The organism is Haloarcula litorea (assembly GCF_029338195.1).
GTDB lineage: Archaea > Halobacteriota > Halobacteria > Halobacteriales > Haloarculaceae > Haloarcula > Haloarcula litorea.
Map to the genome: position 1 here is coordinate 385,712 of NZ_CP119779.1, position 55,286 is coordinate 440,997.

General features: G+C 71.5%; 56 protein-coding genes, 1 tRNA gene and 1 pseudogene (2 of these 58 running past the window's edge). 36 read left to right on the forward strand and 22 right to left on the reverse strand.

The features are described 5' to 3' along the window. On the reverse strand, nt 1-1,893 hold the 5' portion of the coding sequence (locus tag P0592_RS02110) for a CDC48 family AAA ATPase (RefSeq protein ID WP_276272614.1). 333 nt of this gene lie to the left of the window's left edge; the window shows 1,893 of its 2,226 coding nt (coding positions 1-1,893); its start codon is at nt 1,891-1,893; its stop codon lies beyond the left edge, outside the window. A gap of 230 nt (nt 1,894-2,123) precedes the next feature. Between P0592_RS02110 and P0592_RS02115 the strand changes: the two genes are divergently transcribed. After that, nucleotides 2,124-2,537, forward strand: a complete 414-nt coding sequence (locus P0592_RS02115) for a universal stress protein (protein WP_276272615.1) — start codon at nt 2,124-2,126, stop codon at nt 2,535-2,537. A gap of 34 nt (nt 2,538-2,571) precedes the next feature. Further along, nucleotides 2,572-3,834, forward strand: a complete 1,263-nt coding sequence (gene larC / locus P0592_RS02120) for a nickel pincer cofactor biosynthesis protein LarC (RefSeq protein WP_276272616.1) — start codon at nt 2,572-2,574, stop codon at nt 3,832-3,834. On the opposite strand, the gene P0592_RS02125 is transcribed toward larC, so the two are convergent. Together P0592_RS02125 and P0592_RS02130 are read right to left on the reverse strand one after the other, a co-directional pair. Continuing rightward, nucleotides 3,831-4,601: a hypothetical protein gene (locus tag P0592_RS02125; protein ID WP_276272617.1), complete on the reverse strand. Its 771-nt coding sequence runs from the start codon at nt 4,599-4,601 to the stop codon at nt 3,831-3,833. The genes larC and P0592_RS02125 overlap by 4 nt on opposite strands. Nucleotides 4,602-4,627: 26 nt before the next feature. Then, the gene (locus P0592_RS02130) at nt 4,628-4,954 is read right to left on the reverse strand and encodes a hypothetical protein (RefSeq protein ID WP_276272618.1); all 327 of its coding nucleotides are present in this window, start codon (nt 4,952-4,954) and stop codon (nt 4,628-4,630) included. An 84-nt stretch (nt 4,955-5,038) separates the two neighbouring features. Here P0592_RS02130 and P0592_RS02135 point away from each other — a divergent pair, with 84 nt between their 5' ends. Both P0592_RS02135 and radB read left to right on the forward strand, forming a co-directional pair. Then, entirely contained in the window at nt 5,039-5,863 is an 825-nt protein-coding gene (locus P0592_RS02135) for a hypothetical protein (protein WP_276272619.1), read from the forward strand. Nucleotides 5,864-5,911: 48 nt separating this feature from the next. Continuing rightward, nucleotides 5,912-6,622 (forward strand): DNA repair and recombination protein RadB, encoded by a 711-nt coding sequence (gene radB, locus P0592_RS02140; protein ID WP_336406665.1) that lies wholly within the window; start codon nt 5,912-5,914, stop codon nt 6,620-6,622. 54 nt (nt 6,623-6,676) lie between these two features. Here radB and P0592_RS02145 read toward each other — a convergent pair whose 3' ends face one another. After that, nucleotides 6,677-7,990 (reverse strand): NAD(P)/FAD-dependent oxidoreductase, encoded by a 1,314-nt coding sequence (locus P0592_RS02145; RefSeq protein WP_276272620.1) that lies wholly within the window; start codon nt 7,988-7,990, stop codon nt 6,677-6,679. A 10-nt stretch (nt 7,991-8,000) separates the two neighbouring features. Next, entirely contained in the window at nt 8,001-10,277 is a 2,277-nt protein-coding gene (locus P0592_RS02150) for a sensor histidine kinase (protein ID WP_276272621.1), read from the reverse strand. A 127-nt stretch (nt 10,278-10,404) separates the two neighbouring features. Here P0592_RS02150 and P0592_RS02155 point away from each other — a divergent pair, with 127 nt between their 5' ends. Next, nucleotides 10,405-11,295 (forward strand): homoserine kinase, encoded by an 891-nt coding sequence (locus tag P0592_RS02155; protein ID WP_276272622.1) that lies wholly within the window; start codon nt 10,405-10,407, stop codon nt 11,293-11,295. Here the strand turns inward: P0592_RS02155 and P0592_RS02160 are convergent. After that, on the reverse strand, nt 11,287-11,496 hold the full coding sequence (locus P0592_RS02160; RefSeq protein WP_276272623.1) for a hypothetical protein: 210 nt from the start codon (nt 11,494-11,496) through the stop codon (nt 11,287-11,289). The two genes, P0592_RS02155 and P0592_RS02160, sit on opposite strands and share 9 nt — an antisense overlap. A 153-nt stretch (nt 11,497-11,649) precedes the next feature. Here P0592_RS02160 and P0592_RS02165 point away from each other — a divergent pair, with 153 nt between their 5' ends. Continuing rightward, nucleotides 11,650-12,480 carry an NAD-dependent epimerase/dehydratase family protein gene (locus P0592_RS02165; protein WP_276272624.1) on the forward strand — a complete coding sequence of 277 codons (831 nt, stop codon included), beginning with the start codon at nt 11,650-11,652 and terminating at the stop codon, nt 12,478-12,480. 69 nt (nt 12,481-12,549) lie between these two features. After that, complete coding sequence (locus tag P0592_RS02170; RefSeq protein ID WP_276272625.1) at nt 12,550-13,524, forward strand: C-terminal binding protein; 975 nt, start codon at nt 12,550-12,552, stop codon at nt 13,522-13,524. A gap of 37 nt (nt 13,525-13,561) precedes the next feature. Here P0592_RS02170 and P0592_RS02175 read toward each other — a convergent pair whose 3' ends face one another. Then, complete coding sequence (locus tag P0592_RS02175) at nt 13,562-14,014, reverse strand: peroxiredoxin (protein ID WP_276272626.1); 453 nt, start codon at nt 14,012-14,014, stop codon at nt 13,562-13,564. Nucleotides 14,015-14,128: 114 nt separating this feature from the next. Between P0592_RS02175 and P0592_RS02180 the strand changes: the two genes are divergently transcribed. From P0592_RS02180 to P0592_RS02210, 7 genes and pseudogenes are all read left to right on the forward strand, one after another. Further along, nucleotides 14,129-14,779 carry an adenylate kinase gene (locus P0592_RS02180; RefSeq protein WP_276272627.1) on the forward strand — a complete coding sequence of 217 codons (651 nt, stop codon included), beginning with the start codon at nt 14,129-14,131 and terminating at the stop codon, nt 14,777-14,779. Between the two features lie 33 nt (nt 14,780-14,812). Then, nucleotides 14,813-15,703 carry a DUF106 domain-containing protein gene (locus P0592_RS02185; protein ID WP_276272628.1) on the forward strand — a complete coding sequence of 297 codons (891 nt, stop codon included), beginning with the start codon at nt 14,813-14,815 and terminating at the stop codon, nt 15,701-15,703. Nucleotides 15,704-15,734: 31 nt separating this feature from the next. Beyond that, nucleotides 15,735-16,340: pseudogene (cmk, locus tag P0592_RS02190) on the forward strand ((d)CMP kinase); the annotation flags it as partial. A 1-nt stretch (nt 16,341) separates the two neighbouring features. Next, complete coding sequence (locus tag P0592_RS02195; protein ID WP_276272630.1) at nt 16,342-17,232, forward strand: RNA-guided pseudouridylation complex pseudouridine synthase subunit Cbf5; 891 nt, start codon at nt 16,342-16,344, stop codon at nt 17,230-17,232. A 31-nt stretch (nt 17,233-17,263) separates the two neighbouring features. Continuing rightward, complete coding sequence (locus tag P0592_RS02200; RefSeq protein ID WP_276272631.1) at nt 17,264-18,361, forward strand: succinylglutamate desuccinylase/aspartoacylase family protein; 1,098 nt, start codon at nt 17,264-17,266, stop codon at nt 18,359-18,361. Nucleotides 18,362-18,416: 55 nt separating this feature from the next. Next, nucleotides 18,417-18,487: transfer RNA gene (locus P0592_RS02205), tRNA-Pro, on the forward strand. Between the two features lie 333 nt (nt 18,488-18,820). After that, a complete protein-coding gene (locus P0592_RS02210; RefSeq protein WP_276272632.1) occupies nt 18,821-20,506 on the forward strand; it encodes an ATP-binding protein in 1,686 nt (561 codons plus the stop codon). A 213-nt stretch (nt 20,507-20,719) separates the two neighbouring features. Here P0592_RS02210 and P0592_RS02215 read toward each other — a convergent pair whose 3' ends face one another. Together P0592_RS02215 and ilvD are read right to left on the reverse strand one after the other, a co-directional pair. Next, nucleotides 20,720-20,962, reverse strand: a complete 243-nt coding sequence (locus P0592_RS02215) for a hypothetical protein (protein ID WP_276272633.1) — start codon at nt 20,960-20,962, stop codon at nt 20,720-20,722. Between the two features lie 261 nt (nt 20,963-21,223). After that, nucleotides 21,224-22,951: a dihydroxy-acid dehydratase gene (gene ilvD, locus P0592_RS02220; protein WP_276272634.1), complete on the reverse strand. Its 1,728-nt coding sequence runs from the start codon at nt 22,949-22,951 to the stop codon at nt 21,224-21,226. Nucleotides 22,952-23,073: 122 nt separating this feature from the next. Between ilvD and P0592_RS02225 the strand changes: the two genes are divergently transcribed. From P0592_RS02225 to P0592_RS02250, 6 genes are all read left to right on the forward strand, one after another. Further along, nucleotides 23,074-24,039 (forward strand): beta-ribofuranosylaminobenzene 5'-phosphate synthase family protein, encoded by a 966-nt coding sequence (locus tag P0592_RS02225; protein WP_276272635.1) that lies wholly within the window; start codon nt 23,074-23,076, stop codon nt 24,037-24,039. An 84-nt stretch (nt 24,040-24,123) separates the two neighbouring features. After that, nucleotides 24,124-24,960, forward strand: coding sequence for an RAD55 family ATPase (locus tag P0592_RS02230; protein WP_276272636.1), 837 nt, complete (start codon nt 24,124-24,126; stop codon nt 24,958-24,960). A gap of 99 nt (nt 24,961-25,059) precedes the next feature. Then, complete coding sequence (locus tag P0592_RS02235; protein ID WP_276272637.1) at nt 25,060-25,971, forward strand: TFIIB-type zinc ribbon-containing protein; 912 nt, start codon at nt 25,060-25,062, stop codon at nt 25,969-25,971. Next, complete coding sequence (locus P0592_RS02240; protein WP_276272638.1) at nt 25,964-26,569, forward strand: DUF8135 domain-containing protein; 606 nt, start codon at nt 25,964-25,966, stop codon at nt 26,567-26,569. Before P0592_RS02235 ends, P0592_RS02240 begins: the two co-directional genes overlap by 8 nt. Nucleotides 26,570-26,648: 79 nt before the next feature. After that, nucleotides 26,649-26,972, forward strand: a complete 324-nt coding sequence (locus P0592_RS02245; RefSeq protein ID WP_276272639.1) for a transcription factor S — start codon at nt 26,649-26,651, stop codon at nt 26,970-26,972. Nucleotides 26,973-27,034: 62 nt separating this feature from the next. After that, on the forward strand, nt 27,035-27,895 hold the full coding sequence (locus tag P0592_RS02250) for a hypothetical protein (protein ID WP_276272640.1): 861 nt from the start codon (nt 27,035-27,037) through the stop codon (nt 27,893-27,895). A 3-nt stretch (nt 27,896-27,898) separates the two neighbouring features. Here the strand turns inward: P0592_RS02250 and P0592_RS02255 are convergent, their stop codons facing one another. Together P0592_RS02255 and P0592_RS02260 are read right to left on the reverse strand one after the other, a co-directional pair. Then, a complete protein-coding gene (locus P0592_RS02255; protein WP_276272641.1) occupies nt 27,899-28,768 on the reverse strand; it encodes a ZIP family metal transporter in 870 nt (289 codons plus the stop codon). A gap of 45 nt (nt 28,769-28,813) precedes the next feature. Further along, a complete protein-coding gene (locus tag P0592_RS02260; RefSeq protein ID WP_276272642.1) occupies nt 28,814-29,506 on the reverse strand; it encodes an SDR family NAD(P)-dependent oxidoreductase in 693 nt (230 codons plus the stop codon). Here P0592_RS02260 and crtD point away from each other — a divergent pair. From crtD to cruF, 3 genes are read left to right on the forward strand one after another with little or no spacing between them, the layout of a single operon-like run. Next, complete coding sequence (gene crtD / locus P0592_RS02265) at nt 29,420-31,153, forward strand: carotenoid 3,4-desaturase (protein ID WP_336406666.1); 1,734 nt, start codon at nt 29,420-29,422, stop codon at nt 31,151-31,153. The genes P0592_RS02260 and crtD overlap by 87 nt on opposite strands. After that, nucleotides 31,150-32,028 carry a prenyltransferase gene (locus tag P0592_RS02270; RefSeq protein ID WP_276272644.1) on the forward strand — a complete coding sequence of 293 codons (879 nt, stop codon included), beginning with the start codon at nt 31,150-31,152 and terminating at the stop codon, nt 32,026-32,028. Before crtD ends, P0592_RS02270 begins: the two co-directional genes overlap by 4 nt. After that, nucleotides 32,021-32,887 (forward strand): bisanhydrobacterioruberin hydratase, encoded by an 867-nt coding sequence (gene cruF / locus P0592_RS02275; RefSeq protein WP_276272645.1) that lies wholly within the window; start codon nt 32,021-32,023, stop codon nt 32,885-32,887. The genes P0592_RS02270 and cruF overlap by 8 nt, the downstream gene beginning before the upstream one ends. A 5-nt stretch (nt 32,888-32,892) precedes the next feature. Here the strand turns inward: cruF and P0592_RS02280 are convergent, their stop codons facing one another. Continuing rightward, nucleotides 32,893-33,654, reverse strand: coding sequence for a response regulator (locus P0592_RS02280; RefSeq protein ID WP_276272646.1), 762 nt, complete (start codon nt 33,652-33,654; stop codon nt 32,893-32,895). 122 nt (nt 33,655-33,776) lie between these two features. On the opposite strand from P0592_RS02280, the gene P0592_RS02285 reads away from it, so the two are divergent. After that, nucleotides 33,777-34,880: an NADH:flavin oxidoreductase/NADH oxidase gene (locus P0592_RS02285; protein ID WP_276272647.1), complete on the forward strand. Its 1,104-nt coding sequence runs from the start codon at nt 33,777-33,779 to the stop codon at nt 34,878-34,880. A gap of 27 nt (nt 34,881-34,907) precedes the next feature. Here P0592_RS02285 and P0592_RS02290 read toward each other — a convergent pair whose 3' ends face one another. After that, on the reverse strand, nt 34,908-35,912 hold the full coding sequence (locus P0592_RS02290; RefSeq protein ID WP_276272648.1) for a DUF368 domain-containing protein: 1,005 nt from the start codon (nt 35,910-35,912) through the stop codon (nt 34,908-34,910). A gap of 88 nt (nt 35,913-36,000) precedes the next feature. On the opposite strand from P0592_RS02290, the gene P0592_RS02295 reads away from it, so the two are divergent. After that, a complete protein-coding gene (locus P0592_RS02295) occupies nt 36,001-36,375 on the forward strand; it encodes a hypothetical protein (protein WP_276272649.1) in 375 nt (124 codons plus the stop codon). On the opposite strand, the gene P0592_RS02300 is transcribed toward P0592_RS02295, so the two are convergent. Together P0592_RS02300 and P0592_RS02305 are read right to left on the reverse strand one after the other, a co-directional pair. Then, on the reverse strand, nt 36,366-36,620 hold the full coding sequence (locus P0592_RS02300) for a DUF7127 family protein (protein WP_276272650.1): 255 nt from the start codon (nt 36,618-36,620) through the stop codon (nt 36,366-36,368). The two genes, P0592_RS02295 and P0592_RS02300, sit on opposite strands and share 10 nt — an antisense overlap. Nucleotides 36,621-36,734: 114 nt before the next feature. Then, nucleotides 36,735-38,045, reverse strand: a complete 1,311-nt coding sequence (locus P0592_RS02305) for a phosphoribosylamine--glycine ligase (protein WP_276272651.1) — start codon at nt 38,043-38,045, stop codon at nt 36,735-36,737. Between the two features lie 94 nt (nt 38,046-38,139). Between P0592_RS02305 and P0592_RS02310 the strand changes: the two genes are divergently transcribed. The 4 genes from P0592_RS02310 to thrC are packed head-to-tail and all read left to right on the forward strand — an operon-like array spanning nt 38,140 to nt 41,423. Then, nucleotides 38,140-38,817, forward strand: coding sequence for a hypothetical protein (locus P0592_RS02310; protein ID WP_276272652.1), 678 nt, complete (start codon nt 38,140-38,142; stop codon nt 38,815-38,817). 32 nt (nt 38,818-38,849) lie between these two features. Then, complete coding sequence (locus P0592_RS02315; protein WP_276272653.1) at nt 38,850-39,617, forward strand: Nif3-like dinuclear metal center hexameric protein; 768 nt, start codon at nt 38,850-38,852, stop codon at nt 39,615-39,617. After that, nucleotides 39,617-40,192 (forward strand): SprT-like domain-containing protein, encoded by a 576-nt coding sequence (locus P0592_RS02320; protein ID WP_276272654.1) that lies wholly within the window; start codon nt 39,617-39,619, stop codon nt 40,190-40,192. The genes P0592_RS02315 and P0592_RS02320 overlap by 1 nt, the downstream gene beginning before the upstream one ends. Before the next feature lie 40 nt (nt 40,193-40,232). Further along, nucleotides 40,233-41,423, forward strand: coding sequence for a threonine synthase (thrC, locus tag P0592_RS02325; protein ID WP_276272655.1), 1,191 nt, complete (start codon nt 40,233-40,235; stop codon nt 41,421-41,423). A gap of 1 nt (nt 41,424) precedes the next feature. Here thrC and P0592_RS02330 read toward each other — a convergent pair whose 3' ends face one another. From P0592_RS02330 to P0592_RS02345, 4 genes are read right to left on the reverse strand one after another with little or no spacing between them, the layout of a single operon-like run. Next, complete coding sequence (locus P0592_RS02330) at nt 41,425-42,498, reverse strand: SDR family oxidoreductase (RefSeq protein WP_276272656.1); 1,074 nt, start codon at nt 42,496-42,498, stop codon at nt 41,425-41,427. Next, nucleotides 42,498-44,072, reverse strand: coding sequence for a succinic semialdehyde dehydrogenase (locus tag P0592_RS02335; protein ID WP_276272657.1), 1,575 nt, complete (start codon nt 44,070-44,072; stop codon nt 42,498-42,500). The genes P0592_RS02330 and P0592_RS02335 overlap by 1 nt, the downstream gene beginning before the upstream one ends. A 48-nt stretch (nt 44,073-44,120) precedes the next feature. Then, entirely contained in the window at nt 44,121-44,756 is a 636-nt protein-coding gene (locus tag P0592_RS02340) for a class I SAM-dependent methyltransferase (protein ID WP_276272658.1), read from the reverse strand. Between the two features lie 56 nt (nt 44,757-44,812). Then, nucleotides 44,813-45,955 (reverse strand): sensor histidine kinase, encoded by a 1,143-nt coding sequence (locus tag P0592_RS02345; RefSeq protein ID WP_276272659.1) that lies wholly within the window; start codon nt 45,953-45,955, stop codon nt 44,813-44,815. 116 nt (nt 45,956-46,071) lie between these two features. Between P0592_RS02345 and P0592_RS02350 the strand changes: the two genes are divergently transcribed. The 4 genes from P0592_RS02350 (at nt 46,072) to P0592_RS02365 (ending at nt 50,686) form a co-directional block, all read left to right on the forward strand. After that, nucleotides 46,072-47,076 carry a deoxyhypusine synthase gene (locus tag P0592_RS02350; RefSeq protein WP_276272660.1) on the forward strand — a complete coding sequence of 335 codons (1,005 nt, stop codon included), beginning with the start codon at nt 46,072-46,074 and terminating at the stop codon, nt 47,074-47,076. 68 nt (nt 47,077-47,144) lie between these two features. Further along, nucleotides 47,145-47,648: a GNAT family N-acetyltransferase gene (locus P0592_RS02355; protein WP_276272661.1), complete on the forward strand. Its 504-nt coding sequence runs from the start codon at nt 47,145-47,147 to the stop codon at nt 47,646-47,648. An 82-nt stretch (nt 47,649-47,730) separates the two neighbouring features. Beyond that, the gene (locus P0592_RS02360) at nt 47,731-48,918 is read left to right on the forward strand and encodes a redox-regulated ATPase YchF (protein WP_276272662.1); all 1,188 of its coding nucleotides are present in this window, start codon (nt 47,731-47,733) and stop codon (nt 48,916-48,918) included. Between the two features lie 124 nt (nt 48,919-49,042). Next, nucleotides 49,043-50,686, forward strand: a complete 1,644-nt coding sequence (locus P0592_RS02365; RefSeq protein ID WP_276272663.1) for a methyl-accepting chemotaxis protein — start codon at nt 49,043-49,045, stop codon at nt 50,684-50,686. Here the strand turns inward: P0592_RS02365 and P0592_RS02370 are convergent, their stop codons facing one another. Further along, nucleotides 50,687-51,232 carry a hypothetical protein gene (locus tag P0592_RS02370; protein ID WP_276273904.1) on the reverse strand — a complete coding sequence of 182 codons (546 nt, stop codon included), beginning with the start codon at nt 51,230-51,232 and terminating at the stop codon, nt 50,687-50,689. A gap of 92 nt (nt 51,233-51,324) precedes the next feature. After that, on the reverse strand, nt 51,325-51,978 hold the full coding sequence (locus tag P0592_RS02375) for a DsbA family protein (protein ID WP_276272664.1): 654 nt from the start codon (nt 51,976-51,978) through the stop codon (nt 51,325-51,327). A 359-nt stretch (nt 51,979-52,337) separates the two neighbouring features. Between P0592_RS02375 and P0592_RS02380 the strand changes: the two genes are divergently transcribed. After that, nucleotides 52,338-53,294: a nucleoside hydrolase gene (locus P0592_RS02380; protein WP_276272665.1), complete on the forward strand. Its 957-nt coding sequence runs from the start codon at nt 52,338-52,340 to the stop codon at nt 53,292-53,294. Nucleotides 53,295-53,400: 106 nt separating this feature from the next. Continuing rightward, nucleotides 53,401-54,519, forward strand: a complete 1,119-nt coding sequence (locus P0592_RS02385; RefSeq protein WP_276272666.1) for an AI-2E family transporter — start codon at nt 53,401-53,403, stop codon at nt 54,517-54,519. A gap of 5 nt (nt 54,520-54,524) precedes the next feature. Here P0592_RS02385 and P0592_RS02390 read toward each other — a convergent pair whose 3' ends face one another. Continuing rightward, a complete protein-coding gene (locus tag P0592_RS02390) occupies nt 54,525-54,719 on the reverse strand; it encodes a hypothetical protein (protein ID WP_276272667.1) in 195 nt (64 codons plus the stop codon). Between the two features lie 98 nt (nt 54,720-54,817). Between P0592_RS02390 and P0592_RS02395 the strand changes: the two genes are divergently transcribed. Continuing rightward, nucleotides 54,818-55,286, forward strand: partial view of a hypothetical protein gene (locus P0592_RS02395; protein WP_276272668.1) — the 5' end (the start) only. The gene runs 689 nt beyond the window's last position; 469 of the gene's 1,158 nt are visible here — the first part of the coding sequence; it begins with the start codon at nt 54,818-54,820; its stop codon lies beyond the right edge, outside the window.

Genomic DNA, 55,286 nt, shown 5'->3' on the forward strand with positions numbered 1-55,286 from the left:
GGGCTCGCCGACCATCACGAGGCGGTCGAACCGGCCCGAGCGGATGAGCGCGGGGTCGATCATGTCCGGGCGGTTGGTCGCGCCGATGACCATCACGTCCTCCATCTCCTCTAGCCCGTCCAGTTCCGTCAGGAGCTGATTGACGACCCGCTCGGAGACGTTCGACCCCATCTCGCCGCCCCGGCCCGGGGCCAGCGAGTCGAGCTCGTCGAAGAAGACGACCGTCGGCGCGACCTGCCGGGCCTTCCGGAAGGTCTGCCGGATCGCCTTCTCGGACTCGCCGACCCACTTGCTGAGCAGCTGCGGGCCGCGCACGCTGATGAAGTTGGCGTCGGTCTCCTGAGCGACGGCCTTGGCCATCAGCGTCTTGCCCGTGCCGGGCGGGCCGTACAGCAGGACGCCGCTCGGCGGCGTCACCCCCATCCGCTCGAACTTCTCGGGGGAGTTCATCGGCCACTCGACGGCCTCCTGGACCTCCTGTTTTGCCTGTTCGAGGCCGCCGACGCTGTCCCAGGAGACCTTCGGCAGCTCGACGAGGACCTCCCGCATCGCCGAGGGGCTGACCTCGTTCAACGCCCCCTTGAAGTCCTCGCGCTTGATGATCATCCGGTCGATGAGGCTTGGCGGGATGTCCTCCTCGTCCAAGTCGATCTCGGGGAGGTACCGCCGCAGGGCCTTCATCGCGGCCTCCTTCGTGAGGCTCTCGATGTCGGCACCGACGAACCCGTGGGTCTCGGTCGCCATCTTCGAGAGGTTCACGTCGTCCGAGAGGGGCATCCCGCGGGTGTGGATCTGGAGGATCTCCTCGCGGCCGACCTCGTCCGGGACGCCGATCTCGATCTCGCGGTCGAACCGGCCCGGCCGGCGCAGCGCGGGATCGACGCTGTCGACCCGGTTGGTGGCCGCGATGACGATGACCTGGCCCCGCGACTCCAGGCCGTCCATCATCGTCAGCAGCTGGGCGACGACACGGCGCTCGACCTCGCCGGTGACGTCCTCGCGCTTGGGCGCGATGGAGTCCAGTTCGTCGATGAAGATGATCGAGGGGGCCTCCTCGCTGGCGTCCTCGAAGATCTCCCGGAGTTGCTGTTCGGACTCCCCGTAGTACTTCGAGATGATCTCCGGGCCGGCGATAGAGAAGAAGCTAGCAGAGGTCTCGTTGGCGACGGCCTTCGCGAGCAGCGTCTTGCCGGTCCCGGGCGGGCCGTGCAGCAGCACCCCCTGGGGCGGCTCGATGCCGAGCTTCTTGAAGATCTGCGGGTGTTTCATCGGCAACTCGACCATCTCCCGGACCCGCTGGATCTCGTTTTGCAGGCCGCCGATGTCCTCGTAGGTGATGCCCCCACCGGTCTTCTCGAAGCCGCTGATGGGCTCCTCGCGGAGTTCCACCTCGGTGTCCTCGGTGATGAGACAGACCCCTTCCGGCTCTGTCTCGACGGCGATCAGCGGGATGGCCTGCCCGGGCGACCGCATGAACGGGTGGTTCGTCGAGGACATCACCGGGACGATGTCGCGCTCGACGACCGGCCGCTTGAGGATCTGCCGTTTGACCATCCCGGCGGCGTCGGAGCCGAACTGCACCGACGCCTCCTCCGGCGGTGCCAGCACCAGCTTGTCGGCCTTCTCGGCCTCGGCCTTGCGGATCTCGACGCGCTCGCCGATGCCCACGTCGGCGTTCTGCCGCGTGAAGCCGTCGATCCGGACCGTGTCGGTGTTCCAGTCCTGCCGGTCGGCCCGCCACACCTTCGCCGCCGTCGTGTCGCTGCCCTCGATCTCGATGATGTCGCCGGGCGAGAGCTTGAGATGGAGCAACGTGTCGGGGTCGAGACGGGCGATCCCGCGCCCCGAGTCGTTGGGGTACGCCTTCGCCACTTCCAGTTGCACTTCGTTCATAGTAGAGGTGAGCTACCAGGAACTGGGGTAGCCCGAGAGATATGCTTTATGCTACCGGCGGCTCGACGGTGCAGCGACGGGTTTTTACGTGAACTGATACCACACGGCAGTCGGCGCACGACGGCGGCCCGATCAGTCCGGTCACGCCCCGAGGCGGCCGCCGGTTTCGGAGCCCCCACGCGTCTGCCGCCACCGCCGCGTTTGATAAGGTTGGACACGGTAGCGCCGGTATGGTGTTTCTCGTTCCGTTCGATGGTTCGCCGCTCGCGGAGACCGCACTCGACCGCGCGGTCACCTACGCCGAGGCGCTGGACGCCGACGTCGTCGCCGTCGCCCTGGTTCCGACCGGCGACGACTACGCCCAGCGACGCCGCCGGGTCGACCCCCACGAGGACTTCGCCGCCGAGACGGCCGCCAGCGACCTCCGGCGGAAGATCGAGGAGGCGACCGACGACGCCGAGCGCCACTACGAGGACTCGAGCGCCCACGCCGCCGAGCTCACCGCGGCCGTCCGTCGCGTCGCCCGCGACGTGGACGCCACCTGCGTCTTCCTGGGTAGCACGGAGATCGAAGAGGTGACGATCAGCGTCTCGGACCTCGACGACGCCGACGCCTACGACGTCCACGTCGTCCGGCGGAGCTGACAGCCTTTTAGTGGGCGGGCGCGACGGTCCGGGTATGCGAACGCTCGCCTTCGACGGCCGGATGGGGGCGGCCGGTGACATGGTGCTCGGTGCCCTCCTGGCCGCGGGTGCCGACCGCGACGCCCTCGCTCCGGTCGAGGACGCGCTCGACGTCGAGTACGCCGTCGCCTCGGTCGACCGGAGCGGGATCGACGCGACGCGGGTCGAGGTCCTGCTGACCGACGACCACGGGGCCGGTAGCGACGGTGACGACGGCCACAGCCACGACCACGGTCACGACAACGGGGCCCACACACGCGCCGAGGGCCACGGTCCCCACCGCTCGTACGCCGAGGTCGTCGACATCGTCGAGGGGATGGGTCTCCCCGAGCCAGTCGAGGACGACGCCCTCGCGATCTTCGAGCTGCTGGGCGAGGCGGAGGCAGCCGTCCACGGCACCGACCTGGACGACACCCACTTCCACGAGGTCGGTGCCGACGACGCCATCGCCGACGTGGTCGGGGCGGCGCTGCTGCTTGCCGACCTCGGCGTCGAACGGGTCGTGACGACGCCGCTGTCGGCCGGCGGCGGCACCGTCGAGATGAGCCACGGGACCTACCCCGTCCCGACCCCCGCCGTCGTGGAACTCGCCGAGCGGGCCGACTGGGCGCTGGCGGGCGGTCCGGTCGACGCCGAACTGCTGACGCCGACCGGGGCCGCCGTCCTCGCCCACGTCGCCGAGGGCGTCGCCGACCTCCCGTCGATGACCGTCGACGCCGCCGGCTACGGGGCCGGCGGCCGGGAGTTCGACGAGCGCCCGAACGTCCTCCGGGCCACCGTCGGCGAGACGGAGGGCCGCCTCCGGCGGGACGACATCACCGTGCTGGAGACGAACCTCGACGACGCGAGCCCCGAACTGCTCGGGGACCTCCAGCGGTCCCTGAGCGCCGTCGGCGCACTCGACGTGTCGGTCCTCCCGACCACGATGAAGAAGTCCCGTCCCGGCCACCTCGTGAAGGTGATCTGCAAGCCCGAGGACGCCCAGCGGGTGGCCCGCCGGCTCGCCGAGGAGACCGGGACGCTGGGCGTCCGGGAGCACGGGGCCGGCCACCGCTGGGTCGCCGACCGGGAGTTCGAGACGGTCGCGCTGTCGATCGACGGCGAGCAGTACGAGGTGGGCGTCAAGATCGCCAGCGACGCCGACGGGGACGTCTACGACGTGAGCGCGGAGTTCGACGACGCCGCCGCCGTCGCCGACGCGACGGGGCTGCCGGTCCGGGCAGTCATCCGGCGGGCCGAGCGGACGGTCCGGGACTAGGGCGTCCCGCCGTCGTCGCTCGTCTCCCCGTCCGGGTCCTCGCCGCGGTGGAGCGCGAGCGCCTCCTCGACTGTGAGTTCGCCGGTCGCGACCCGGCGGGCGAGCGCCTCGTCGATGGCCCGGTTCGCGTCGCTGGCCGCCCGGGAGCGGTCCTTGATCCGCTGGAGTTCGCCGGCGGTGGGCTCGACGTCCCGGCTGGCGATCGCCTCGCCCTCGATGCGGGCGATGTTGACCGCCGCCAGCACGTCGCCCATCCCGCGAGCGCCCGGCCCCAGCGAGGGGGTCGTCCCGGCCTCGTCGACCAGTTCGACGCGGGCGTCGTCGAGCTCCTCGATGATCCGCGCGCCGATCAACCGAGCGCCGTCGCCGACCCGGACGACGGGGTCGGGGGCGTCCGCGACCTCCCGCCGGACCACGTCGGCGGCCTCGCCGGCCCCGACCTGGAACGCGGCGACGACCGTCTCGCCGTCCAGCACCGCGATCCCGGGTCGTTCGCCGGGGTCGACGCCGACGACGGTCCGGCCGGACTCGCCCCGCAGGGTCGCGGCGGCCGCCTCGACGGCCCGGCGCGGGCGCTCGGGGTCGGCCTGCACTACGTCGACGCCGTCGGGGACCTCGACGCGCTCGCCCGCCGCGACGACCGCCACGGCGGCGTCGTCGGGCCACGGGTCGTCGGGTTCGATGGTGGTGAAGGGCACGCCGCGGTCCCGGAGCTCCTGGACGACGCCGTGGTACACCTCGAAGTCCGCCGTGGCGACGACGATCACTGCCCGGCCTTTCGTCGGGTGAGCACTTACGCCTGCTGGGTGTCCGTGCCCGTCGCCCCGTCCCCGGCCGACGGCGCGGTGGCGTCGTGGACGACCTTCCGGACGATGGCCACGAGCCCGCCAAGCACCAGGAGCGCCCCGGCCAGCGCGAGGGCCGCGTCGACGACGGTGAGGACCGCGTCCAGCAGCATCGCCACCAGCGGCGCGATCGCCCTCGCCACGAGGTGGCGCAGCGGGACGGTCGCGAGGTCGACGTCGAGCAGGAGGGCACCGAGGACGACGACGGCGTACAGTCGGAGGAACGTCGGGTCGAGCGCGTACGACAGCAGTTCGCGCGGGTCGTCGGAGGGCATACCGATCCGGTCCGGTCGCTGTGGAAAAAGCGTGTCGGCCGCGCTCGCGATACGGTTTTGTGACCGCTGGGCGAACGCGCCCGTATGGTCAAGCCCGCCACCGCCGCGGACGGCCGCTGGGACGCGGATCCGCTGCTCGGTCTCGTGGCCGGCTGCTACGTCGCCGCCGCCGTCGCGCCGCCGGTGGTCTTCGCCGGCGACGCGGGCCTCTCGCTCGCGGCCGGTGGCCTGTACGGCCTCCTGCTCGGGACGGTCCTGGCGGTCACCGCGGTCGTCTGGGTCGCCGTCGCGCGCGCCCGCTCGCTCGTCGTCCGCCTTGGCCGGTCGCGGGCGCGCTGGCTGCTGGCCGTCGCGCCCGTCGGCTACGCGCTGGGCGGGTTCGCCCTCCTCGGACAGACGGGGATAGCCGGCGTCCTCGCGTTCTTCGCGGGGCTCGGTGCGGCCCTCCTGGGGATCGCGCTCGCGGCGATGGCCCACACCCGGTACGTCGCCGCGACCGTCGACGAGGCGTCCGTCGAGTGGGACGGCCGCACCGGCTGGCCCGAGCGGGCGCGGCGGCGGTGGCGGCGGGGCGCGTGGGTCGTCATCGGCGTCACCGCCGTCGGGTTCGCCGTCGGGGTCCTGACCGATCGGTGGTGGCTCCGGGTGGCCGCCCAGGCCCTGTTCGCCGGCGGCGTCGGGTTCGCCCAGACCGGCCAGGAGCGCCGCTACGTGTGTACCGAGGCCGGCGTCGAACAGCGGTTGCCCGTCGCCCGCCGGCTGTTCGGGTGGGCGACCTTCGACGGCTACACGCGGACCGACGAGGCGTTCGTCCTGCACCGGCCCTGGCGGACCGACCTCCGGTTCGCCGTCGCCGATATCGACGACCCGGAGGTGCTCGCTGACGTGCTCCGCCGACACCTCGACTGAGCGGGCGGAGTACGAGCGTTTTTATCGGAACACGCACAACGCTCGGCCGTGAGCGACCACGTCTCGACCGGCTGTGAGCCGCTCGACGAACTGCTGGGCGGCGGGCTCGAACGCGGGGCCGTCACGCAAGTGTACGGTCCGCCGGCGGCCGGCAAGACCAACGTGGCGCTCTCGGCGGCCGTCGAGGTCGCGGCCGCGGGCGACGCCGCGCTCTACGTCGACACCGAGGGGATCTCGGCCGACCGGATGGAACAGATCGCGAGCGGCCGGGCCGCGGGGACCGACCAGACCGTCGACGACCTCGCGGGCCGACTGATCGTCTCGGAGGCGCTTGACTACGACGAGCAGACCGAGGCGGTCCAGGACGCCGCCGAGTTCGCCGCCGAGGTGGAGTTGATCGTCTTAGACAGCGCGACGGGCTTCTACCGACTCGAACGCAGCGACGGCGACGGCGGCGAGACCCTGCGGGACGTGGCCAACCAGATCACCCACCTGCTCTCGCTGGCCCGCAAACACGACCTCGCGGTGCTTTTCACCAACCAGGTGTTCACCGACCCCGACAGCGACCGCTCGACGGCGCTGGGCGGGCACACGCTGAACCACTGGTCGGGGGCCATCCTCCGGGTCGACCGCTTCCGGGGCGGCAACCGCCGGGCCACGCTGGAGAAACACCGCGCCAAGCCAGCCGGCGAGACGGTCCAGTTCCGCATCACCGACGAGGGGCTCGTCGGCGACGAGCAGCCCGAACCGCCGCGGTAGCCGGCGGCGAGTCCGGGCCGGCCGGCGGTCGCCCCTCCTCCGCCGACCAACCTGTCACTCCCCGTCGGCGATCCGGTCGGCACACTCGTAGCCCGCCACGATGCCGCCGTTGAGCGAGCGCTCGGGGTACTGCGCCCGGGAGGCCATCCCGGCGTAGTAGACGCCCGCGGCCACCTCGTCGGCGAGGTCGTAGGGGACGACCATGTCCAGGTAGCCCCGCTCGTAGACGGGTGCCGTCCGGGGGTTCCGCGCCGTCCGGACCCAGTTGACCGACTCGCGGTCGAAGTCGGGGAACAGGTCCTCGATGCCCGCGAGCCACGTCTCCCGGACCGCCTCGTCGTCCTGCTGCCAGACGTCCTCCTCGGGGGACTGGACGTAGCGGGCGACGTACAGCAGGTGTTCGCCGCCGTAGCGCTCGGGCGGGACGAAGTTCGTGTGCTCGATGAGCGCGCCGAAGGGGGCCTCGTCGGCGATGTTGAGCCAGTAGGTGTCGAGCAGCGACTCGTCCAGGCCGAGCACCGAGCAGACCGTCCCTTGAAAGTCGATGTCGCAGGCGTAGCCGGTCAGTGACTCGAGGACGTTCGGCATCGCCGCGACGACGACGCCGTCGACGTCGTGGGTCGTCGTCCCGGCGTCGGACTCGGCGGTCAGGCTCGTCACGGCCCCGTCGGCGAACTGCAGGTCGGTCACGCGCGTGCCCGTCTCGACGTTCCCCCGCCCCACCGCCGCGACCAGGGCGTCCAGCAGGCGGCCGAAGCCGCCGTCGAGGTAACCCAGGATCTCCCCGTTCAGGACGTCCCGCTCGCCGCGGAACTTCACGCGGCCCAGCAGCCACGCGGCGCTGACGTCGTCTTTCCGCTCGCCGAACTTCGCGTCCAGCAGCGGCTCGAAGAAGTTGTCGTACACCCCGCGGGTCGTGTGCTCGACGACGAACTCCTCGATCGGGACGTCCTCGTAGTCCTCCAGGCGCTCGTAGGAGTCGAACGAGGGGACGCCGCCCCGCACGTCCACGTCCAGGACGAGCATCCCCAGCCGGAACTTGTCGTACAGCGAGAGGTGCGGGTAGGCAAGGATCTCCCAGGGAGTGTCCATCGGGTGGACGACGCCGTCGACGTAGTAGGCGTTCTCGCCGATCCGCCACTCGACGTCGTCGCCCAGGCCGAGTTCCTCGGCCAGTTCGACGATGGTCTCCTCGGACTTCGAGAGGTGGTGGTAGAACTTCTCGATGGGGTCGCCGGCCGTCTCGTAGACGGCGGCCAGGCCGCCGAGGTCGTCGCTCGCCTCGAACACACGGACCTCGTGGCCACGCTCCTGGAGGCGGTGGGCCGCCGCGAGTCCCGCGACCCCGCCGCCGACGACGCCGATCATACCGCCAGTTTCAGTCGTCGGGGGAATTACCTTGCGCTTCGTCGGTTCGGCCGTCGGGGACGCCGTCGCCGGCGTCGGTCCCGGAACCGTCGACGGCGTCGGGAGCGTCCCCCGGGACGTCCCGACTCGGGTCGTCGTCGGCCAGCTTGAACTCCAGCACCGCCACGGTGCCCGTCGGGTCGTTGTCCTCCAACCAGACGGTGCCGCCGTACAGTTCCATCATCACGGAGACGAAGTAGAGGCCGAACCCGTCGGCGGTCTGGTCGGCCGTCAGCGACCGCTCGAACACCGTCTCCTTCAGGTCGTCGCTGATCCCCGGCCCGTCGTCGGCGATCCGTACCTGGACGCGGTCGGCGATGCGCTCGGCGACGATCTCGACGTGTGGCTCCCCGTCGTTGTGGACGACCGCGTTCTCGGCGACGCTCAACAGCACCTCCTCGGTGAGGTTGTCGCCGAGCACGGGGGCGGCGTCCACGTGCAGCGTCACCGACGCGTCGCGGTACTGCCGGTCGACCGTCCCAGCCACCCGGTGGAGCGTCGCGCCGAGGTCGACCGCGTCGAGACGGCGCGACTCGCTGGCGGCGGCCGTCTGGTTGATTGCGCGGATGCTCTCGCTCATGTCGGTGAGCTTCCCGCACCAGTCCTCGATGCTGTCGACGTGGTGGGCCTCCCCCTCGGGGACGTGCTCCCGGAGGTGGGCCGCGCGGCCGCGGATGACCAGCATCGCGTTGCGCAGCGAGTGTCTGAGGACGCCGTTGAAGAACTCGATCTGCTCGTTCTGTCGCTGGACCGAGGCGCGGCTCTCCTGGAGCTGACGCTCGCGCGTGACCTGTTCGAGGGCCACCTCCGTCGTCCGGGCGAGGACCTCCGCGTACTGTTCGTCTTCGGGCGTGTAGGTGTCCGTCTCGGACCCGACCGCGAGGACGCCGTGGTCCCCGAGAGGGAGGACGAGGACCGTCTCCCACGGGCCGGCGTCGACGTCGTCGAGCGAGACGATCCGGCGGCGTCCACTCCGGTAGACCGTCCACAGGCTGTTCTCCTCGCCGGCCGTCGACCGCAGCGTCGAGGCGTCGAACTGCTCGCGTGCGGCGTCGCTGACCGCGACCGGATCGAGTTCGTCCCCGTCCGCGAGGAAGACGCCGGCGACGTGCTGGTCGAGGACCCGGGTCGCGAAGTCGACTGTCAGGCGGCCGATCCGCTCGGCGCTCTCCGCACCGAGGAACTGCTGGGTCGCGGCCTGCAGGGCCTCCAGGCGGTCCTGTCGGCGGCGCTGTCCGGTCACGTCCCGCAGGATGACGAGCCGGCCCCGCTCGGTCCCGTGCTGGTCAGTGATCGTCCGGGTCTGTGGCTCGTAGTGGGTCAGCGTCGATCCGACGGTGAGCACCTCGCCGGCCTCGACGTCCGCGAGCAGGTCCGGCGCGACCTCGGCGAGCGGTTCGTGGTCCAGCGCGTCGGCCGGTTCCCCCGTCCGCTCCGCGACGAGGTCGGCCGCCGCCGTGTTGTAGTCGATCACCGTCCCGTCGGGAGCCAACACGAGCATCGGGTCGGGGAGTTCGTCGACGAGGATGTCGCGGGCCAGCGGCGTCACGGCGAGGAAGTCGTAGCGGAACAGCGACACGCCGATGAGCACGCCGTTGGCCGCGAACGTCAGGGGCGCGACGTTGAGCCCCGGGTGCGGCGAGACCCCGAGCGTGAACAGGGCGTGTGCCGTCGCCGTGAGGACGCCGGAGACGAGCACGAGGAACGTCTGCTTGCGGTAGAGGTTCCGCGACCGGAGGAGGAACTCGCCGAGCAGGACGTAGCCGACGCCGACGAGCGCGTACGAGAGGACCGTCTGTCCGACGTAGTACGGACCCGTCACCGGGACGAACATCGTCATCCCGGACGCGGTCGCCCGGACGACGCCGAGGTCGACGAGCCCGTGGGCGGCGTCGGTCGCCGCCAGCAGCGTGTACCCGTTGGAGACCACCAGCAGGCCGGCCAGTCGCGCCGGCGTGAGCCACGCCCGTCGGCCGGTGAACACGAGGGCGAACACCACCCACAGCGCGACCATCGAGCCCGAGGTGAGCCGCATCGACACGAAGACCGCCCGGGCCGTCGCCGGATCGGTCGTGACCACCCAGGCCGCCTCGAGGAGACACCAGCCGCTGGCGGCCACCAGCAGCCAGCCGAGCGGGCCCGCGCCCGGGACCGACCTGTTGTGCCACGCGGCCGCGGCGATGGCGAGGCTGACGAGGCCGGCGAACCCGCTCGCGATCGCGACAAGCGTCGCCGTCGTGAGACCCATCGCTCCGTTCGACCGGAAGGATGAGGAATATCCGTTTAGGTGTTTGGTCCAGTTTCTCACTCGTGAGACTCCGAGGGGCGACGGGCACTCCGCTACCTTTTTGCCCACACTGCTGAAATTCGCGGGTATGCTCACCGTCCGGGCACCGGCCACGAGCGCGAACCTCGGGAGTGGGTTCGACGTGTTCGGCGTCGCGCTGGAGCGGCCGGCCGACGTCCTCCGGCTGTCGAAGGCCGACCGGACGACCATCGAGGTGACCGGTGCCGGGAGCCAGTTCATCCCGGAGGACCCCGAGAAGAACACCGTCGGGGCGGTCGCCGAGGCGCTGGACGCCCCCGCACACATCGAGATCGACAAGGGCGTGCGGCCGGCCTCGGGGCTGGGGTCGTCGGCGGCCAGCGCGGCCGCCGCCGCCGTCGGCCTCAACGAACTGTACGACCGCGGGTACACCCGTGAGGAGCTGGTCCCCATCGCCGCCAAGGGGGAGGCCGTCGTCTCCGGGGACGCCCACGACGACAACGTCGCTCCGGCCATTATGGGTGGGTTCACCATCGCGACCGCCGCCGGAGTCAGACAGGTCGACGCCGCCATCCCGCTGGTGGCCTGTCTGCCCGACATCGTCGTCTCGACGCGGGACGCCCGCCGGGTCGTCCCCGAGCGGGCCCGCGTCGAGCAGCTGGTCGAGACGGTCGGCAACGCCGCGACGCTGACGACCGGGATGCACCGCGACGACCCCGACCTCGTCGGCGAGGGGATGCACGACACCGTCGTCACGCCCGCGCGAGCGAAGCTCATCGACGGTTACGATTCGGTCCGGGAGGCCGCACTGGCGGCCGGCGCGACGGGAGTCACGATCTCGGGGGCCGGGCCGACGGTCATCGCGGCCTGTCACGACGGCGACCGGCGGGCCATCGCGAGCGCGATGCTGGACGCCTTCGACGAGCGCGGCGTCGACGCCCGCGCCTACCAGACCCGCATCGGTGCCGGCGCGGAACTGTTCGGACCCGACTCAGAGTAGTCCGAGGTCCCGCTCGGTCGGCGTCTCCTCGACGGCCCCGCCGCAGTTCGAACACGACTCGACCTCGCCGATGTAGGTCGTTCCGCAGTCCGGGCAGGTCGAGAGCGTCGTCTCCCCGTGATCGCCGTCCGATCGGGGCGTCTCCTCGGGGTCGCCGCGGGAGAGCAACGACCGCACTCGGTCCTGGAGCGTGGGACTCATCTACCGACACGGCCGGCCGCGACCTGAAAAGCCCTTGTGGCTAATTTGTATTGCCCTGACAATACAGGCCGTCGCCGTGTGGCGGTTCCCCGTCGCTCGGGCCGACGCCGTCCCCGTCAGAGGGCCTTTGTCGGCGGCGGCCGTCGACGGGGTATGGACGTTCTGCTCACCGGTGCCGCCGGCACCGTCGGGACGGCGATCACGGACCACCTCGACGACCACGCGTTCACTCGCCTCGACGTCGCGGACGGCGACGGCGTCGACGTGGTCGCCGACGTCCGCGAGTACGACGAACTCGCACCCCACGTCGTGGGCCACGACGCCGTCGTCCACCTCGCGCTGACGCCCGGGACGGGCGGGCCGGGCGACCGTTCGCTGGGGTGGAACGACGCGCAGGCGGACAACCTCGCGGGCATCCACAACGTCACCGAGGCGGCCGTCGAACACGGCTGTGACTCGCTCGTGTTCGCCTCCTCGAACCACGCCGTCGGGATGGTCGAGGTCCGCAACGCCCCGGACGTGTACCACTACCAGGAGTCGGGCATCCGGGCGGGCCACGACGAGCCCCACCGGCCGGACTCCCGGTACGGCCTGACCAAGAGCTACGGCGAGGACCTGGGGCGGCTAGCCGCCGAGGCCCACGGGATTCGCTTCTACGGGCTCCGGCTGGGCGCGATCCGCGATCCCGAGTACGACCACCCCTACGGCGACGCCGAGCGCGGCGTCGACGAGGGCCGCTGGGAGCGCGGCAGCGACGCCTACGACGAGCAGGTCGCCCGGATGAAGGGCCTCTGGCAGTCCCGGCGGGACTGCGCCCACCTGGTCGACTGCTGTCTCCGGGACGACACCGTCGAGTGGGACCACTTCTACGGCGTCAGCGGCAACGAGCGCCGCTGGCTCGACGACCTGGAACACGCCCGCGAGACCGTCGGCTACGAGCCCCAGGACGACGGCGAAGCGTGGGACGGGCCGCCCGAGCGGTGAGTCACGGCGGGTCGGCGACCGCGCCGTGTCAGCCCGTAGACTCTTGACGCCGCCTGCCGCGTCCCCGGTATGGAGTACACCGTGGTCCTCTGTGACAACAAGACGGTCGACCCGGCGACCCAGTCCGAGATCCTGGAGTCGGCGGGCGCGAGCATCGAGATCTTAGACGAGAAGACGGAGGCCGCCGTCGCCGAAGCCGTCCGCGGCGCACACGGCCTCGTCGTCGACGCGGCGACGCCGGTGACGGCCGAGGCTCTCGCCGGGACCGACACGCTCCGGGTCGTCGGGCGGGCCGGGATCGGCGTCGACAACATCGACGTCGCTGCGGCCGACGACGAGGGGATCACCGTCGTCAACGTCCCGGACTACTGTCTGGACGAGGTGGCGATCCAGGCGCTCTCGCTCCTGTTGGCCTGCGTGCGGGCGGTCCCGCAGTACGACCGCGAGGTCAAGGCCGGGACCTGGGACTGGGGGACCGGCCAGCCGCTCCGCCGGGTGGCCGGCAGCACCCTCGGGCTCGTCGGCTTCGGCGGTATCGCCCGGCGGCTGGCGTCGAAGCTCCGGACCTTCCACGTCGACGTCATCGCCCACGACCCCAACGTCGACGCCGAGACGATGCGTGACTACGGCGTCGAGCGGGTCGGGTTCGAGGAGCTGCTGGACCGCGTCGACTACTGCTCGGTCCACGCGCCCCTGTTCGCGGCGACCCGACACCTGCTCTCGACCGCGGAGTTCGAGCGGCTCGACGACGACGCCGTCCTCGTCAACACCGCCCGCGGCCCGGTCGTCGACGAGGACGCGCTGCTGGCGGCCCTGGAGACCGGCGAGATCGCGTCGGCGGGGCTGGACGTCCGGGAGTCCGAGCCGCCGGCGGCCGACGACCCCCTGGCCGAGCGGGACGACGTGGTGCTGACGCCCCACGTGGGGTGGTACTCCGAGGAGAGCCGCGCGGACCTCTCGCGGGGCGTCGCCGGCGACGTGGCGGCCGTCCTGCGGGGCGAGGCACCGTCGAACCCGGTCGACCCCGAGACGCCGTGGATCTAGCGGGCGGTGGGAGGTCCACGCCCACCGTCTTCGCCCGCTACCCGCCCCGGACGTGTTCGTTGCGCAGGTCGTGCAGCACCTCCTCGGCGTGGCCCGAGGGGTCCGACAGCTCGGGGTCGTAGACGGCCGTCACCTCCCCGTCGGCCAGGACGAACGTCACCCGGTCGGTGCGTCCCTCGCTGGTGTCGAGGCCGAACGCCTCGGCGACCTCGCCGTCGGGGTCGGCCAGCAGGTCGTACAGCAGCCCCTCCTCCTCGGCGAAGTCGGCGTGGGTGTCGGCGTCGTCCATCGAGACGCCGTAGACGGTGATGCCGCCCTCCTCGAACTGGGGATAGTGGTCCTGGAAGTCCCGGGCCTCGATGGTGCAGCCGCCGGTGAAGTCCTTCGGGTAGAAGTACACCACCGTCGGCTCCGCGAAGTCGGGGCTGACCGTCTCCCCGTGCTGGTTCGGTGCGCTGATCTCGGGTGCCGCGTCGCCTGCGTCGAGCATACCCTCGATTGGGACCACTCACACAACCCCCTTTGGGTGACGGCACGCTGGGTCGCGGGCGACGGTCAGGCGTGTTTGGACAAGGTTTTACCGAGCCCCCCAGAACGGTCGGATATGTCGAATCCGCGCATCCTGATTCTCGGGCCGCCGGGAGCCGGCAAAGGGACCCAGAGCGCCAACCTCGCCGAGGAGTACGACGTCGAACACGTCACCACCGGCGACGCGCTCCGGGCCAACAAGGACATGGACATCTCCGACATGGACACGGAGTACGACACGCCCCGCCAGTACATGGAGGCGGGCGACCTCGTCCCCGACGCCGTCGTCAACGCCATCGTCGCCGAGGCGCTCTCGCAGGCCGACGGGTTCGTGCTGGACGGCTACCCGCGCAACTTAGAGCAGGCCGAGGAGCTCGAAGGGATGACCGACCTCGACGTGATCCTCTCGCTGGAGGTCTCCCGCGAGGAGCTCGTCGACCGCCTGACCGGCCGCCGGGTGTGCGACGACTGCGGCGCGAACTACCACGTCGAGTTCAACCCGCCCGAGACCGAGGGCGTCTGTGACCAGTGCGGCGGCGAGCTCGTCCAGCGCGACGACGACAACGAGGAGTCGGTGCGCAACCGACTGGACGTCTTCGACGAGAACACCGCCCCGGTCATCGACCACTACGAGGACCACGACGGGTTCGTCACTATCGACGGCGAGGGGACCCCCGACGAGGTCTGGGCGGACATCCGGGCCGCCGTCGACGAGCACACAGAATAAAGTTGATACGGCGTCGCCGCTGAGAGGAGTGTAATGGCACGCACCGCGCCGAAGGTGGAACGGCTCGCCGACGACGGCGAAGCGATGACCGACGCGCTCGCGACGGTCCTCTCGGTCGCGGAGGAGAAGGGGACCGTCCAGTGGAGCGACGTCAGCGACGACCTCACCAGCGGCGAGTGGGGCCGGCTCATCGAGTCCGGCCTGCTGGTCGACGCCGACGGCGAGGGGTTCGTCGTGGAGGACCCCGAGGGCGTCCGGGAGGCCCTGGAGGAGTCCGACGCCGCCCCCGAGGACGACGACGAGGACGAGGGGTGGAGCACCTGGGACAAGCTCGCCGGCCTCGGGACCATCGGCCTGTTCGCCGGCTACTCGCTGACCTCCGTCCGGGACGCCATCGGCGGCGTGCTGGACGTCGCGCTCGGGCCGCTGGCCGAGGCGCTCCCGTTCTACGTGATGATCCTCGTCCTGGCGCTGTTCACCGGGATCACCTCCTCGATCCTGCAGGACCAGCTGATGGACATGGACGGGATGGGCGAACACCAGGAGAAGATGCAGGACCTCCAGGAGCGCCGCAAGGAGGCCAAAGAGCGGGGCGACGACGAGGCGCTCGACCGCCTCGAACAGGAGCAGATGGAGCTGATGAGCGACCAGATGGGGATGTTCAAGAAGCAGTTCCGCCCGATGGTCTGGATCATGCTCATCAACATCCCCGTGTTCCTCTGGCTCTACTGGATGGTCTTCGGCACCGGGATGTCGCTGTCGGCCCCCGTCGCCACCTTCCCCATCGTCGGCGAGGTCGAGGCCTGGCAGGCCGGCGTCGCCGGCCCGCTGCAGGCGTGGATCCTCTGGTACTTCCTCTGCTCGCTGTCGTTCACGCAGGTCATCCGGAAGGCGCTGAACGTCGAGACGACGCCGACCGGGTGAGCGCGCCGCGCCACCGACAGTTCGCAACGCCTTTCATCGCCACCGTCGCAGGACGGGTATGTTGATCACCGTCTCCGGCCCCGCCGGGAGCGGCAAGAGCACGCTCGCGAAGAGCCTCGCCGACGCGCTGGACTACGACCACGTCAGCGGCGGGGACATCTTCCGCGAGCTGGCCGAGGAGCGAGGGATGACCCCCCTGGAACTCAACAAGGCCGCCGAGGAGGACGCCCAGATCGACCGGGACCTCGACCGGCGGCTGCGTGACATCGCCAAAGAGCGGGACGACCTCGTCCTCGAATCGCGGCTGGCGGGCTGGATGGCCGGCGAGTACGCCGACGTCAAGCTCTGGCTCACCGCGCCGCTCGACGTCCGGGCCGAACGCATCGCTCAGCGGGAGAACAAGCCCTTCGAGCAGGCCCGCACCGAGACGAAAGAGCGGGGCGACAGCGAGGCCCAGCGGTACAGCGACTACTACGACATCGACTTCGACGACCTCTCCATCTACGACCTCTCGGTCAACACCGCCCGCTGGGACCCGCAGGGCGTGTTGAGCGTGACGCTGCACGCCGTCGACTCCTACCGGCCCGACGGCGACGAGGGGAAGGCACCCATCGAGGACGTCCGCTACGAGTTCTGAGATGCCGCTCCGTGGCCCACCCGACGAGCGCGACGCCGACTCGCTGCTCGCGTTCGGCGTCGTGAACCTCGACAAGCCGCCCGGCCCCTCGGCCCACCAGGTCGCAGCGTGGGTCCGGGACGCCACCGGCCAGGACCGGGTGGCCCACGGCGGGACGCTCGACCCGAAGGTCACCGGCTGTCTCCCCGTCCTGCTGGGCGACGCCGCCCGCGCCGCCCGCGTGTTCGACGACGCCGTCAAGGAGTACGTCGCCGTCCTCGAACTCCACGACCGCGCGCCCGCCGACTTCGAGGCCGTCCTCGCCGAGTTCGAGGGCGACGTCTACCAGAAGCCCCCGCGCAAGAGCGCCGTCAAGCGACAGCTCAGGACCCGCCACATCCACGCGCTGGACGTGCTGGAGCGCGGGGACCGCCGGGCCCTGCTGCGGGTCCGCTGCGAGTCGGGCACCTACGTCCGGAAGCTGTGTCACGACCTCGGACTGGCGCTGGGGACCGGCGCGCACATGGGCGACCTCCGCCGGACCGCGACGGGCACCTTCGACGACGCCGCCCTCGTGACGATGCACGACCTCGTGGACGCGCTGGCGTTCGCCGAGGAGGGCGACGAGGGACCGCTGCGGGAGGCCGTCCGGCCGGCCGAACGGGCGCTGGCTCACCTGCCGCGGGTGACGATCGCCCCCAGCGCCGCCCGCGAGGTGGCCGAGGGCGCGCCGGTGTACGCGCCCGGCGTGCTGTCGACCGCACCGGCCGAGATCGGCGGCGCGACGCCCGAGCCGGGCGGGCTGGTCGCCTGTGACACGCCCGACGGCGCGGCGGTCTGTCTCGGGACGCTGGCCGGCGACCCCGACGCCGACGCCGGCACCGTCGTCGAGCTCGAACGCGTGCTGGTGTGACGTTTTAGTGGCCGGCGCGCCAGGCTCGGGTATGCGTGTCGGAACCGCGACGACCGACCCCGGCGAGACCGCGACCGGCTGGCTCGACGTGACCACGCTCCCCACCGGCGGTCGGGAGCGCCTGCCCGTCCTGCTGGCCGAGGGGACGGGCGACGGCCCCACGCTGTGGGTGACCGCCGGCGTCCACGGCGACGAGCTCACCGGCGTCGCCGCCGCCCAGGACCTGCTGGACGACCGCCTCCCCGACCGGCTGGCCGGCGATCTGGTGGTCGTGCCGACGGTCAACCCCGCCGGCCTGCGCCGGACCAGCAGGGAGTCGTACTACCACGGCGACGACCCCAACAGGTACTTCCCCGACCCGGACGCCGACCAGTACCGGCCGCCCCGCGTCCAGCAGCGCATCGACGAGGCGCTGTTCGACGCCGTCACCGGCGACGAGGACGCACCCGTCACCGACGCCGCCGCGGACGCCCTGCTCGACCTCCACACCGCCCACGTCGGCTCGCTCCCGTTCGTCATCCGCGACCGGACCCTGTACGGCGACCGCCGCGACGAGGCCGCCGCCGAGGCGCTCCGGGACGACCTCGCGGCGCTGGCCGACGCGCTGGGGCTCCCGGTCGTGACGGAGTACACCGACCCCGAGTACACCGGCGAGGGCCTGCACCGCTCGCTGACCGGCGCGGTCACCAACGAGGCCGGCGTCCCCGCGCTGACGGTCGAACTCGGCACCCACAGCGTCGTCGACGAGACCGAACGCGCCCGCGGGGTCGCCGCCGTCTACCGGGCGCTCGTGAATCTGGGCGCGCTCGATACCCTCCCCGGGTGGGTGCCCGACACCGAGCCGATCACTTCGGGCGTCGACTACCGCCTCAGACGGGCGGTCCACCCACACACCGACACCGCCGGCCTGGTCCGCCACCGGGTCGCCGTCGGCGACGTGCTGACCGAGGGCGACCCCGTCGCGGACGTGGTCTCGCCCCACGGCGAGGTCCGCGCGACCGTCGCGACCGACCACGACGGCGTCGTGCTGGGCCGCGGGGAGGGGATGGCCGTCTACGAGAACGACCCGCTGGCCAGCCTGGCGGTCCGCGACGAGGCCCCGCTGGTCGTGCCCCGCGAGGAGTCCTGACACGGCGACGGCGAAACGACACCCTTAATTAAACCACTCTCGTCGTCCGATGTGCGGGACCGTGGGGTAGCGGTATCCTCGGCGCATGGGGTGCGTCGGACCTGAGTTCGAATCTCGGCGGTCCCACTCCAAAATAAAGGATAGCGGCGCTATCTTCCGCTTTTTCGTCGAATCGAGGTGGTCGGCGTGAGCCGTGCGCCCGACCGGTCCACGGCGGGGCGGACAGTCTACGGTGCCCCGTCACTTCCGGGGGTGGAACAGTGCCGGCGACACGGCGCGGAACCGCGTCAAGCAGTGCCGTGGCAACGTCTGTTGATACAATCTAGTTAGGCTAGCCGTTTTTTGTCACATCTATCGACGACTCGATATGAACTCCCCCCTCCGCGAAGTGCCGACGCCGCCCCGGATACCGTCTCGCTCCCTCGGCACAGGCGAGGGCCGCCGTCGCCGACGGTCGGGATGCTAGCGGTCGGTTCCCGGACGCTCCACCTCGCCGTGTTCGCCGGAGCGCTCCTGATCGTCCTGTTCGGCCTCGCGTGGGTCTCCAGGAACCGTGACCGGCGGGCGGCGACCGAGTTCGCCGCCTTCCTCTGTATCGTCGGGCTCTGGGTCGGCACCGCGATCGTGGAGGTGTTCGCGGGGCCGGAGGGGGCGTACTACGCGTCGCTGGCGGGGCAGGGACTGCGGCCCGTCATGTCGGTCGCGTGGTTCTACTTCGCGTTGACCTACGCCGGCTACGAGGACGTCCTCCGATCGACCTGGATGGCGGCGCTCGCGGCGGTCGCGCTCCTCTACTCGCTGGCGTTCAGCGCCGTCCCGCCCCTCGCGACGACGTACGCGTACGACTCGGTCGAGACGGTCTCGACCCCGCTGGTGGCGGTCGCGCTCGAAGGTGAGACCGTCCACTTCCACCTGACCGAGATCATCGGGTACCTGTTCGTCCTCGTGGGGAGCGTCGGCCTCGTTCAGCGGCTGGTGCGAGCCGTGTACGTCGAGCAGTGGCAGACACTCGCGATCGGCGGGAGCGTCGTGGTGGTCGTGCTCCTCGACATCTTCCCCGACCTGATCGTCGGCACCGTTCCCGGGATCGACTACGCCGCCGCCGGCGTCGCGTGTTCGACGCTGCTCTTCATCGTCGCGCTGTACAGGGACGACCTGTCGCGGCACGTCCCGGTCGCACGGATGCACGTCGTCGAGAGCCTGGCTGATCCGGTCGTGGTCCTCAATCCGGATCACGACATCGTCGACTACAACCCCGCCGCCACGGAGATCCTCGCGGTGTCGGAGCCGATCGGGACGAACGCGACCGCGGCGATGCCGTGTGACTGCACACGGGAGCAGATCGAGGCGGCGATAGCGGCCGGCGAGGCGACGATCACACTCCGGGACGGGCCGACGGAGACGGTCTACGACGTGAGCGTGACGCGGGTCACGGACGGCGGCGTCGAGGCCGGCATCGCCTTCGTGTTCAGCGACGTCACGGAGCTCAGACAGCGGACCCGCGACCTCCAGCGCCAGTCCGAGCAACTCGACGAGTTCGCGGGGATCGTGAGTCACGACCTTCGGAACCCGCTGATGGTGGCGCGGGGGAACCTCGAGTTACTGGACGACGACCAGTCGGCTCCGATCGCCGACGCACTGGACCGGATGGACGAGATCATCGAGGACGCACTGGTGCTCGCTCGGGAAGGGCGGGCACTCGGTCGTCGTCAGTGGACGGACTTGCGGCCGGTCGCCGCCGACGCGTGGCGCAGCAGTCGGACTGGGGAGGCGGAGTTGAGAAACGAGATCCCCGAGGAGGTGCGAGTCAGCACCGACCGGAGCCGGCTCGTCACCGTCTTCGAGAACCTCTTCCGGAACAGCATCGACCACGGGCCGGACGACGTCACCGTCTCGGCCGGGACGATAGGCGAGAGCGGGTTCTACGTCGAGGACACCGGTCCCGGCGTCCCGGCGGACGCCGCGGCGGAGATATTCGAGAAGGGGTACACGACCGGCGGAGAGGGGTCGGGGCTCGGGCTGGCGATCGTCCAGTCGATCGTCGACGCCCACGGGTGGGAGATCCGGGTCGTCGACGGCGAAACCGGTGGCGCGCGGTTCGAGATCACGGGCGTGAACCTCCGGGAACCGGCCGACGGCGAGTAGGTAGCGACACAGAGGGGCGTCCCGGCGGTGGGACGGCCGCCGCCGCAGCGAGGTGCTGTCGGGCGGTGGCGACGACTGCGCCCCAACCGCGTCCCGCGGTCCGGAACGCCGCGACCGCCAGGCGGAGCGGTGCGGGTCGACCGCCCACGGGGAGACGTGCGCCTGCGCGTCGACTGCCGCGCGCCGCGGGACCGTCCCCGACCGCCGCGGGCGTCACTCGCGAGTGAGCTGGATGAGCCCCTCCTTCAGCGCGGCCTCGAACCGGTCGTCGAGCGCCATCGACTCCCAGTCCTCGGGGAGCTGCTCGGCCGGTAGCGACTCCAGGGAGTCCACCAGCGAGCGGTGGAGGAAGCGACCGTTCTCGCCGCACTCGTCGCAGGTGCGGATGAGCGAGCGCACCTCGTAGGAACGCTCGACGGTCGCTTGACAGTGCGCACAGACGTACGTCTCTGTCACGGGTAGGTGTAACACCTCCACCTACTCGGATGTTGTGACACCCGCCGGTCGTCCGCCGCGGGGGAGCGAGCGGTCTCCCCACTCCTCCGCGGCTCCCTGTCTCGCGGGCGTGCCGGCTCGACTTTCAGGGGGCGCTGGCGCGGCCTCGCTACCGGTCGCCGTTCCGGTCCGCGGTGCTGGCTCCGAACCGCGCTACTCCTCGCGGGTCACTACGTTCCCCGCTCGGACGGTTGGAGACACCTCACTCCCTTCGGCGTCTCCCTACTCCCACTTCGCGCCCGGGTTCGTCACGGCACCGTTCGCGGCCGAGCCGAAGTCGCGGTGGTACTTCGCCAGCACGCCGTTCGTGTAGTTGGGTTCGGGGTCGTGGTCCGCCAGGCGGCGCTGGATCTCCTCGTCGGAGAGGTCCACCGACAGTTCGTGGTCGTCGATGTCGATGGTGATGGTGTCGCCGTCCTCGACGGCGGCGATGGGGCCGCCGACGAACGCCTCGGGGGCGACGTGACCGATGGAGAACCCCCGCGTCGCGCCGGAGAACCGGCCGTCCGTGAGGAGGGCCACGTCCTCCGAGTGACCCTGCCCGGCGACGGCGCTCGTGACGCCGAGCATCTCCCGCATCCCGGGGCCGCCCCGTGGCCCCTCGTTGCGGATGACGATGGCGTCGCCGCTCTCGACGCGGCCCTCCTGGACGTACTCCATCGCCGCGGACTCCTCCTCGAAGACGCGAATGGGGCCCTCGTGGTGGAGGTGGTCCTCGCCGGTGATCTTGATGACCGCGCCCTCGGGCGCGAGGTTCCCCGAGAGGATGCGGATGGCCCCGCGCTCGTGGATGGGGTCCGCGACCGTGTGCAGGAAGTCGACGTCCAGGTCCTCGATGGCCGGCGGCGCGAGGTCGGCGAGTTCCTCGGCGATGGTGTTGCCGGTGACCGTCAGCGCGTCGCCGTGGAGCAGGTCCGCCTCCAGCAGCGCGTTCAGCACGACCGGGACGCCGCCGACCTCGTGGAGGTCGTTCATCACCTTCTCGCCGCCGGGCTGGAGGTCGGCGATCTTCGGCGTCCGGGCGCTGATCTCGTTGAACGTCTCGATGTCGAGGTCGACGCCGGCCTCCGCCGCCAGCGCCAGCAGGTGGAGGACGGCGTTGGTCGAGCCGCCGACAGCCACCTGGAGGGCGATGGCGTTCTCGAAGCTCTCGACGGAGAGGAAGTCGGAGGGCCGGCGGTCGTTCTCGACGACGTCGAGAACGAGTTCGCCGCTCTCTCGGGCCACGTCGTAGCGGGACTCGTGTTCGGCCGGCGGCGAGGCGCTGCCCAGCGGCGCGAACCCGAGCGCCTCGGAGATGGAGGCCATCGTGTTCGCGGTGAACATCCCGCCACAGGAGCCGGCCCCGGGGCAGGCGTTGCGCTCCATCTCGTCGAGTTCGTCCTCGCTCATCTCGCCGTCGGCGACGGCCCCGACGCCCTCGAAGACGTTCTGGATGGTGATCTCGCGGCCGTCGTGCTGCCCGGGCATGATCGAGCCGCCGTAGCAGAAGACGCTCGGGAGGTCCGTCCGGATGGAGGCCATCATCATCCCCGGCATGTTCTTGTCGCAGCCGCCGATGGTGACGAGCCCGTCCATCCGCTCGCCGAACGAGACCAGTTCGACCGAGTCGGCGATGACCTCCCGGGAGATCAGGGAGGCCTTCATCCCCTCGGTCCCCATCGAGATGGCGTCGGAGATGGTGATGGTGCCGAACTCGATGGGCATCCCGCCGGCGGCGTCGATCCCCTCGTAGGCGGCGTCGGCCACGTCGTCTAAGTGGACGTTACACGGCGTGATGTCGGCGGCGGGGTTGGCGACGCCGACCATCGGCGAGGCGAGGTCCTCGTCGTCGTACCCCATCGCGCGGAACATCGCGCGGTGGGGGGCCTTCTCCACGCCCTCGGTGACTTCGTTCGACCGGAGCTCCGGGTCCTTCTCCGGGCGCTCGCGGCGTTCCTGCTTGCTCATACTCCGAGTGAGGAAACGGGGCATCTTAAGCGCCCTGTACTCGTGGTACCGTCACCCAGGGCTGGCTGGCGAAACCGTCCGGTGGCAGTAGCTTCTTTCCCGGGGGTCGCCAACCCCGGCGTATGGCGACGGTCACGACGGCGGCGCGGCTCCACTTCGGCTTCCAGAACCTCTCGCTGGCCCACGACCGGCTCTACGGCGGCGTCGGGCTCGCGCTCGACGAGCCGCGGTTGGTCCTCGCGGCCGAACCGGCCGAGACGGTGCGGTGTGACGACGACGAGGCCGAGCCGTACGTCCGGCGGGTCGTCGAGGCCCTGGACGTGCCGGGGGCCGAAGTGACGGTCCGCGAGCGGTTCCCGCGCCACGTCGGCCTCGGCAGCGGCACACAGCTGGCGCTGGCGTCGCTGATCGCCGTCGCACGCGCGCACGACCTGACCGCCGACGCCCGGACGGTCGCGCCGCGACTGGGGCGGGGCGGCCGAAGCGGCGTCGGCGTCGCCGCCTTCGAGCGCGGCGGGTTCGTCGTCGACGGCGGCCACCCGACCGAACGGTTCACCGCCGAACCGCCGGCGGAGGGCGACTGGGACGTGCCGCCGGTGGTGTCCCGCCACGACGTGCCCGCGCGCTGGCGGTTCCTCGTGATCGTCCCCGACAGCGACCCCGGGCAGAGCGGCAGCGAGGAAGACAGCAGTATGCGGGCGGCCATCGAGCGGGCCGACCCCGGCATCGGCGACGAGATCGCGGCCCTGCTCACCCGGACGCTCCTACCGGCGATCGCCACCCGCGATCGGGGGACTTTCGGCCGCGCCGCCGCCCGCCTGGGCCGTCTCAACGGCGCGTGGTACGCCGACGAACAGGGTGGGGTCTACCGCCCGCCCGCCGGCGACATCATCGAGTCGCTGACCGGCGCGCCGTCGGTCACGGGTGCCGGGCAGTCCTCGTGGGGACCGACGGTGTGGGGCCTGACCGACGCCGATCGGCAGGGCGACGCCCGGGCCGCCGGCGAGCGCGCGCTCGACGCGGCCGGCGTCGACGGCGACGTGTTGCTCGCTGCCCCCCGCAACACCGGAGCGTCCCTCTCGGAGTGAGCGGCGGTCGGCGACCCGCCCGCGCTGGCCGCCACCGCCGCCGGCGGGACAAGTGTTTAAGCGACCCCGGGCACGAACGCGTGTATGGAGCGCATCCCGTTCGGGATCAAGCAACTCGACAGCATCGTCAACGGCGGTGCGCCGGCGGGGAGCGTCGTGTTGCTGTCGGGCGAGGCCGGAGCCGGCTCGCGGGAGTTCGTCCACACGAGCGCGCTCGTGACCGCGCTGGCCGAGACCGACGAGGAGCTGTTCGATCTCCACTACGGGTCGCCGTCGGACGACGCGCGGCTCCCGGAGTCGGTCCACTACATCTCCTTTACCGGCACCGAGACGCAACTGGCCGACGAGATGCGGCTCGCGATGGACGACGACCTCGTCGACGCCGGGCTGCGGGGAGTGGAGTTCCACGACCTCTCCGAGCGGTACTTCCACGTCAGCCCCGTCCCGCGGGAGTGGTACGCCGAGGAGACGCCCAGCATCAAGGACCTGCGGACGCGCAACGAACGCGAGGACCTGCTGGGGGCGCTGGGGACGAAACTCAACGAGACAGCGGCGGGGAACCTCGTCGTCATCGACTCGCTGTCGGACCTCGTCGCGGCGATGGGCGAGGAGCTCTCGTGGGCCGACATCACCTACCTCGTCTCCGGCCTCCAGAAGGCCGCCCACCGCTGGGGCGGGCTGATCCTCCTGCACCTCAACCACGAGACGCTGACCGACACCCGGCGGGGACAGCTGAGCGAGGCCGCCCACGGGACGATGGAGTTCGCCTGGGAGTCCGGCGGCTCGACCCGCGCCCGGACGCTGGTCGTCAAGCAGTTCCGCGGCGTCCTCTCCCAGATCGAGGAGGAGAACATCGTCCAGTTCGAGACCGAGATCGGCGAGGCCGGGTTCGACATCAGCGACGTGCGGAAGATCCGGTGACCCGGCGAGACATCGCCGCTCCCGCGGGCTCCGTGTCAGTCTCAGCGCCTGAAACCGGCGGGGAACCCTTAACTATCTGTTTCCGATAAAGGACACGTAATGGCCAGTGAGTCGACGGAGGAGGGGGCCGTGACGATCGAGTTGCCGCCGGAACTCGACGAGTGGCTCGACGAACAGGCCGGCGCGCTGGGCGTGTCTCGGGAGGCCGTCGTCCGGCAGCTACTCGCGTCGTACCGGACGACCGCCGAACTCGACGACGACGCGACGGTCGAGGGGTTACTGGACGTGGAGGCGGCCGTCGAGGACGCGATGCAGGACGAACTCGACGCGGCCGTCGCGGCCGCCGTGGCCGACGCGCTCGACGGGCAGGTCGACGCGGCCGTCGAGTCGGCCGTCGGCGACCGTCTCCCCGAGATCACGGCGGCCGTCGAGGACCGGCTCGACGACCGCGTCGAGGCGGAGTTCCAGGAGAAGATCGAGGACGTCCGCGAGCGGATCGTCCAGGTGAAGAAGGAGGCCGACGCCAAGGCTCCGGCCGATCACGACCACCCGGAGTTCGAGGCGGTGGACGAACTCGAGACGGAACTGACCGAACTGAACCGCGAACTCGTCGAGGTCCGCGACCACGTCGAGGAGGAGCTCGCCGACCGCGAGGCCGAGATCGACGACGTGGACGAGCGCGTCGACGGCCTCGCGGCCCGCGTCGACGACGCCGAGGACAAGCTCCAGCGGGTCGCGTGGGTCGTCAGCGACCTGCGGGACGAGGTCGGGGGCCGCGACGCGCACCAGCGCGCGGTCGACCGCATCAAGCGGGCCGCGGCACAGGAGGGCATCTCGACCGCGAACTGCGAGAGCTGCGGGGAGTCGGTGGACGTCAGCCTGCTGACCGACCCGGAGTGTCCCCACTGCGGGTCGACGGTGTCGGACGTCCGCCCCGAGGGCGGGATCTTCCGGACGAAGGCGCGGCTCGTCACCGCCGCACAACTGGAGTCGGGGGCCGACGATGAGTGACGACGAGCCCGGCGACGACCCGTTCGACGAGTTCGACCCGGCGGACGAGCGGGAGGGGGACCCGTTCGACGCCCTGGACGCACCCGGCGAGGAGTCCGACGACGGGCAGCCGGCGACGCGGGACGACCGACCGGGGCCGGCCGACGGCGGCCTGTTCGACGGCGTCGCCGACGACGCCGACGGGACGGTCCCGTTCCCGGACGACGACGCCGCGGAGACGCCCGGCGAGGACCCCGTCCGGGAGGGACCGGTCGACCCCGGCGACCCCTTCTCCGGGATGGAGGACCGCGAGGGCGACCCCTTCGGCGGGGCCGAGAGCCCCTTCGAGCAGGTCGACGTGGGCTCGGTCGACGCCGACGAGGTGTGGGAGTCGCTGGGGGACGACACGGACGACCGGACCGTCGAGTTCGCGGGGAGCCGCTACGCCGAGGTGTCGAAACACCGCTACTGCGAGCAGTGCGAGTACTTCTCCGGGCCGCCCGAGGTCCGCTGTACGCACGACGGCACCGAGATCGTCGAGTTCCTCGACATGGAGACGGTCCGGCTGCTCGACTGCCCGCTCGTCGCCGAGCAGCGGGCGCTCGGCAACGACGAGTGACGGCCTCCCGGGCGTGAACGGCTCGCCCCTCGAAGACCGAGAGGTAACGCCTTTGGGCGACGACCCACCAGGTCCGGGTATGCAGTTCTGCGACGACTGCGGTTCGATGATGCACGCGGACGGCGACGAGATGGTCTGTGGGAGCTGCGGGGCTCGGGTCGCCAAGGACGAGGACCGCGCCGCCGCGTTCGTCAGCACCGACGAGCAGAGCGACGACGACGTCATCGAGACGGAGGCCGACGCCAACTTCGAGGGGAAACCGACGGCCGACGACGTGACCTGCGAGGAGTGTGGCCACGGGAAGGCCTGGTACACGATCAAGCAGACCGGCGCGGCCGACGAACCGCCGACGCGCTTCTTCAAGTGCCAGGAGTGTGGCTACCGCTGGCGGGAGTACAACTGATGGCTCAAACGCCGGTCGGACCGTCCTGAAGGCACTTATCCCGACGCCCGGAACGCGCGGGTATGGATCGCCGCCGCTTCCTCGCCCTCTCGGCCTCGCTCGCCGCCGGGGCGGGCTGTTCACGCGTCGAGGCACCGCCCGACGACACGGTCACGCCCGTTCCGAGTCCGGACCCGACGGCCACGGGTACGGGGGGTGCCGGCACCGTCGAGTCCGCGACCGTCCAGCCGGGCTACGTCGGGCCGACCACGCCGGACTCGATCGGCGTGTTCGACGACGCCGGCCAGTACCTCCTGGTGTGGCTGCGTGCCGAGGGCGGCGCACCGCCGAGAGACGAGGTCGTCTTCGAGTTCGACGGCGAGAGCTACTGGCCGACGGCACCCCCGCAAGGGCTCTACCGCGACGACGACTGGGCGGTCCGCTACGGCGAGGCCGGCGGCCCGCTGCTGTTCGGGCTGCCCGGGACCGGCGACGCGGGCGGGACGCGGCTGACGTGGCCCGGCGGGGAGTGGGTCCCCGGCGAGACGGTCCGGGAACGGCTCGCCACGCCGCCGGCGACGGTCGGCGTCGCGCTGGACGGGCCGACCGTCGTCGACGAGGACGACGACCCGACCGTCGCGGTCACCGTGACCAACGAGAGCGAACGGACCGGGCGCTACGTCCTCGCGCTCAACCGCACCGGCCCGCGGATCGCGTACACCCCGGTCGCCCGACTCTCGGGGGTGCTCGACCCCGTCGGGACCGCGACCCACGAGTTCGACGCGCCCAGTCCCTACGAGGCCGAGCCGCCGCGGGAGACGACCTATCGGCTCGACGCGCCGGGCGAGGCCGAGGACGCCAGTCTGACCGTCCGCCCCGCCGCCTCGGCGACGCCCACGGGGCCGGTCACGGAGCGGTCGCCGACCGGGACCGACAGCCGGTAGCGGTCACGCGACGGCGATCCACGCGAGCACGACCAGCGCCGCGCCGGCGACGGTCGACCCGACCGCGTGGGTCCGCAGTTCGTCCAGCAGGTCGTGGGAGTGTTCCTCCAGCGAGCAGACCTCGTCGATCTCGCTGCCGGCCTCGCAGTTCGGCAGGAAGTCCATCGCGACGTGGAGGAAGATGCCGGCGGCGAAGCCGAAGACGACCGCGTTGGTGAGCGGCGTCTGTGGCACCGACAGCGTCGCGGCGGGGATGGCCGTGAGTCCGACCCCGGCCGCGGGCAACAGGAGCGCGGTCGCCGAGTTGTCGTTCCGGCGGAGCCGTCTGGCGGCGGCGTAGCCCGCCGGTCCCTTGTGGGAGACGATCGCCAGTCCCAGCAGGTAGCCCAGCGACGGCATCGAGGCGTAGACGACGCCGATGATGGCACCCGCCGAGAGCGCGTGTGCCGTGATCGCCGCCGTCGTCGTGTCGAAGGAGGTGTCGAGGTGGGTCAGCCGGTGGCCGACGGTGTGGGTGCCGTAGCCGGCGACCAGCCCGGCCGCGACGCCGATACCGCCGATGCGTGCGGTGCCGGCCGCCGTCCCCAGTCCCATCGCCTGCGGGACGAGGAACATCGCGGCCGAGGTGACCATCGCGCCGCTGGCGAGGCCGTACCCCCAGACGAGCCGGTGAGGGCTCGTCCGGGTCGCCCGCGCGCCCAGCCACGCCCCGGTGGCCATCGCGGCGAAGGCCACCCAGGAGATGACCAGCACCTTCTGGACCCCCGTCGCGACGGCCGCGGCCGACAGCGCGACCAGCCCGACCACCCCCGCGAGGCCGAGCAGAGATGTCCGGCCACCGTTATTAAAACTAACTACGTCGTTAATAGCCATTACCGTGTACCACAGTACTGTTAGTAATAAGTCCGTCGGTCGGCCTCATCGGGTGGCCCGCCGGTAGTCTCCCCAGTCCAGGACCGCGCCGTCGAGGTCCGCGGCCGGGGCGTCGGTCAGTGCCCACACAACCATCCCGGCGACGTCGGCGGGGTCGCGGCCGCCCTCCCCCGAGAGGTCGGTCGCCACCTTCCCGGGGTCGACCGCGCCGACGGTCGCGTCGACGTCGGCGGCGAAGCCACGGACGACGGCCTCGGCGGCGGCCTTCGAGACGGCGTAGGAGCCGTAGCCGGGCATCCCCTGGCGGGCGACGGCCCCCGTGGGGACGACCACCCGAGCGCCGTCGGCGAGGTGGGGGACGGCCTCGCGGACGGTGGCGAACACGCCCCGGGCGTTCGTCCGCAGGTGGTCGTCGAAGGCCGCGTAGCTCTCCTCGTCCAGCGGCGTCCCGCCGGCGTCGCCGTGGTAGACGCCGGCGTTGGCGACGACGGCGTCGATCCGCCCGTCGACGCGGGCCGCCCGCTCGGCGAGTCGCTCCACGTCGAACTCGTCGCGGACGTCGGCCCTGACGGCCGTCGCCGCGCCGCCGTCGGCCTCGATCCCGTCGACTACCTCCCCCAGCGCCTCCCCGTCGCGAGCACAGCAGACGGGGTGGCCGCCCGCGCTCGCCACCGCCCGTGCGACGCCCTCGCCGATGCCTCGGCTGGCCCCGGTCACGACAACTGTCGCGTCGTCCATACCCCAATTACCGGTGCCAGCCACATCCCGGTTTGCATCGGGACGGGCGACGCCGCTCGCCTCCCCTGCCCCGGTTTGCCACACCCACCCTGTTTGGCCACGGCTTTATCATCGCGCCGGCCCGAGAGACGCCTAATGAGTGACGTGTCCGGTGAAGACGTGGTCGTCGTCGGCGGCGGGTTCGGCGGGCTCTCGGCCGCCTGTTTCCTCGCCGACGCCGGTGCCGACGTCCGGCTGCTGGAGAAGAACGACCAGCTCGGGGGCCGTGCCTCCCGGCTGGCGGCCGAGGGGTTCACCTTCGACATGGGGCCGTCGTGGTACCTGATGCCCGACGTGTTCGAGCGGTTCTTCGCCCACTTCGATCGCGAGCCCGGGGACTACTACGAACTGGAGCGGCTCGACCCCCACTACCGGATCTTCTTCAAGGACGGCGACCGGCTGGACGTGACCGGCGACGTCGACGCGATGGCCGAGCAGTTCGAGGCCTACGAACCCGGCGCGGCCGAGGCCTTCGAGGACTACCTCGCGACCAGCGAGCGCCACTACGAGACCGCGATGGAGAAGTTCGTCTACGAGGACCGCTCGCGCCTGCGCGACTGGGTCGACCTCGACGTGATGACCGCCGCGCCGATCGGCCTGCAGCTGCTCGGATCGATGCAGGGCCACGTCGAGGACTACTTCGAGCACCCGAAGCTCCAGCAGATCATGCAGTACACGCTGGTGTTCCTGGGCGGCTCCCCGAAGAACACGCCGGCGCTGTACAACATGATGAGCCACGTCGACTTCAACCTCGGCGTCTACTACCCGCGGCCGCTGGACGACGACGAGGCCACCGGCGGCCTCGGTACGGTCGTCGACGCCGTCGTCGAGCTGGGCGGGGAACTCGGCGTCACATACGAGACCGGCAGCGAGGTGAGCGAGATCACGCGCCGGAAGCGGGGCTTCCTCGTCGAGACCGTCGACGGCGACGGCTACCACCCCGACGAGGTGGTCGTCAACGCCGACTACGCCCACGCCGAGCGCGAGCTGCTGCCCGACCACGAGCGCCAGTACGACGACGGCTACTGGGACGACCGGACCTACGCCCCCTCCGCGTTCCTGCTGTACCTCGGTGTCGAGGGCGACGTGGACCCGCTGGCCCACCACACGCTCGTGCTCCCGACCGACTGGGACCCCCACTTCGACGCCGTCTTCGAGGACCCCGACTGGCCCGACGAACCGGCCTACTACCTCTGTGTGCCAAGCGAGACCGACGACAACGTCGCCCCGGAGGGCCACTCGAACCTGTTCGTCTTGGTGCCCGTCGCGCCGGGCCTGCACGACGGGGAGTCGGTCCGCGAGGCGTACCGCGAGAAGATCCTGGCCGACGTGGCCGACAACACCGGCGTCGACCTGCGGGACCGCATCGTCTTCGAGGAGCAGTTCGCCGTCTCGGACTTCGGCGAGCGGTACAACGCCACCGAAGGCACGGCACTGGGACTGGCCCACACGCTCCGGCAGACCGCGCTCCTGCGCCCGAACAACCGCTCGTCGGCCGTCGACGGCCTCTACTTCACCGGCTCGTTCACGACGCCGGGCATCGGCGTCCCGATGTGTCTCATCAGCGGCGAACACACCGCCCAGCGACTGATCCGCGACAACGCATGAGCACCGTCACGGACCGCCTTCGGGAGGTCGCCCCCTCCGAGGAGACGCGTCCGGGCTACCTGTTCTGGCTCTCGCGGCCGCGGTTCTGGCTGTACCAGGGCGGCCCCGTCGTCGTCGGCGTCACCTACGCGGCCGACGCCGTCGGCGAGCTGTTCTCGCCGCTTGCGGTCGCGCTGTTCCTCTACTTCACCGTCCCGGCGAACGTCTTCCTCTACGGCGTCAACGACGTCTTCGACCGCGACGTCGACGAGCACAACCCCAAGAAAGACGAGGGCCGGGAGGTCAGCTACCGCGGCGACTCGGTCGTGTTCTGGACCATCGTCGGGACCGGGCTGCTGGCGCTCGCGTTCGTCCCGTTCCTCGCGCCGCTGGGCCTGCTGGCGCTTGGCGCGTGGGCGTTCCTCGCCGTCGAGTACTCGGCCCCGCCGCTGCGGTTCAAGACGACGCCGTTCCTCGACTCGATCTCGAACGGGCTGTACATCCTGCCGGGGGCGGTCGCCTACACGGCCATCGAAGGCGTCGCGCCGCCGATCGCGGCCGTCGTCGGCGCGTGGCTCTGGACGATGGGGATGCACACCTTCTCCGCCATCCCGGACATCGAACCCGACCGCGAGGCCGGCATCCGGACGACCGCGACGGTGATGGGACCGAACACCTACTACTACTGTGTCATCTGCTGGCTGCTGGCCGCGTTCGCCTTCGCGATCGTCCACTGGGTGTTCGGCCTCGTCCTGCTCGTCTACCCGGCGCTCGTGTTCGGCATCCTCGGGATCGGGGTCGACATCGACGAGGCCTACTGGTGGTACCCCGCCATCAACACCCTCGTCGGAATGGTGTTCACGCTGCTGGGCCTGTGGGTGATGCTGTATGGCTGAGGCGCTGGGCTGGCCGGTCCCCGAGGACCGAGCGGAGGCCGTCGCGCGCTTCGACGCCGCCGTCCGCGAGCACCGCTTCACCATCTCGGTCGTCTTCCCCGTCGTCGGCGCGACGATGCTGCTGGCGAGCGCCGAACTCCCGGTGCCGCCGTGGCTGGCGTTCAACCCCGCGCTCGTCCTGTTCGGGACGCTCGTGATGCGGCTGCCCCTCGTCGCGGGGGTCGCTCCCCTGTTGGACCGCCGGGCGACCGCCGCCCTGCTGGCGCTGACGGCCTACTCCTACGCCATCGAGTACGTCGGCGTCACGACGGGGTGGCCCTACGGCGCGTTCACCTACGGCGTCGACCTCGGCCCGATGATACTCGGCGAGGTGCCGCTGGGGCTGCCCGTGTTCTTCTTCCCGCTCGTGCTGAACGCCTACCTGCTGGTCCTGTTGCTGCTGGGCGAGCGGGCCGACGCGACGCCGCTCAGGCTGCTGGCGACGCTGGCGACCGTGCTGTTGATCGACCTCGTGCTCGACCCGGGCGCGGTCGGCCTGGGGTTCTGGACCTACGAGGTCGAGCAGTTCTACGGCGTCCCGTGGTCGAACTACCGGGGCTGGCTCCTGTCGGGGACCGTCGCCGTCGTCCTGTTCGACCTGGGCTTCGACCGCGCGGGGCTGCGCCGCCGGCTCGCGGAGTGTGAGTTCATGCTCGACGACCTGGTGAGCTTCGTGCTCCTCTGGGGCACCGTCAACGCCGTCTACGCGAACTGGCTCCCCGTCGCGCTTGCGGGCCTGCTCGGGGCGGGGTTGCTGTGGACCGACCGCTTCGACTTCGACCTCTCGGAGACGCGGCTGGGGAGCGTCGTGTTGCGGTAGCGCGACTACCGGTACACCATCGCCTGCGCGACCCGCTCGCCGCGGTAGTGACCCGGCGCTGTCGCCACCTTCGCCCGCTTGATCTCCCCGTCGAGCGCTCGCACGCGGAACTCCCGTTCGGGCAGCGACGTCGCCTCCCGCATCAGCCGCTCGAAGCGGTCACCGGCCCGGGCCCTGTCGTCGGGGTGGAGGAACGACTCCATCGTCCGACCCACCACGTCGGCCTCCGCGTCGGCGTTGAGGAACTCGACGGCCCGGTCGTTCGCGTACAGCGCCCGCCGGTCCTCGTCGAAGAGGACGATGGGGATCGGGGCCGTGTCGACGAGGTTGTGGTAGCGGTCCTCGGTCCGCGAGACGGCTGTCTCGGCGCGGCTGGTCCGGACGGTGTTGCGGATCCGGTTGGCCAGGATCGCGTACTGTTCCGTCCCGCCGTCCTTCTGGAGGTACTCGGTGACGCCGGCGGAGATGGCCCGACTCGCGATCTCCTCGGAGCCCCGGCCGGTGAACAGGATGAACGGGAGGTCGGGGTAGTCGTCCCGCACCACTTCGAGGAACTCCAGGCCGTCACGGTCGGGCATGTCGTAGTCGCTGACGATGCAGTCCACCTCCGTCTCCCCCAGGGCGTTCAGCGCCTCAGTCACGCGGGCGGTCGTCTGTACGGAGAAGGCGTCGTCCTCGCGTTCGAGGAACTCCGCGACCATCTCGGCGAACCCTGGTTCGTCGTCGACGTGCAGGACCGTCACCTCGTCGACCGTGAGACTGACCATGAGTAGACGTGACAGGGTCACGTTCCGTCTACGCCGGCATAAATCCGGGTACTCCGCACGGGGTCCCGGCAACGCCGCCGTTCGCCCGTGCGGTTATCCGGCTCGGCCGCCAACCGCCGGCGATGACAGCGCTGTTCTCGCCGCTGGAACTGCGGGAGACGACGATCCCGAACCGCGTGACGGTGTCGCCGATGTGCCAGTACTCCTGCGAGGACCGGGACGGCCTCGCCACCGACTGGCACCGAACCCACCTCGGCTCCCGGGCCGTCGGCGGGGCCGGCCTCGTCCTCGCGGAGGCCACCGCCGTCGAGCCGCGGGGCCGCATCTCCCCGGAGGACCTGGGGATCTGGAGCGACGACCACGCCGCCGCCCTGGAGCCCATCACCGAGCAGATCAGCCGCCAGGGCGGCGTCCCCGGCATCCAGCTGGCCCACGCCGGCCGGAAGGCGTCGACGAGGCGACCGTGGGAGGGCCACGGGCCGCTCGGTCCCGAGGAGGGCGGCTGGGACGTCGTCGGCCCCTCCGGCGAGCCCTGGCCGTGCGACGACGGCGAGGCCCCCCGGACCGAGCGGCTCGACCAGGACGGTATCGAGGCCGTGATAGACTCGTTCCGCGCGGCCGCCGAGCGCGCCCTCGACGCCGGCTTCGAGGTCGCGGAGGTCCACGCCGCCCACGGCTACCTGCTGCACGAGTTCCTGTCGCCGGTGACGAACCGCCGCGAGGACGACTACGGCGGCGGCTTCGCCGGCCGGACGCGGCTCGTCCGCGAGGTGACGGCGGCGGTCCGCGAGGTCTGGCCCGACGGCAAGCCGGTGTTCGTGCGCATCTCCGCGACGGACTGGCTGCCCGACCGCGAGTCCTGGACGGTCGCGGACTCGGTCCGGCTCGCCGACCGCCTCCACGAGGCCGGCGCGGACCTGATCGACGTCAGCGGCGGCGGCGTCCACCCGGACTCCCGGCCCGACTACGCCGGCCCGAACTACCAGCTGCGGTACGCCGAGCGGCTCCGCGAGGAGACGGAGTCGGACGTCGCCGTGGGGGCCGTCGGCGGGATCACCACGCCCGAGCAGGCCGAGGCGATCGTCGCCAACGACCGTGCGGACCTCGCCATCGTGGGCCGGGAGCACCTCCGGGACCCGTACTTCGCCATCCACGCGGCGGCGGCGCTGGACGCAACCGACGAGATCGAGACGCCGCCGCAGTACCGCCGCGGGTTCGGCTTCTGAACGGGGCGGAGCGGCCAGGCCGTCGGCTCACACCGTGTCGAGGTCGAGATCGACGGCCACGTAGTCCAGGATCAGCAGGGCGACCGCGCCGACGACGGCCGCACCGGCGAACGCCAGTGCCACCTCCGTCGAGAGGCCGACCTCGGTCCGGACCTCGTTGACCGGTGCGCGCAGCGCGCCGACGACGAGGCCGATGAGGAACGCCATCGTCGCCTGGCGGTTCCAGTCCAGCGCCCGTCGGACCGCCCGCGAGATGGTGAACAGCCCGACCACGCCGCCGAGGACGAACGTGACGACGACGGTGCCGTACTCGACGACGGCGGCGAGCGGCCCGCCCGTCGCCAGTCCCACGAGCGACTCGAGGAACAGGCTGAGTGCGTCCGACATTCGGGTATACTGCCCGAGGATGACCAGCAGCAGCGACCCGGAGATCCCCGGGAGGATCATCGCGCTGACGGCGATGGCTCCGGCGACGAACACCAGCGGGAGGCCGCCGCTCTCCAAGAACTCGACCGGCCCCGACAGCAGGAAGGCGATCACGACGCCCGCGACACCGGCGGCGGCCTGCCCGCCGGTCCGGACGGCGAGTTCGCGCAGGAGGATGACCGCCGACGCGGCGATCAGCCCGAAGAAGAAGCCGAAGAGCAGCGTCGGGTAGCGCTCGCTGGCGACGTGGACGATCCGGGTGACGACGACGATCGCGGTGAGGACGCCGGACAGCAGCGCCAGCCCGAACCAGCCGTCGACGGCCTCCCAGACGGACAGCGCCCGGCGGACCGAGACGCCGTCGCCGGTCGGGACCAGCGCGTCGAGCAGCGACAGGGCCCGCTCGGGCGTGACGGCCGTCACCATCGCGATGAGCCGGCCGTAGATGCCGGCGATGAGGGCGATGGTGCCGCCGGAGACGCCGGGGACGGCGTCGGCACTCCCCATACAGATACCGATCGCGAAGGTCCGGAGCCACTCGCGCACCGGCGGAACGGAGCCGCGAAGGGTCGGCAGCTCCTCGGCCGTCTCGGGAGCGCTCGTCATTACCGGACGGTCCGGCCAACGCGCGGATAGCTCTTGTGGATGGCCGGGACCGGAACCACGATGTCCCGGGCGGTCGTACCGGTCGGACATGGTGTCGCTGGAGCTGGACCGGCCGGACGCCGTCGTGTTCGCCGGGGTCGTCCTCGCCGTGCTCTCGTCGTTTCTCGCCTGGCGGGTGGCGGCAGACACCCCGGGCGGGGCGGCGGCCGTCGGCTACGAGGGGGTCGGGTTCCTGACCGTCGTCGCCGCGCTGGCCGTGTTCGCCACCGCCGCGGTGCTGCGCCACGAGCGGACCAGCGCCCTCGTCGCCGTCGCCGGCGGCGCGGTCGTCGTCGGCGTCGCGGGCGTCGAGTACGTCCGACTGGGCGCGGCGGTCCGACCCGGGATCGGCCTCTCGCTCGCGGTCGTCGCCGGTCTCGTCCTCGCCGCCGGCGGCGTCCTGGGCGTCCGTCGCTACGACTGAGCGTCGCCGGCCTCGACGACGAGGACGCCGTTGTTGAGTCGCGCGTGCCCGCCCGCCTCGGGGAGCGACACGTCGAACTCCGTCCGGCCGCCGGGTGCGTCGACGGCGACGATCGCGGTGTCGCCGACCAGGTCGACGGTGACCGCCTCGTCCGCACCCGGACCGAGATCGACCGCGACGGTCCAGCCGTCGTCGTGATCGAACCGCGAGACGTCGAGGTCGTCGGCGTCGGTGTGAGCGTGCATCTGACACCGGGAGTTGGGGTTCGACGGGCATATGGAGCCGTTCGGCGTGCGCCGAGTCGGTCGGTTCCCGGCCACGGCGGCCCCGCGCTCGCCCACCGATCGATCGGCGACGGCCTACGACTGCGGCCCGAGGTAGCCCCAGGCCTGTAACCGATCGCCGTCGCCGTCGATCCACCGCTCCCCGATGTCGTCGCGGTAGTAGAGGTTCGGGACGATGACGTCGTCCACGCGCTCGTAGGCCTGCTCTCGGGCGTTCTGCATCGTCTCGCCCTTGCCGGTCACGACGAGGGGCATCCCGCTCTCGCCGGCGACCCGCCACTGGCCGTCGACCTGCTTCGTGTCCTCCAGGTGGACGCCCTCGCGGCTCTCGCCGTCGAAGACGATCGCGGCGTTCCGGGAGTTCTCGTCGTAGGTCTTCGCGTCGTCGAACGGGAACGGCGGCAGGACGATGCGGACACCGACCTGGTAGCCGTTGTGGACCACCAACTCTGGATCGTTCCCGCGTGCGAGGTCGGAGAAGAACTGCCCGGTCGCGGATTCGAACGACTCCTCCTGCAGTGCGATCGTCGGGTAGCCGAAGCGAGGCGTGAACTCCAGCGGGTAGATGCCGGTCTCGTTGACGATGCAGTTGAGGTCGATGCTCCCGACGTAGCCCTCCTCGGCGAGCCAGCCCTCGAGTTTGCCGAGGGTCTCCGCGAACAGCTCGTTTCGCCCGCCCCAGAACATCGAGGTGCCCATCTCGCCCGTCGACGGGCCGATGTTGCCCGGGAACAGTTTCTTGTGCTCGAAGTTGAAGTTGACTCGGTCGACGAACCGCTGGCCGTCGAAGAACCCGCAGACGGCGACCTCGACCCCCTCGACCTTCCGCTGGAGCTGGAAGCCTTTCATCCGGTGGCCCCACGCCTTCTCGTAGGCGCGGAGGACGTCGACGACATCGCTGCCGTCGTCCTCGTTCCCGACGTAGAGCAGTCGCTTGACGTTCTGGACCTCCCCGAGCGGCTTGATGACGTACGGCGCGGGGTTCTCCCGGACGTGCCGAACGCCGGCGTCGAAGTCCTCGAAGACGTGGTGTTCGACGGTGTTGACGCCGTGCTCTTCGAGGACCGCCATCGCGTAGCCGCGGTCCGCTTCGAGCCGGTCGGTGTTCGGCGTGCCGCCGACGACTGCTTTCCCCCGCTCGCGGAGTTCCTGTGCGAGCGCGCCGGTGCCGACGTCCGAGCCGATCCAGATGTCGTCGAAGATCACGACGTCGGCCCACTCGACCTCCCCCTCCCAGTCGTCGGTCTTCGGGACGAACCCGTCGCCGATCTCCCCGTCCGATTCGGCCTCGACGTAGTACTTCACGCCGTGGCCCTCTCGGTGGATCTGCCACGCGAGATCCGCGATCAACGCGGCGTCGAGCGAACAGAAGAGGAAGTTTGCCATACGGACAGTCCGCGGGCGGACGGCGTAAGCGTTCGCCCGCGGACCGACGTGACCCGCCGAGCGCTTTAATTAGGTGGGGCGAGACCACCGCGGTATGGACCGACTCTCCTCCTGTTACTTCTGTGGCGCAGCCCTGGACGCCTCGCTGTCGGAGTACCCCGTCGTCCCGTCGGACCTCGGGCCGACCGACGACGAGCAACGGACCGTCGTCCTCTGTCCGACCTGCCGGCGGAAGGTCGGGAGCATCGTCGAGCCGATCGTCGCCACCCTGCGGGCCGACGACGCCCCGGCGGCGAACGACGACGACCAGAGCGGACTGATCGACGAGAGCGGCCTCGACCCCCAGCCCGATCCCGACGCCGTCGGCGACGCCAACGAGACGGCGGAGGGGGACCTGCTGGACGGCGGGGACGGCGAGCCGTCCGACGACGGGAGCCTGCTGGGCGGGGACCCCGACGACGAGCGGGCGAGCACGGCGACCGACGCCGGGCGAGCGGGGGCGGACGACGAGCCGGCGGGTGGGTCCGACGACGCGGACGAGGGCCGCACTCAGGCGTCGTCGGACGACGACCCGGCACTGACGCGACTGGAGTACAACAAGGTGATGCGGCTCCTCCAGAACCGTCAGCTCCCCGTCGAGCGGGCCGAGATACGCGACGTCGCCACGAGCGCCTACGAGATCAGCCCCCGCGAGTTCGACGCCGTCATCGACGCCGCCGTCGAGCGCGACCTCATCGCCGAGGACGACGGCCGGCTGGTCCAGCCGGAGTAAGGCCTACCACCCCCGAGACAGAAGGGCGGCGTATGAACGCAGGCGACATCGCCGCCCGACTCGACGACGAGCTCGACGTGGACGCCTACGCCGACCTCGACGCCAGTCCCAACGGGCTGCAGGTCGGCCCCGCCGAACAGCCCGTCGACCACGTCGCCGTCGCCGTCGACGCCGCCGTCGAGACCGTCGACCGCGCGAGCGACGCCGGCGCGGACCTGCTGGTGACCCACCACGGCGTCGTCTGGGGCAGCGTCGAGCGCGTGACCGGCACCACCTACCGCCGGGTCGCGCCGCTGATCGACGACGACCTCGCGCTGTACGTCGCCCACCTCCCGCTGGACGGCCACCAGTCGCTGGGCAACGCCGCCGGCCTCGCGGACCTGCTGGACCTGACCAATCGCGCCCCCTTCGGGGCGATGGGGCCGGAACACGTCGGCCAGCGGGGCACGCTGCCCGAGCCGACGACGCTGTCGGAGTTGACCGGGACGCTGGCGTCGGAGCTCGACACCGGCGACGGGTCGGTCCGGACGCTGGACTTCGGCCCGTCGGTCGTCGAGGACGTCGCCATCGTCACCGGCAGCGGCGTCGACTGGCTGGACGAGGCCGCCGAGGCGGGCGCGGACGTGCTGGTCACCGGCGAGGGGAAACAGCAGGCCTACCACGAGGCCCGCGAGGCCGGCGTCAACGTCGTGCTCGCGGGCCACTACGCCACCGAGACGTTCGGCGTCCGGTCGCTGCAGGCCGAACTCGACGATATGGGGCTGGAGACGACGTACGTCGACTGCCCCACCGGACTCTGATGGCGGACGACGCGACCGCGGAGCCGGCCTACGAGGCGGTGACGAGCGACGCCGACGTCGTTGCGTGGTCCCGGGCCTACTGCCGGCAGGTCCGCCGCGAGTACGGGGTCGCGGTCCGGTTCGACCTCGTCGACTGGACGGTGTCGACCCGGGCCAAGTGCCGGGCCGCCGCCGTCAAGCGGCCGAAGCTCCCCGACGCGACGGTCGGCGAACCCTACGACTGGGACGGCGTCGCGGGCAGCGACGGCCGCCCGCTCCCGTGTACCGTCTCGCTGACCCGCGAGGCCTTCGAGACGTTCGACCGCGCCGAGTGGGCGGCGACGCTGCGCCACGAGCTGATCCACGTCGAGCAGTACCAGCGCGACGGCACCACCGGCCACGGCGCGGCGTTCCGCGAGCGGGCCGCGGAGCTGGACACCGAGGTCCACTGCCCGGCGTTCGCCGAGCCGAAACACGTCCTCGCCTGCGCGGACTGCGGCGGCGTGGTCGCGCGGCGCTACCGGGACTGTCCGCTCGTCGACGAGCGGGACCGCTACCGCTCGGACTGCTGTGGCGCGGGGCTGGAACTGGCGTAGTCTGCGACACCGATACGGGCGGGCGGTCCGAACCGCCGGTATGGACCTGCCGCTGACCTGCTACGACTGCGGTGCGAGCGCGACACTGGCCGAGGGAGCGCGCTGTGACTGCGGGGAGCCGTTCTGGCCCGCGACCGAGCCGTCGGGGTTCGACTGGCCCGCGACTGGCGACCGCTCGCTGTGGCGCTACCGCGACCTGCTGCCCGACGTGACGCCGACCGGGCTGGCCGCGGGCGCGGGCGGGACGCCGCTCGTCCGCGCGCCGCGACTGGACGCGGACGTGGGGGCGACGGTCCACGTGAAGTACGAGGGGGGCAACCCGACCGGGACGTTCAAGGACCGCGGCAGCGCCGTCGGCGTGGCCGCCGCCGAGGCGGCGGGACTGTCGGCCGTCGGCACCGTCTCCCACGGGAATATGGCCCGCTCGATGGCCGCCCACGCCGCCAGCGCCGGCCTGGACTGTCTGGTGCTCGTGCCCGCGGACATCCCGGCTGAGCGGCTCGGTCTCATCGCCCGCCACGACCCGACGATCCTCCGCGTCGAGGGGGACTACGGCGCGCTGTACCGGGAGGCGCTGCGCCTCGGCCGTGACAGGCCGGTCCGGTTCGTCAACTCCGACACCCCGCTGCGGGTGGCCGGCCAGAAGACGACGGCGCTGGAGGTCGTCGAGTCCTTCGCCCCCGACGTCCCCGACGCGGTCGTGCTGCCGGTCTCCAGCGGCGGCCACGCCAGCGGGATCTGGAAGGGGCTGCGCGAACTGCGAGCGGCCGGGCTCGTCGATCGCCTCCCGCGGTGTTACTTCGTCCAGACGGCCGCGTGTGCGCCCGTCGCCGACGCCTGGGAGCGGGGGGCCGACGAGGTGACGCCGGTGACGGCCGGCGAGACGGTGGCGTACTCCATCGCGAACGCCGACCCGCCCAGCGGGACCCGGGTGCTTGCGGCCGCTCGCGACACGGGCGGGGCGGTCCTCGCCGTCGACGACGACGCCGTCCTCGACGCGCGGCGGGCGCTGTCAGAGCGGGCCGGCCTGTTCGTCGAGAGCGCCTGTGCGACCGCGCTGGCCGGTGCGCGGGCGCTCGCGGATCGGGACGAGATCGGACCGTCCGACGACACGGTGCTGGTGGCGACCGGCACCGGCTACACCGAACGCGACCTCGACCCGCCGACGGTCGACGCGCAGACGGTCGGGCTCGGCGATCTGGACGAGGCGATCGCGTCGGTGGTCGCCTGAGTCAGGCCATCGCCGCGTCGTCGACCTCGGGGTGGTCGCGGACGTACTCGACCAGCCGGTCGGCGTAGGCCGCAAACAGCGGGCAGCGGACGCCCGTCCCGGCCAGCGCCCGTCGGGTGTTCGCGTCGGTGTAGGTCGTCGGCTGGGAGAGGTACGGCAGCGCCTCGGGCTCGACCCCCAGCCGGTCGGCCAGCGTCGGGAGGCGGTCGAGGAGGCGATAGGAGAGTCCGGCGGTCCCGGGCACCGGGAGGGCACGGCGGTCGGCGGCCCGGCCGAGCGTCCGGACGAGCGCGGCGATCGTCGGCGGGTGTGGGTTACAGAGCTGGTACACCTCGCCGACTGTGTCCGGCCGCCCCGACAGCTCGGCGAGAGCGTCGACCACGAAGTCCCGCGGCACGACGTTCAGGGTCGTCGTCGGGTCCAGCGGGGCCGGCGCGAGCGCGAGCCGGGGCTGCCGGCGCAGCAGCGAGAGGAGGTAGTACGGGCCGTCGTACTTGGCGGTCTCGCCGGTCGTGCTGTCGCCGACGGCGATGGCCGGGCGGTAGATCGTGGCGGGCAGCCCGTCGGCCATCCGCTCCCGGACGGCGACCTCGGCGGCGTACTTCGTGCGCTCGTAGTGGTTGTGGAACGACTGGCCGACGTCGAGGTCCGCGTGGGTGAACTCGCCGTCGTACCGGCCGCTGACGTAGCAGGTGCTGACGTGGTGGAATCGCTCAGCGCCGGCGGCCGCGGCGAAGTCGAGGACGTGCTCGGTGCCGTCGACGTTGACCCGCTCGGCGAGGGCGGCGTCGACCCCGAGGTCGTAGACGGCCGCGAGGTGGTAGACGCGCTCGGTCTCGCGGCGCAGGCGGTCGTACTCGGCCAGCCCGAGGTCCGGGTCGGTGATGTCGCCCGCGACCAGCGAGAGGCGGTCCCGGGGGACGCCGGCCGCGGCGGTCAGGTCGCGGGCGCGGCGCTCGGCCCGCTCGCGGTAGCGGGGCTGGACGAGGCAGGTCACGGGGTCGGCCGAGCGGGCCAGCAGCCGCTCGACCAGCGCCGATCCGAGGAAGCCGGGGAAGCCGGTGAGAAAGCGCATCAGAACGGCCCCAGCCGACGGAGCCGGCGCAGCGCCCGGACGCCCAGCGTCGCACCGCGGGCCAGCAGTCGGTTCGGAACCCCCGGAACGGGCACCAGCGGGTGCCCGCGCTGGGTGGCCACGGTCTGGGCCTCGGTGTACTTCAGAATGCCTTCGGCGCTGTGTCGGCGGCCGATCCCGGAGTCGTCGACGCCGCCCATCGGCGCGTCCGTCGACGCCCACATCCCGAGGTAGGCGTCGTTGACCGACACCGACCCGGCGTCGAGCCGGCGGGCCAGGCGCTCCCCCCGCTCGGTGTCGCCGGTCCAGACGCTGGCGTGGAGGCCGTAGTCGGTGTCGTTGGCGCGCTCGACGGCCGCGTCGGCGTCGGCGACGGGCGACACCGAGACGACGGGGCCGAACGTCTCCTCGCAGGCGGCGGTGGCGTCGTCGGGCAGGCCCGTCAGGACCGTCGGCGCGTAGAAGAACGGGCCCACGTCCTCGCGGCGCTCGCCGCCGACCTCGACGGTGGCACCGCGCTCGCGGGCGTCGGCGACGTGGTCCTCGACCGTCTCCAGCTGGTGGCGGCCGACGAGCGACCCCACGTCGGGGCCGTAGGAAAGCGACGCGCCCAGGTCCAGCTTCGCCGTCGCGTCGACGAACCGGTCGACGAACTCGTCGTAGACCGCTTCGTCGACGTAGATTCTCTCGAAGGAGATGCACAGCTGGCCGGCGTTCGCGAAGCTCCCGTGGACGAGCCCGCGGACCGCGGCGTCGAGGTCGGCGTCGGCGAGGACGACCGCGGCGTTTTTCCCGCCCAGCTCCATCGACACGTCGACCAGGTGCTCGCCGGCCAGCGCGGCGACGGTCCGGCCCGTCGCGGTGCTACCGGTGAACGTGAGGAAGTCCACCGACGAGATCAGCGGTTCGCCTAGCGTCGCCCCGCGGCCCGTGACCACCTGCACGAGGTCCTCGGGCACGCCGGCCTCGTGGAGCAGTTCGACGGCCCGCAGGGCGGAGAACGGCGTCGCCTCGGCGGGCTTGAGCACGGCGGCGTTGCCCGCCAGCAGCGCGGGCAGCATGTCGGAGATGGCGAGCGTCAGCGGGTAGTTCCACGGCTCGACGAGGCCGACGACGCCGACCGGGTGGCGGTGTTCGACGGCCCTGGTCAGGCCGGGGAAGCCGCCGTCCCGTCGCTCGGAGGCGACGTGGCCCGGCCCCTCGCGGGCGTAGTAGTCCGCGTTGAGCACCACGTCGAGCAGTTCGACGTGGGCGTCGGCGCGGGCCTTCCCGGCCTCCAGTTGCACGACGTCCAGCAGTTCCGCCCGGTGTGACAGGACCAGGTCCGCGAACTCGCGGAGTATCTCGGCCCGCTCGGCGATCGGTCGATCGGTCCACGCCGCGCGGGCGGCCCGTGCCCGCTCGACTGCGGCCGCCACGTCGGGCGGCTGACACGACGGCACCGACCCCAGTCGCTCGTCGGTGAACGGGCTCCGGACCGCGAGCGGTTCCCGCTCGTCGACACACGTCACCCCCGCCGCGAGGCGCTCCCGTGTCGCCCCGGGGAGGCGCTCGCTCGCCGTCGGCGTACTCATTACCCATCGGTTGGCCGCGAGGTACAACGGCCTTTCGTCACGCTGCTGTCAGGAGTCGGCCAGCGCCGCGGCGAAGAACGTCCAGGGGTCCTCGCCGTCGTCCTCGTCGGCGAGGGAGTCGGCCGCTCCCCACTCCTCGACGATCCGGAACCCGGCGTCGCGCAGCTGCTCGCGGGTGGCCTCGGGGCCGGCGATCTCCCAGGCCATCGCCGTGCCGCTGTCGAGCCAGTCGGGGTTCTCGCCGACCCACTCGCTCGCTCCCTCACAGACCAGCGCGCGACCGCCGGGCCGGAGGACGCGGGCGAACTCGTCGATCACGGTCCCGTGTTCGGCCAGCGGGACGTGGATGAGCGACCAGTAGGCGACGACGGCGTCGAAGGCGTCGTCGGCGAGGGGGAGCCGGGTGAGGTCGCCCTGCGAGAGTGCGGCGTCGGGGGCGTTCTCGGCCGCCCGCCGGAGCTGTTCGCGGGAGAAGTCCAGCCCGACCGCCGTCGCCGACGCCGTGAGTTCCGCCAGCACCGGCGACCCCTGGCCACAGCCAGCGTCGAGGACGCGGGGCTCGGCACCGAGGCCGTCGCGGAACGCCCGGAGGACCGTCATCCCCTCGTCGTCCTCGTCGCGCTCGGCGGCGTAGGCGTCTGCGAGTTCGTCGTACGACCGGCGGACCGCGTCCTTCTCGACCATCGGTCGGTGTATCGGCGATCGCGGGCTTCAGTCTTCCCGTGGTGTGAGTGGCCGTCTCAGGCCGACGAGGACTCGGTGCCGCCGGCGGGGGCCGCCGACGCGTCGGGGCGGGGCAACGCGACCTCGATCGTCGTTCCGGACGCTCCGGTCTCCACGAGGGCGATGCGCCCGTCGTAGCGGTCGACGAGGCGGCCGACGATGACGGTCCCCAGTCGGCTGTCCCTGTCCTGCCGGTCGATCCCGGGGTCGAAGAGGTGTTCCCGGAACTGTTCGGGGACCCCGGGACCGTCGTCGGTGATGCGCACGAGGACGCTGTCGGCCTCGATCCGCATCGTCACAGCGAGCCGGACCGGCGGCGACTCGGCGTGTTGCACCGCGTTCCGGAACAGGTTCGAGAACAGGTGCCCGACCAGGTCGTCGGCACACACCCGGGCGCTCCCCGGGAGGTCGGTCTCGACGGCCAGCTCCTCGTGCCGGCTCGTGAGCCGGGCGAGTTCCTCCTCGACGACGGCGACGAGGTCGACCGGCGACAGCTCCTCTGTCGCCCCGTTGGCACGGATGAGAAAGCGGACGTCGTCGACGACGGCCGCGAGTTCGTCGGCTTCCCGCTCGATGGTGTCGATGTGTTCGTCGTCGGTGCTCTCCGCGAGCGTCGCCTGGCCGCGGATGACCGTCGCGGCGTTCAACACCTCGTGTCGGAGGAGCGCGTTGAGGTACTCCAGCAGTTCCTGGCGGTCCTCGGCCTCCTCGGCCCGGACCCGTGCGCGTTCGGCGGCGATCCGTTCCGTGACGTACCGGGCGTTGTAGAAGCCGGCGAGGAACCCGCCGCCGGTTCCGATGGCGAGGCCCCAGCGGAGGAGGCCGAGCCGGGTCAGCCACGTCTCGAACAGCAGCGGGGCGAAGAACGCGAGCAGGACCCCGAAGAGGGCGGCCCCGGCGGCGGTCCACTTCGTGATCCGCTCGTAGCGCCGGGCCGGGACGGCCGTCTCCGGCAGTCGGTATCCGCCGGCGACGACGACCACCGAGAAGGGGAGGCTGGTCGCCATCCCGGCCAGGAACAGGACCGACAGCGGCGGCGGGCCGAACGCGCGGTACGCACCCTCGGCGATCCCCGCGCCCAGCAGGAGCGCGCCGGTGACGGTCAGGACGAGCGGCAGCCGTCGGTAGTCGCCGTCGCTCGCGTTCCAGATCGGTCCCACGTTCTTCGGCGTTTCGTCACGAGCGTGATAAACCGACCGGTCGGGTCGGCGAGCGATACGGCACGCCCCGACCGGAACCACGTCGTTCAAGCCCTGGGGCCGTCCACTGACGGGTGATGACCGACCACGAGGACCGCGAGCGGTTCCGTCACGACCCAATCGGCCACGCGGAGGCCCGGGCGGGGATGACCGTCGGCGAACTGGCCGAGAGCTACGGCGAGGCGGGGATCGGAGCAAGCGACCTCCACGAGGCCGTCGACGTCTACGCGGCGATGCTCGACGACGACGTGACCACGTTCCTCGGCCTCGCGGGCGCGATGGTGCCGACGGGGATGCGGGCCGTCGTCAGCGAACTGATCCGGGACGGCCACGTCGACGCGCTGGTGACAACCGGGGCCAACTGCACCCACGACACCATCGAGGCCATCGGCGGCAAACACCACCACGGCGAGGTCACGCCCGAGGGGACCACCGAACGCGAGCACGACGAGACGCTGCGGGACGAGGGCGTCGACCGCATCTACAACGTCTACCTCCCCCAGGAGCACTTCGCGCTGTTCGAGGGCCACCTCCGCGAGGAGGTCTTCGGGGAGCTGGAGGCGGAGAGTCCGGTCTCCATCCGGCGACTCACCGAGGAACTCGGCCGGGCCAACGCCGCGGTCAACGAGCGCGAGGGGGTCGCCGAGGACGCCGGGGTGCTGGCCGCCGCCTACGAGCACGACGTCCCGGTGTACTGCCCCGCCTTCCAGGACTCCGTGCTGGGCCTGCAGGCGTGGATGTACTCCCAGACCAGCGAGTTCACCGTCGACGCGCTGGCGGACATGACCCACATCACCGACGTCGCCTACGAGGCCGACAGCGCCGGCGCGCTGGTCGTCGGCGGCGGCGTCCCCAAGAACTACGTCCTCCAGACGATGCTCGTCTCGCCGGACGCCTACGACTACGCCGTCCAGCTGACGATGGACCCCTCGAACACGGGGGGGCTGTCGGGGGCGACGCTGGACGAGGCCCGCTCGTGGGGGAAACTGGAGAAGGACGCCCGCAACGTCTCGGTGTACGCCGACGCGACCATCACGCTCCCGCTGGTGGTCGCCGCCGCCCGCGAGCGCGTCGGGGAGTAGTCCCGCGGTGTCGGTCGGCCCGGGACGCGGACCGTAGTTCTTTGCCGGTCGGTGCCATACGGTCACGCATGTCGTATCAGACCGACGTCCGGCCCGCGACAGCGACCGACGTGCCCGACATCCAGCGAGTCGCCCGCGCGACGTGGCACGCCGTCTACGACGACATCCTCGGCTCCGAGGCGGTCAACGCGATGCTTGACGAAGGGTACGCCGCCGACCGCATCGAGGGGATGGTCGACATCGACGACATCGGGCTGTTCGTCGCCACCGCGGACGGCGAGGTGGTGGGGTACGGGAGCTGCGGGATGACGGACCTGGCCGGCATCGGCGACCTCGACATCTACGTCCACCCGGACTACTGGGGGGAGGGGTTCGGCCGGCGGCTGCTGGAGCGGGAGAAAGGGCACCTCCGGAGCCTCTCCGTCCGGACGGTGCGAGACGAGGTGCTCGTCGACAACGAGGTCGGGAACGGCTTCTACCGGAACCACTTCGAGCACGCCGGCGAGCGGACCGTCGAGTTCGGCGGGGCCGAGCGGCGGGCCAACGTCTACGAGCTGTCGCTGGTGGAGTAGACCGCGGACCGCGTTTGCCACTCACACACGCTCGCGGTCCGTTTGACAACGCTTTAGCCCCGCGTTCGTCTCCCCGTGAGTAATGAGCTACAAGATCGGACTCGTCGGCAAGCCCTCCGTCGGCAAGTCCACGCTGTTCAACGCGGCGACGATGAACGACGTGCCGGAGGGCGCGTACCCGTTCACGACCATCGACCCGTCGATGGGCGAGGCCTACGTCCGCGTCGACTGCGCGGCCCCGGAGTTCGAACACGCCTGTACGCCCAACCACGGCTACTGCGAGGACGGCGTCCGGTTCGTCCCGACGAAACTGGTCGACGTGGCCGGGCTGGTCCCGGGTGCCCACGAGGGCAAGGGCCTCGGGAACCAGTTCCTCACGGACCTCAACGAGGCCGACGTGCTGATCCACGTCGTCGACTTCACCGGCGAGACCGACCTGGAGGGCGAACCCACCGAGGACCACGACCCCCGCGAGGACATCGACTTCCTCGAGGACGAACTCGACATGTGGTACCTCGACATCCTGGAGAAGGGGATCGAGCGGTACCACTCGGGCTACCACGGCGAGGAGAAGGCCGTCGAGGCGGACCTCGCCGAGCAGATGTCGGCGTTCGAGATCAGCGCCGAGGAGATCAAGCAGGTCGTCCTCGCGCTCGACCTCGAACTGGACCCGGACACGTGGGACGAGGGGGACCGCGAGGCGCTGGCCCGCGAGATCCGCATCCGCACCAAGCCGATGGTCGTCGCGGCCAACAAGATGGACACCGCGGCCGCACAGGCTAACTGGGAGACCGTCACCGACGACCCCGACTACGACCACCTGAGGTTCGTCCCCGTCTCGGCCCACGCCGAGAAGGCCCTGAAGAACGGCGACGAACAGGGCGTGCTCGACTACCGGCCCGGCGACGCCGACTTCGACGTGACCGCGGAGCTCCCCGAGGAGAAGGCCGCGGCGCTCGAACAGATCCGCGAGTTCGTCGACGAGTTCGGCGGCACCGGCGTTCAGCGGGCGCTCGAGACGGCGCTGTTCGAGGAACTGGGCGCGATCGCGGTGTTCCCGGGGGCGCGCAAACCACAGGACGACGGCACCTTCCTGCAGGACTGCTTCGTGCTGCCGGACGGCTCGACCGCCGAGGACTTCGCGTACTTCCTGCACACCGACATCGGCGACGGGTTCCTCCACGCCCACGACGTCCGGTCCGGTCGCCAGGTCGGCGCGGACACGACCCTGGACCACCGCGACGTGGTCGAGATCACGACGACGAACTGATCGTACCGCCGTCGTCGGGCGCTCTCAATCCTGATAGCCGAGGTTCTCGTTTTAAGCACGACGAGGCCAAAGGCCGGGCCGTGACACCGAACGCTCCGGTCCCCGAGTCGAGGGTGGTCGACGGATGAGCACCGGCGAGACCCGCCAGCGTCGGATCGGACGGCTGCTCTACGCCGTCGGCGCGCTCCCGATGGCCGTCGAACCGTACCTCCCGGAGTGGCTCCGCCGGGACTTCGGTCTCCGGCTGTTCCTGCTGGCGCTCGTCTCCGTGGTCGTCGGCCCCGCCGTCGCGGCGACGCTGTTCGACTCGGCGTGGCTCGCCGTCGCCTTCGCCGCGGCGATCGTCCTCGCGACGGGCTTTCTGGGCTACTGCGAGATGTACCGCGCGATCGTCGACATCAGCGACCGCGTCGGTGCCGTCGACGACGGTCGATACGACATCGACTTCGGCACCGACCGCCCGGACGAGATCGGGGAGACCTACCACCGGCTCGAGGAGACGGCGGCCTCGCTGGGCGAGACCGTCGCGGCGGCCGAGTCCGCGCAGGCGGCCGCCGAAGAGGCCCGCGAGGAGGCCGAACGGGCCACCGCCGAGGCAGAGCGCGAGCGCAACGAGCTGGAGGCGCTGTCGAGCCACCTCGAACTGAAGGCCACGCAGTACCGCGACGCGCTCTCGGCGGCGGCCGACGGCGACCTCACGACCCGCGTCGACCCCGAGAGCACGAGCGACGCGATGGCCGACGTGGGCGCGGCGATCAACGAGACGCTGGCCTCGCTCGAAGGCAGCATCGCGAAGGGCCAGCGCGTCTCGACCCGGATCGCGGACGAGAGCGAGCGCGTCGCCGACAGCGGCGAGCAGGTGGGGACCCAGGCCCGGTCGGTCGCCGACTCCGTCGAGGGGATCGCAGACGGGGCCGACCGTCAGCGAACCCAGCTGACCGAGGCCGCCGACGAGCTGAGCGACCTCTCGGCCACCGTCGAGGAGATGGCCTCCTCCGTCACCGAGATCGCCGAGCGAAGCGACACCGCCGCCGACCTCGGCCGTGACGCCCAGCGGTCCTCCTCGGAGGCCCAGAGCGCCGTCGACGCCATCCGCCACCAGTCGATGACCGCCGCGGACGAGGTGGCCGAACTCGACGACATCGCCGAGGACGTGGCCGAGATCCTGTCGGTCATCGACGGGATCGCCGAGGAGACGAACATGCTGGCGCTGAACGCCTCCATCGAGGCCGCCCGCGCCGGCGAGGCCGGCGAGGGGTTCGCCGTCGTCGCCGACGAGATCAAGGGCCTGGCGACCGAGACCCGCGAGGCCACCGGCGACGTCGAGGACCTGATCGAGACGCTCCGGGCGCAGGTCGGCGACAGCGTCGACGCGATGGCGTCGATGGAGGCGGCCGTCGATCGCGGCAGCGACACCATCTCCGAGACCATCACCACGCTGGAGGAGGTCGTCGACGCGACGGTCGCCGTCAACGACAGCATCCAGGAGATCGACCGTGCGACCAACCGACAGGCCGACTCCGCACAGGAGGTGGTCGCGCTCATCGACGAGATCGGCGACATCGCCGAGGAGACCGCAGACGAGGCCGCGTCCGTCGCCGGCACCGCCGAACGGCAGGACGCGATGGTCGGCGAGATGGTCGAGGGCGTCACCGCCTTCGCCGACGACGCCGAGACGATGCGGCGGGAACTGTCGCAGTTCGAGACCGACAGCGTCGGGACCGGCGACCCGGCAACCGCGGCCGAGTCCTCCGCCGCCGACGACTGATCAGGGGTCGACCGGACAGCCGTCGATCTCGCCGCCCCGCATCCCGTCTGCGAGCCAGTGGATCGACAGCCCCAGCACGACGAGCGCGCCGAGCGCGAACTCCAGGCCGTCCAGCGGCAGGAAGAGGAGGCTCGTCGAGACACCCAGCAGCGAGAGGAGACCCAGCAACACGGCCGATCCGCAGGCCGCGCAGCCGGCCCCGAGCGTCCCCAAGACGACCCCCAGCGCGCCGGCACCGCCCTGCCGGACGGCGACGCCGTGTTCCCGGACGTGGTAGGACGCCATCGCCACGTCGACGCCGGTGAGGGCGGCGACGGCGACCAGCAACAGCCCCTGGACCGGGTGGAAGAAGGTGCCGACGAACGGGTACAGTTCGACGAGGACGACCAGCCGGCTCCGGAGCGGCAGGGAGCCGCCGACGACGAGGTCGAGCACGAGCGGGAGCTGCAGCGAGCCCACGAACAGCGTCAGCGAGGCCGCCGCCGCGACGACCGCGAGAGCCGCGTAGGTCGGGACCCCGAGCACCAGCCGCGCGGTCCGTCCCATCAGCCGCCAGTCCGACCGCCGGACCGGCAGTCCGTCGGCGAGCCGTCGCCGGAGGCGTCGTCCGCCCCGGCGCACCCGCCCGCCGACCCCGCTCACTCTGTGACCCCCAGCGCCTCGGCGACGACCTCGTAGCTGACGCTGCCGTTGACCTTCGTCACGTACTCGCCGGCCCGGAACAGGAGGACGACCGGCGTCGTCTCGCCCAGCCCCGCCGCCTCCGCGGCCGAGACGTCCGCCTCGACGGCATCGTCGAACGCACCGTCCCCGACGTCCGCGACGACGGCCGCACCGTCGACGTCGGTGTCGTCGGTCAGGAACGTCTCGGTCCGGTCGAGGACGTTGTCCGCCGTGAACTGGCCCCGCGTCTCGAAGTAGTGCCCCAGCAGGTCCCAGTACGCCCGCTCGCTCCGGGCGAACGTCGCCTCCAGCGCGCGGGAGGCGGGGCCGCCCCACGGGTAGACGACCGGGTAGTGCCGGACGACGTAGGCCCCCAGTCCCGGCTCGGTGAGGTTCGACCGCAGCTTCGGCACCGTGTCCTCGTGGAACGCCGCACAGCGCTGGCAGGACGGGTCCTCGAAGGCCAGGACGACGTGGTTCCCCAGCTCTCCCAGCCGCGGCTGCTCGGCCAGGCCGGTGGCCGCCGGGTGGTCCTCGATCGACGCGGCCATCTCGTCGCTCCCACCACAGCCCGCGAGCCCACCGGCGACGCCCGCACCCACAAGCGACAGCAGCCGTCGTCTGCGCATACGCGGGCGAAGGGGCCCCCGTCGTTTAGCCCTTGTTCTTGATGGCGTCGGCGAGGGACAACCGTCTTGCCGACGGCGGCGGTAGGTGTCGCTGGCCGATGACGACCCGACGTTCCGAGCCGGGGTGACTCCCCGGCGGTGACGAACCCTATGAGTGCCGAGGCCGTCGGTTTTCCGCCGCCTGCGCGGTCGCAACCGGAATCGGTGGACAGTCGCGGTTCGGACCCCGAGAGCCACGCCCGGTCGTCCCGCTGGCCCGGACTCGCGACGGCGGGGCGGATGGCGGATCGCACGAGGAGCGAACCGGCCGGTGCCGAGTTCCCACGGAGAGTTAAGTGCGAGAGCCGCGAGCGTTCACTGTGGCACAGTCACTCATCGTCGACACGGACACCGCGAGCGACGACGCCGTGGCGATCCTGCTGGCCGCGCTCGCAGACACCGTCGAGCTGGCGGCGCTGACCGTCGTCGGCGGGAACGTCGCGTTCGATCGGGAGGTCGAGAACGCGAAGTACACGCTCGAACTCACCGGGCGGGCCGACGCGGTTCCCGTCTACGAGGGAGCCCGCGGACCGTTGCTCAAGTCCCACGAGCACGTCGAACACGTCCACGGCGAGGGCGGGCTGGGCGGCGACCTCAGGCCCGAGACCGGCATCGCGTCGGCGGACGGCCACGGGGCCGACGCGATCGTCGAGGCGGCCCGCGGGGCCCCCGGCGAGGTGAGCCTGGCCTGCATCGGGCCGCTGACGAACGTCGCGATGGCGCTCCAGCGCGAACCGGACCTGGACGAACTGCTGGACGAGGTGTGGGTGATGGGCGGGGCGGCCAACACGCTGGGCAACGACACGCCGGCCGCGGAGTACAACTTCTGGGTCGACCCCGACGCCGCGAAGCTGGTCGTCCGCGAGCTGGACCTGACGCTGGTCGACTGGGGCGTGACGGTCCGGGACGGGACGGTCCCCGGCGACGAGCTCGACCGGCTCGCCGCGCCGGACACGCCGTACGCGGAGTTCTTCGGGGCGGTCACGGCCCACGCCCGATCGTTCGCGCGGGAGCGCCGCGGCGTCGACGCCATCACGATCCCGGACGCGCTGGCCGTCGCCTGCCTGTTGCGACCGGAGATCGTCACCGAGGCGGACACCTACTTCGTCGACGTGGACGAGCGCGAGGGGATGACCCGCGGGTACAGCCTCGTCGACGAACTCGGCATCACCGACGGCGAGCCGCGGACGCGCCTCGTCGAGGCGGTCGACGGCGACGCATTCGTGCGGATGCTCGCCGACGCGCTCGCTCACGGCGACCCGCTGCGGTCGGCGTGAGCGGGGTCAGAACCAGCCCAGCGCCGCCGACCGGCGCGGGTCTCGTCGGCGGCCCGCCCCGTTCGCAACACCGACCCATATCCGGCTGGACGCGAAATGGGGGGGTATGAGCCGAGAGTCGCCGTCGTGGCCGACACGCGACCGCGCCGCGTGGTGGGGGCTTGCCCTCGCCCTGCTGGCGCTGGTCGCGTTCGTCGCGTGGTCGCTCGTGGGGCTGTTCGTCCTCGGCGTCTTCCTCTACTACGCCGCCCGGCCGATCGCGGACCGCATCCGCCCGTATCTGCCGGCTGGCGGGGCGGCCGCGGTCGCGCTGCTGGTGTTCGTGGTGCCGGTGCTGGCGATCGTCGCCGTCCTCGTCGCGGTGGGGCTCCAGGAGCTCTCGACGCTGGACGGCGAGGCGTTCGCGCCCGTGTTGGACCTGCTGGCACCCTACGTCGAGGAGTCCGTCGCCCGCAACCCCCGGGCCTTCTTCCGGTCGCTGCTCCGTGATCCCGACGTCGACCACCTCCGCCGGGTGCTCTCGACGAGTCTGGGCGTCCTCGGCGTCCTGGTGGGCGGGCTGCTCAAGCTGAGTCTGTCGTTCGCGCTGGCCTTCTTCCTCCTCCGGGACCACGGCGACGTGGCCGCCTGGCTCGGCGAGGTGCTGGGCGAGGACTCGGCGGCCCACACCTTCGTCGGCGACGTGGACGCCGACCTGACGACGGTGTACTTCGGGAACGTCCTGACGGTCGTGGCGGTGATGATCGTCGCGACCCTGTTCTACCACGCGTTCAACTTCCTCGCCCCCGCCGGGCTGTCCGTCCCGTTGCCGACGGTGATGGGGATCGCGACGGGCTTTGCGACGTTCGTCCCGATCGTCGTCGGGAAACTGGTGTACGTCCCGGTCGGGCTGTCGCTCGCGGTGCAGGCGGTCGGGCTCGGCGGGTCGCCGTTCGCGTACGTCGTCGGCTACTTCGTCGTCGCCTTCCTCGTCCTCGACACGCTCCCGATGATGGTCCTCCGGCCGTACCTCTCGGGCCAGGAGCTCCACGGCGGCGCGATGATGTTCGCGTACATCCTGGGGACGATCCTCTTCGGCTGGTACGGGCTCTTCCTCGGCCCGCTGTTGCTGGTGGTGCTCCTGCGGTTCGCCAGCGACGTCGTGCCGAGGCTGGTCCGGAGTGAGGCGGTGACGGCCGGCGGTGACGGCGGCGACGCGAGTGCCGACGAGAACGAGGAGGGGTGAGCGGGCTACCGGAGTCGGCGGACGATCCGCAGTGCGAGCGAGACCGCGGTCCCGAGCCCGGGGACCTTCGAGGAGAGCGCGGCGGCACCGACCAGGACGAGCCCGCTCTTGGTGCGTCCGCGCAGGAACGCCACGGCGGCGTCGACCAGCGTGGAGACGATGCTCAGACGGTTCATCGAGTTCGCGTCGACTGTCGACATACGTGACACCACGTCGTCCAGCCGTATGTGTTCACCACCTGTCTGTGCAGGCCGGGCGTGCGAAAGACCTGACCGTCGGGAGGTGCTACGCGGCGTCGATGACCGACTCCGAGGGGGTCCCCGCCTTCGTCCGCCGCTACGCCAAGACGTGGGTCCACGCGCTGGCGACGGCGGCGATGACGGCGTTCGGGACGCTGACCGTCGTCGACAACCGGTTCGCGGCGCTGGCTATCGCGGCGTACGTCCTCCCGCCGGTCGCGCTGTACCTCCGCGGGCGCGACGGATCGAGGACGAGTGGACGTGACGGCCCGGCGACCGCGGCCGGCGAGCGGGCCGACAGCGAGGGCGGCGACCGAGCGGGCGGCGACGCCGCCGAACCGCGGGAGCGGGCCGCGTGGACGGCGGCGACGGTGCCGACGACGGCCACGCTCCACGACGCCGCGGTCGGCGCGTCGGGCGCGTACGCCGTCGGCGAGGGCGGTGTGGTCCTCGCGGACGACGGGGACGGCTGGACGGTCGCGCTCCCGGACGGTCCCTCGGCCGACGGTGCGTCGCTCCGTGCGGCCG

Bases quoted from the DNA above. Each gene is read 5' to 3' on its own strand.
- P0592_RS02115 (WP_276272615.1), top strand. From the start codon at position 2,124: ATGGTGTTTCTCGTTCCGTTCGATGGTTCGCCGCTCGCGGAGACCGCA.
- larC (WP_276272616.1), top strand. From the start codon at position 2,572: ATGCGAACGCTCGCCTTCGACGGCCGGATGGGGGCGGCCGGTGACATG.
- P0592_RS02130 (WP_276272618.1), bottom strand. From the start codon at position 4,954: ATGCCCTCCGACGACCCGCGCGAACTGCTGTCGTACGCGCTCGACCCG.
- P0592_RS02135 (WP_276272619.1), top strand. From the start codon at position 5,039: ATGGTCAAGCCCGCCACCGCCGCGGACGGCCGCTGGGACGCGGATCCG.
- P0592_RS02145 (WP_276272620.1), bottom strand. From the start codon at position 7,990: ATGATCGGCGTCGTCGGCGGCGGGGTCGCGGGACTCGCGGCGGCCCAC.
- P0592_RS02150 (WP_276272621.1), bottom strand. From the start codon at position 10,277: ATGGGTCTCACGACGGCGACGCTTGTCGCGATCGCGAGCGGGTTCGCC.
- P0592_RS02155 (WP_276272622.1), top strand. From the start codon at position 10,405: ATGCTCACCGTCCGGGCACCGGCCACGAGCGCGAACCTCGGGAGTGGG.
- P0592_RS02160 (WP_276272623.1), bottom strand. From the start codon at position 11,496: ATGAGTCCCACGCTCCAGGACCGAGTGCGGTCGTTGCTCTCCCGCGGC.
- P0592_RS02165 (WP_276272624.1), top strand. From the start codon at position 11,650: ATGGACGTTCTGCTCACCGGTGCCGCCGGCACCGTCGGGACGGCGATC.
- P0592_RS02170 (WP_276272625.1), top strand. From the start codon at position 12,550: ATGGAGTACACCGTGGTCCTCTGTGACAACAAGACGGTCGACCCGGCG.
- P0592_RS02175 (WP_276272626.1), bottom strand. From the start codon at position 14,014: ATGCTCGACGCAGGCGACGCGGCACCCGAGATCAGCGCACCGAACCAG.
- P0592_RS02180 (WP_276272627.1), top strand. From the start codon at position 14,129: ATGTCGAATCCGCGCATCCTGATTCTCGGGCCGCCGGGAGCCGGCAAA.
- P0592_RS02185 (WP_276272628.1), top strand. From the start codon at position 14,813: ATGGCACGCACCGCGCCGAAGGTGGAACGGCTCGCCGACGACGGCGAA.
- P0592_RS02195 (WP_276272630.1), top strand. From the start codon at position 16,342: ATGCCGCTCCGTGGCCCACCCGACGAGCGCGACGCCGACTCGCTGCTC.
- P0592_RS02200 (WP_276272631.1), top strand. From the start codon at position 17,264: ATGCGTGTCGGAACCGCGACGACCGACCCCGGCGAGACCGCGACCGGC.
- P0592_RS02210 (WP_276272632.1), top strand. From the start codon at position 18,821: ATGCTAGCGGTCGGTTCCCGGACGCTCCACCTCGCCGTGTTCGCCGGA.
- ilvD (WP_276272634.1), bottom strand. From the start codon at position 22,951: ATGAGCAAGCAGGAACGCCGCGAGCGCCCGGAGAAGGACCCGGAGCTC.
- P0592_RS02225 (WP_276272635.1), top strand. From the start codon at position 23,074: ATGGCGACGGTCACGACGGCGGCGCGGCTCCACTTCGGCTTCCAGAAC.
- P0592_RS02230 (WP_276272636.1), top strand. From the start codon at position 24,124: ATGGAGCGCATCCCGTTCGGGATCAAGCAACTCGACAGCATCGTCAAC.
- P0592_RS02235 (WP_276272637.1), top strand. From the start codon at position 25,060: ATGGCCAGTGAGTCGACGGAGGAGGGGGCCGTGACGATCGAGTTGCCG.
- P0592_RS02240 (WP_276272638.1), top strand. From the start codon at position 25,964: ATGAGTGACGACGAGCCCGGCGACGACCCGTTCGACGAGTTCGACCCG.
- P0592_RS02245 (WP_276272639.1), top strand. From the start codon at position 26,649: ATGCAGTTCTGCGACGACTGCGGTTCGATGATGCACGCGGACGGCGAC.
- P0592_RS02250 (WP_276272640.1), top strand. From the start codon at position 27,035: ATGGATCGCCGCCGCTTCCTCGCCCTCTCGGCCTCGCTCGCCGCCGGG.
- P0592_RS02255 (WP_276272641.1), bottom strand. From the start codon at position 28,768: ATGGCTATTAACGACGTAGTTAGTTTTAATAACGGTGGCCGGACATCT.
- P0592_RS02260 (WP_276272642.1), bottom strand. From the start codon at position 29,506: ATGGACGACGCGACAGTTGTCGTGACCGGGGCCAGCCGAGGCATCGGC.
- P0592_RS02270 (WP_276272644.1), top strand. From the start codon at position 31,150: ATGAGCACCGTCACGGACCGCCTTCGGGAGGTCGCCCCCTCCGAGGAG.
- cruF (WP_276272645.1), top strand. From the start codon at position 32,021: ATGGCTGAGGCGCTGGGCTGGCCGGTCCCCGAGGACCGAGCGGAGGCC.
- P0592_RS02280 (WP_276272646.1), bottom strand. From the start codon at position 33,654: ATGGTCAGTCTCACGGTCGACGAGGTGACGGTCCTGCACGTCGACGAC.
- P0592_RS02285 (WP_276272647.1), top strand. From the start codon at position 33,777: ATGACAGCGCTGTTCTCGCCGCTGGAACTGCGGGAGACGACGATCCCG.
- P0592_RS02290 (WP_276272648.1), bottom strand. From the start codon at position 35,912: ATGACGAGCGCTCCCGAGACGGCCGAGGAGCTGCCGACCCTTCGCGGC.
- P0592_RS02295 (WP_276272649.1), top strand. From the start codon at position 36,001: ATGGTGTCGCTGGAGCTGGACCGGCCGGACGCCGTCGTGTTCGCCGGG.
- P0592_RS02300 (WP_276272650.1), bottom strand. From the start codon at position 36,620: ATGCACGCTCACACCGACGCCGACGACCTCGACGTCTCGCGGTTCGAT.
- P0592_RS02305 (WP_276272651.1), bottom strand. From the start codon at position 38,045: ATGGCAAACTTCCTCTTCTGTTCGCTCGACGCCGCGTTGATCGCGGAT.
- P0592_RS02310 (WP_276272652.1), top strand. From the start codon at position 38,140: ATGGACCGACTCTCCTCCTGTTACTTCTGTGGCGCAGCCCTGGACGCC.
- P0592_RS02315 (WP_276272653.1), top strand. From the start codon at position 38,850: ATGAACGCAGGCGACATCGCCGCCCGACTCGACGACGAGCTCGACGTG.
- P0592_RS02320 (WP_276272654.1), top strand. From the start codon at position 39,617: ATGGCGGACGACGCGACCGCGGAGCCGGCCTACGAGGCGGTGACGAGC.
- thrC (WP_276272655.1), top strand. From the start codon at position 40,233: ATGGACCTGCCGCTGACCTGCTACGACTGCGGTGCGAGCGCGACACTG.
- P0592_RS02330 (WP_276272656.1), bottom strand. From the start codon at position 42,498: ATGCGCTTTCTCACCGGCTTCCCCGGCTTCCTCGGATCGGCGCTGGTC.
- P0592_RS02335 (WP_276272657.1), bottom strand. From the start codon at position 44,072: ATGAGTACGCCGACGGCGAGCGAGCGCCTCCCCGGGGCGACACGGGAG.
- P0592_RS02340 (WP_276272658.1), bottom strand. From the start codon at position 44,756: ATGGTCGAGAAGGACGCGGTCCGCCGGTCGTACGACGAACTCGCAGAC.
- P0592_RS02350 (WP_276272660.1), top strand. From the start codon at position 46,072: ATGACCGACCACGAGGACCGCGAGCGGTTCCGTCACGACCCAATCGGC.
- P0592_RS02355 (WP_276272661.1), top strand. From the start codon at position 47,145: ATGTCGTATCAGACCGACGTCCGGCCCGCGACAGCGACCGACGTGCCC.
- P0592_RS02360 (WP_276272662.1), top strand. From the start codon at position 47,731: ATGAGCTACAAGATCGGACTCGTCGGCAAGCCCTCCGTCGGCAAGTCC.
- P0592_RS02365 (WP_276272663.1), top strand. From the start codon at position 49,043: ATGAGCACCGGCGAGACCCGCCAGCGTCGGATCGGACGGCTGCTCTAC.
- P0592_RS02370 (WP_276273904.1), bottom strand. From the start codon at position 51,232: ATGGGACGGACCGCGCGGCTGGTGCTCGGGGTCCCGACCTACGCGGCT.
- P0592_RS02375 (WP_276272664.1), bottom strand. From the start codon at position 51,978: ATGCGCAGACGACGGCTGCTGTCGCTTGTGGGTGCGGGCGTCGCCGGT.
- P0592_RS02385 (WP_276272666.1), top strand. From the start codon at position 53,401: ATGAGCCGAGAGTCGCCGTCGTGGCCGACACGCGACCGCGCCGCGTGG.
- P0592_RS02390 (WP_276272667.1), bottom strand. From the start codon at position 54,719: ATGTCGACAGTCGACGCGAACTCGATGAACCGTCTGAGCATCGTCTCC.